Consider the following 56,960-nt stretch of genomic DNA (forward strand, 5'->3'; position numbering starts at 1 on the left):
TGGCGACCGCGGCGGGATAGTCGCCGGGGACGGTCTGGGTGACCTTGGCCCACTCGATCTCGCCCGTAACGTCCCGCAGTTCGTTGCGGTCGAGCCGGATGCGGCAGCGCGCGGCGGCCTCGGCGACCAGTTGCACCTTGCGCTCGACGAGTCGCGGCATGTCGCCGCCGACTGCTTTCGGCCAGAAGTACTGGAGCTGGCGCAGCGCGGCGGAGTGGAAGGTCCGTGCCTGGACACCGCCCGCGCCGAGCTGGCGCAGCCGCCCGCGCATCTCGCCCGCGGCGCGGTTGGTGAAGGTGACCGCCAGCACGCTGCCGGGCTGGATGATTCCGGCACGCACGCCATACGCGATGCGGTGCGTAATCGCGCGGGTCTTGCCCGTACCGGCTCCGGCCAGCACGCACACCGGGCCGTGCAGGGCCGTCGCGACCGCGCGCTGCTCGGGGTCGAGTCCTTCGAGCACCGCGTCCGCCGACTCGGGGGCCTGCGGGAAAAGGGAGGAGTGCGTTGCTGCTGTCACCCCGCCATGCTGCCAGGTCGCGAGAGGTGGACGCGGCCGTTGTCCACAGGGGGCGAGCAGTGGTCGTACTAATGCGGGAATGGTGACCGGGTCGCGTACGTTCGAGTCACTGGGATCACGGATCCCCCAGCGAACCAGAGGAGCGCGAAAGACATGCCGGGCACTGTGACGATGTACAGCACCACGTGGTGCGGCTACTGCCGTCGGCTGAAGAGCCAGATGGACCGCGAAGGCATCGCGTACAACGAGATCAACATCGAGCACGACCCGGAGTCCGCGGCCTTCGTCGAGAAGGCGAACGGCGGGAACCAGACCGTCCCGACGGTCCTCGTGGTCCCCACCTCCGGAGCGCAGTCGGTCATGAGCAACCCGAGCCTCGCGCAGGTCAAGCTGGCCCTGGGCGTCTGACGACACCCCAGCCTCACGTACGTGAAACGCCCCCCGCGGCACACATCGCGGGGGGCGTTTCGCATGCGTACGAGTCCTGCGAACGGCTACGGGGTGAGCGGCTTCGGCAGGGGCTTGCCGTACCAGATCTCCACCAGGCGGGCGGCGATCGAGATGCCGAGCAGCGGCAGCAGTTCCCCGGACTCGATCGCGGTCCGCAGGTCGTCCCGGGAGAACCAGCGCGCCTCCTGGATCTCCTCGCCATCCACGGTGATCTCCGAGGACGTCGCACGGGCCATGAAGCCGAGCATCAGGCTGGACGGGAACGGCCAGGGCTGGCTGGCGACGTACTCGACCCGGCCGACCGTGATGCCCGCCTCCTCGAAGACCTCACGGGCCACCGACTGCTCGATCGACTCGCCGGGCTCGACGAAGCCCGCGAGGGTCGAGAACCGGCCTTCCGGCCAGTGCACCTGGCGGCCGAGGAGCGCGCGGTCGTGCTCATCGGTGACCAGCATGATCACGGCGGGGTCGGTGCGCGGGTAGTGCTCGGCGCCGCAGGCCTGGCAGCGGCGGATGTGCCCCGCGGCCGCGATGACCGTGCGCTCACCGCAGCGTGAACAGAAGCGGTGCAGGCGCTGCCAGTTCTCCAGGGCTACGGCGTGGACCATCAGGGCCGAGTCGCGGGGGGAGAGCAGCAGCCCGGCCTCGCGCAGGCCCGCGGGGCGCGCCGACTGGTCCATGCGCCCCGGCAGGGTGTCCTTCTGGAGCGCGAAGTAGCTGACGCCCTCCTCGTCCGTACCCAGGAAATACCGGTGCGTCTCGGTGACCGGGGCCTCGAAGGCCTGGGTCATGACCAGCTCGGTGTGCCCGTCCGGTGTGTCGTCGATCAGGACCTGACCGCCGGAGACCACGAAGACTCGGGTCGTGGGGTGGCTCCAGGCCGCGGCCAGCCAGGCCTCGTCGAGGCGGTGGTGCGCGGCGCGGTCGAGACCGCTCGGGGCGGCAAGACCGATCGGCCGCTCTCCGGTCTGGCCCGTCTGGTCGGTCGAGGTGCTCACAGGTCTTTCCAACTCCCCCGGGTGGATCGGGTGGTTCAGGTGATTCGGCAGGCAGATTTATCGACTTTGTCGGCTGGCGGTTTTGTGGGCGCGGCCTCAGGAGGGGCGCCAGTTCGCCGCGAGGTCGCCCCACAGGTACGCGGTGGTCTCGACGCCCTTGAGGAGCAGATCGAGCTCAACCTTCTCGTTGGGCGCGTGCCAGCCGTCGGACGGTACGGAGATACCCAGGAAGAGGACGGGCGCACCGAGTACGTCCTGGAGGTCGGCGGCGGGGCCCGAGCCGCCCTCCCGGGTGAACAGGATCTCCTGGCAGGTCGGCGGCGGGGCCCGAGCCGCCCTCCCGGGTGAACAGGATCTCCTGGCCGAAGGCGCGGCCCATCGCCCGTACGACGGACTGGAGGGCGGGGTGGTCCAGCGGTGTCAGGCACGGCCGGGTCGCGGCGCCGAAGGTGATCTCGTGACGGATGCCGGCCGGGACGCGGGAGGCGATCCACTCCCGTACGGACTGCTCGATCTTGTCCGGGTCCTGGCCCGCGACCAGCCGGAAGGACAGCTTCAGCCGGGCGGACGACGGGATGATCGTCTTCCCGCCGGGGCCCTGGTAGCCGCCGCCGATGCCGTTGAGCTCGGCGGTCGGGCGGGCCCAGACGCGCTCCAGGGTGGTGTGGCCCGCCTCACCGAGGGAGGCACGGGACTTGGCCGTACGGAGCCAGCGCTCCTCGTCGAAGGGGAGCGCGGCGAACAGCTCGCGCTCCCGGTCGGTGAGCTCCCTCACGCCGTCGTAGAAGCCGGGGATGGTGATGCGCTCGTCGGCGTCGTGGAGAGCCGCGACGAGGCGCGCGGCGACGGTGGCCGGGTTGGGGACCGCGCCGCCGAAGGAACCGGAGTGGATGTCCTGCTCGGGGCCGTACAGCTCGATCTCGCAGTCGGCGACGCCGCGCATGCCGGTGCAGACGGTGGGGGTCTCCTCCGACCACATGCCGGTGTCGGAGACGATCACCGCGTCGGCGGCGAGGCGGTCGGCGCGCTGCTCGACCAGGGCGCGGAAGTGCGGGGAGCCGGACTCCTCCTCGCCCTCGATCAGGAGCTTGAGGTTCACGGCGGGGGCGGTGCGGCCGGTGGCGGCGAGGTGGGCCCGTACGCCCAGGGTGTGGAAGAACACCTGGCCCTTGTCGTCGGCGGCGCCGCGTCCGTACATCCGGCCTTCGATGATCTCCGGCTCGAAGGGGTCGGTGTGCCAGCCGTCCTCGCGGGCCGCGGGCTGCACGTCGTGGTGTCCGTAGACGAGCACGGTGGGGGCGGCCGGGTCGCCGCTCGGCCACTCGGCGAAGACTGCGGGGGCGCCGTCCGTGGGCCAGATCTCGGTGACCGGGAAGCCGGTCTCCTTGAGCTTCGCGGACAGCCAGTCGGCGCTGCGCCGCACGTCCGCGTCGTGGTCGGGCTGCGCCGAAACGGACGGGATGCGCAGCCAGTCGGCGAGGTCGCCGAGGAAGGCCGCGCGGTGCTGTTCGATGTACGTACGGACGACGCTGTCCGGGGTCTCGCTCATGGGCCCGAGCCTAACCGGCTGCCGGACCCGGCTCGTCCAGCAGGATCCGTTCGAGCTCGGCACGGCCCGGCAGGCGGGCGGGGCGGACGACTTCGCCGCTGCGTACGTAGAGGAAGGCCGCGCTCACGGCGTCGAGGGGGAGGTCGTACTGCTCGGCCCAGGCGAGGCGGTAGAGGGCGAGCTGGAGAGGATCGGCGGTGCGGGTGCGGCTGGTCTTCCAGTCGACGATCTCGTACGCGCCGGTGTCGTCGTCGCGGTACACGGCGTCTATGCGGCCCCTGATGACCCGGCCCGCGAGGGTGAGGTGGAAGGGGGCCTCGATGCGGTGCGGGGTGCGGTGGGCGTACGGCGTGTGCTCGAACGCCTCCTTGAGGGCGGCCAGGTCGCGCTCGTCCGCGATCTCGGCCTCGCTCCCGTCGCCGCCGGGGAGCTCGTCGGGGCCGAGCATGGGCAGCGGCAGCTCTTCGAAGCGGGCCTCCACCCAGGCGTGGAAGCGGGTGCCTCGGCGGGCCGCGGGCTGCGGGGGGCGCGGCATGGGACGGGCCAGTTCCTGGGCGAAGCCGTCGGGGTCGGCGGCGAGGCGGACCAGCTGGGAGGCGGACAGGGCAGGCGGCACGGGAACGTCGCGGGTGGTGGCGCGGGCGCGGCGCAGCTCGCCGGCGAGGGCGTCGAGGTCGCGGTCCCAGGAGGCGACGGCGCGGGTCTCTTCGGGGGTGAGCCGGACGGCTCCTTCGGCCCGGCGGGCCAACTGGGCGGGCAGGTGCCCGGCTTGGTCAGGGTCGGTGGGGTGGGGGCGGGCGGGGGTGGTGTCGTGGCCTGCGTGGTCGGGGGCGTGCGCGGGGCGGACCGGGTGGGGGATCCGCTCCGGGTGCGGCCGGCCCCTGAGCCCGGCGCCGGGGCGCTGTGTTGACCAGGCGTCCCCGTGCGAGGGGTCTCCATCGTAGTCGTACGGGGCCCAGTCGGAGGGGGAGCTGGCCGACGGGGCCGAGGCCGGTGGGGCCGCGTCCGATGGGGTCGAGGCTGGTGGGGTCGAGGCTGGTGGGGCGTCCTCACCGGTACGGGAGCCGGGCATACGGGAGCCGGGCACGGGCGTGTCCGTCGAGGCGTCGGCGGATCGGGCGTGCTCGTGATCCTGCTCGGGCTCGTGCCCAGAGCCCTGATCCGGTCCGTGCCCGGTGGGGGGCGTCGCGGCTGCCCCCGAGGTCGTCGGCGGACCCTGGGGGCGTTCGGGGAGGAGCGTGTCCCAGTCCGAGGGGATCTCGTGCTCGGGGGCGTCGCGGTGCGGGTAGCCCTCCTCGTAGGGGGCGCCGTCGTCGTACGGGGGGCTGTCCTCGTACGGAGGGCTGTCGTCGTACGGAGGGCTGTCCTCGTGAACGGAGCTGTCAGGGAACGGGAAGCCGGGGGCCCCGCCGTGGCGGTCGGCCGGGGGCGCGGATTGCGGGGTCGCTGTCAGGGCGTCCAGGTGGGCCAGTACCGTCTCCGCCGCCGCGCGGCGGCGCGTCAGGGAGGCTTCGTCCAGTGGCAGGGGCCAGGCTCGGTCGGCCGCAGCCTCGCGCAGGGCGGGATTTTCCTCGTCCGGTTCGGGCTGGTCCGCCCAGACCTCGATCTCGCCGAAACCGGTCGCACAGTGGTCGTACAGCGCCCGCAGAAAGTCCGAAGGGCCGCGTGGCTTCTTCTGAGTCGGTCCCCACCAGTGGCCCGAACCGAGCAGAAGCGATCGCGGGCGCGTGAAAGTGACGTAACCGAGGCGCAGTTCCTCCGTCCGCTGGTGTGCCCTCATGTCGTCCTTGAAGGCCTTGAGGCCCTTGCTGTCCCACTCCCCCACGTCCGGGAGGGTCTGCGCGTCGCCGCGCAGCGCGTGCGGGAGGACCTTCGCCTGCGACGCCCAGGACTCGCGGGCCTGGTCGTTGGGGAAGTGGCCGTGGACCAGGCCGGGGGCCGCCACGACGTCCCACTCCAGGCCCTTGGCCTTGTGGGCGGTGAGGACCTTGACGGTGTTCTCCCCGCCGGGCAGCGCGTTGTCCAGGCCCTTCTCGTACTGCGCGGCGGTGCGCAGGAAGCCCAGGAAGGCCAGCAGGGTGGCTTCCCCGTCGAGCGCCGCGAAGCCCGCCGCGGTGTCCAGGAAGTTGCTCAGGGTCTCGCGGCGGCGGGCGGCCAGGGCGTTCGGTGAGGCGGAGAGCTCCACTTCCAGGCCCGTGGTGGCCAGCACTCGGTGCAGTACGTCCATGAGCGGGTCGGCCAGCGAGCGGCGCAGGTCCCTCAGCTCGACCGCCAGCCGGGCGAAGCGCACCCTCGCCTGGGAGGAGAACGGCAGGCCGTCGTCCTTGCCGCCGGCGGACTCCAGGAAGGTGTCGAGCGCGTCGGCGAGCGAGATGACCTCGGACGGGTCGACGCCCTCGACGGCCTCGGCCAGCCTGCGGTCCGGGTCCGCGTCGTCGCCCGACGCGCGGTGGACCAGCAGCCGCGCCCTGCGCCCAAGGAGCGCCAGGTCGCGGGGGCCGATGCGCCAGCGGGGGCCGGTGAGGAGCCGTACGAGGGACGCGTTGGCGCCGGGGTCCTGGAGGACCTCGCAGACCGCGACGAGGTCGGCGACCTCCGGGAGGTGCAGCAGCCCGGACAGGCCGACGACCTCGACGGGGATGTCGCGGGCGACCAGCGCGCCCTGGATCTCGGCGAAGTCGCCCGCCGTCCGGCACAGCACGGCAATCTCGCCGGGCTCCTTGCCGGTGCGCACGAGGTGCGCGATCGAGTCGGCGAGCCAGTCGATCTCCTCGGCGTGGGTGGGCAGCAGCGCGCAGCGGACCATGCCGTCGCGCTCGGCGCCCGGCGCGGGGCGCAGGGCCTCCACGCCCGCGTGCATGGCGCGCAACGGGACGGCGAGGCCGTTGGCCAGGTCGAGGAGGCGGCCACCGCTGCGGCGGTTCTCGCTCAGCGAGTGTCGGGTGGCGGGGCGGCCGTCGGCGTACGGGAAGTGCTCGGGGAAGTCGTCGAGGTTGGCGACGGATGCGCCTCGCCAGCCGTAGATCGCCTGGCAGGGGTCGCCGACCGCCGTCACCGCGTGTCCCGTGCCGCCGCCGAACAGCCCGGACAGCAGGAGGCGCTGCGCGACGGACGTGTCCTGGTACTCGTCGAGGAGGACCACCCGGAACTCCTCGCGCAGGATCCGCCCGGCCTCCTGACTGGTCAGCGCGAGCTCGGCGGAGAGCGCGATCTGGTCGCCGAAGTCGAGGAGGTCGCGGCTGCGCTTGGCCGCGCGGTAACGGGTCGTGAGGTCGAGCAGTTCGAGGCGGGCGGCGGCGGCCTCGGGGGCCTTGCGCAGGTCGGCGTTGGTGAGCTTGACGCCTTCGAGGGTGCGCAGGAGCTCGGTGTCGTACGCCGCGAGCCGCTCGGGCCGTACGAGATGCTCGGCCAGCTCGGCGTCCAGCGACAGCAGGTCGCTGACCAGGGCCGGGAAGGACTTGGTGAGGGCCGGGTACGGACCCGGCGCTTCGCGCAGCACGCGGGCGGCGAGCTGGTAGCGGGTGGCGTCGGCGAGCAGGCGGGCGGTCGGCTCCAGCCCTATGCGCAGGCCGTGCTCGGCGAGGAGCTGGCCGGCGAATGCGTGGTACGTCGAGATCCGGGGCTCGCCGGGAGGGTTGTCGGGGTCGATGGCGTCGGGGTCGGTCACTCCGGCCCTGATCAGCGCCTTGCGGACGCGCTCGGCGAGCTCACCGGCGGCCTTGTTGGTGAAGGTCAGGCCGAGGACCTGCTCGGGGGCGACCTGGCCGGTGCCGGCCAGCCACACCACACGCGCGGCCATGACCGTGGTCTTCCCCGACCCGGCTCCGGCCACGATGACCTGCGGGGCAGGCGGTGCGGTGATGCACGCCATCTGCTCCGGGGTGAAGGGGATGCCGAGGAGCTCCTTGAGCTGTTCGGGATCGGTGATGCGAGCGGACACCTCAGAGAGGCTATCCGGACCCACTGACATCCACGGTCCACCGGACGACTGGGGCGGGTGGGGCGGGTGATCGTGCGGAGCGAGCCGAGTCGTGCGGGACCGGCCGACGCGTGCGGGGCTGCCCGCCCGGAGCCAGGCCGGGCGGGACGGGCCGGCTACTCGACTATGTGGCGGCCCTCCGGCTGCGCGCTGCACGCGGCGCGGAAGGCGCAGTGCGTGCAGTGCTGGCCGGTGGCCGGGGTGAAGCGCTCGTCGAGGACGCGGCCCGCCGCGGTCGCGAGCAGGTCGCCGACCCACTCCCCGGCGAGCGGCTCCTGCCCCTGAATCTTGGGGAGGGTCTCCCCGCCGTCCTTCTTGGCGGCCGGTTGCCGCAGCTGCACCAGTTCGGCGCCGCCCGGTTCGGGGCGTCGGCCGCCGAAGGCCTCGTCCACCGCGCCCTCGCGGACGGCCAGCTGGTAGACGGCGAGCTGGGGGTGGTGGGCGACCTCGTCCTTGGTGGGGGCCGCTTTGCCCGTCTTGAAGTCGACGACGTACGCCCGTCCCTCCGCGTCCTCCTCGACGCGGTCCATGGAGCCCCTGATGCGCACCTCGTACGAGCCACCGGCCTCCAGCGTCACGTCGAAGCCGTGCTCGGTGGCGACCGGGGTGCGGCCGGAGCGGTCCATGACGTGCCAGCTCAGGAAGCGTTCGAGCGCCACGCGCGCGTGCTCCTTCTCCTGCTGGGACTTCCAGGGGGCGTCGAAGGCCAGCGCGTCCCACACCGAGTCGAGGCGCTCCATGAGGACGGCGAGGTCGGCGGGGCTGCGGCCCGACGCGACCTCGTCGGCCAGCACGTGCACAACGTTGCCGAAGCCCTGGGCGGCCGTCGCGGGAGCATCGGCCTTGACCTCGCGGCCCAGGAACCACTGGAGGGAGCAGGTGTTGGCGAGCTGGTCGAGCGCACTGCCGGACAGCGCGACGGGCTGGTCGCGGTCGCGCAGCGGGACGGCGCTGCGGGTGGGCTCGTACAGGCCCCACCAGCGAGAGGGATGCGCGGAGGGGACGAGCAGCTGACCGTCCTCGTCGCTGAGCGCGGCGAGGCGGGCGAGCCGGCGGGCCGCGGCGTCGCGCAGCGCGGGGGTGGTGTTCGGGTCGACGGTGGTGGCGCGCAGCTCGGCGACGAGTGCGGCGACAGCGAGGGGACGGCGGGGGCGGCCCGTGACGTCCTTCGGTTCGACGCCGAGTTCGGCGATGAAACGGGAGGGCTGGTCGCCGTCGTCCGCGGGGGCCTTCACGGCGGTGACGACGAGGCGCTCGCGGGCGCGGGTGGCCGCGACGTAGAAGAGGCGGCGCTCCTCGGCGAGCAGTGCGCCGGGGGTGAGCGGTTCGGCGAGGCCGTCACGACCGATGCGGTCCGCCTCCAGGAGCGACCCGCGGCGGCGCAGGTCGGGCCAGAGCCCCTCCTGTACGCCCGCGACGACCACAAGGCGCCATTCGAGCCCCTTTGAGCGGTGCGCGGTCATCAGGCGTACGGCGTCGGGCCGTACGGACCGCTTGCTGAGGGTGTCGGCGGCGATGTCCTGGGCGTCGACCTCTTCGAGGAAGTTCAGGGCGCCGCGGCCGCCCGAGCGTTCCTCCGCACGGGCGGCGGTTTCGAACAGTGCGCATACGGCGTCGAGGTCACGGTCGGCATTGCGGCCCGCCGCGCCGCCGCGCAGGGCCGCGCGTTCCAGGCGTCCGGGCCAGGAGGTGCCGGACCACAGCTCCCAGAGCGCCTCTTCGGCGGTGCCACCGCCTTCGAGGAGCTCGCGGGCCTTGCGCAGGAGCGCGCCGAGCCGCTGCGCGCCCCGGGCGTACGCGGGGTCGTGGGCGACGAGCCGCTCGGGCTCGGCGAGCGCGCGGGCGAGGAGCTCGTCGGAGGGCGCGGGAACACGATTGCCCGCGGCCCGCTCCTCGTCGCGCAGGGCGCGGCCGAGGCGTCGGAGGTCGGCGGCGTCCATGCCGCCGAGGGGGGAGGCAAGCAGCTCGACGGCGGTCTCGGTGCTGAGCCAGGGGGCGGGGGGCGGCGTGGTACCCGCCTCGCCTGCGACGTCCGGGGGCCGGGGGGTGGCTTCCCCGGGGCCCTCCGGCTCCGCATCGGCAGCCGGGTCCGCGCCAGTGACAGGCTCTGCGTCGGTGACCGGGCCCGCGCCCGCCGTGGTGTCCGACCCGACTTCAGCGCCTGTGCCCGTCGCCTGTCCAGCCACAGTCACCGCCGTCACCGCCGCAGCCACCGCTGCCGTCGCCACTGCCCGCAGGGCCGTCAGGAGCGGGGTCACGGCCGGTTCGTGGCGCAGCGGGAGGTCGTCACCGTCGATCTCCAGGGGGACGCCCGCCGAGGTGAGCGCGCGGCGCACGGCGGGGATCGTGCGCCCCCCGGCGCGGACCAGCACCGCCATCTCGCTCCACGGCACGCCCTCCTCCAGGTGGGCTCGGCGCAGGATGTCCGCGATGTTGTCGAGCTCGGTGCCCGCTGTCGGGTACGTGAAGACCTCCGTGCGGCCCCCCTCCCGTACCGGAGCCAGGTCGCGGTGGGCCCTTACCTTCTCGGCCGGCAGGCGGGTCATCGGCATCCGCCGGGTGAGCAGGCGCGTGGCCGTGAGCAGGTCGGCGCCAGAACGGCGCGAGGTGGTGAGGACCTCCACCGGGGCGGGGGTGCCGTCCGCCCGGCCGAAGGTGTGCGGGAATTCGAGGATGCCGCCGACGTCGGCGCCGCGGAACGTGTAGATCGACTGGTCGGGGTCGCCGAACGCGACCAGCGTGCGCCCTGACCCGGCCAGGGCGTGCAGGAGACGGACCTGGGCGGGGTCCGTGTCCTGGTACTCGTCCACGAAGACCGCGTCGTACTGGGCGCTGAGCCGACCGGTCAGCTCGGCCTGCTCGGCGAGCAGCACCGCGCGGTGGACCAGTTCGGCATAGTCGAGGACCCCCTGCATGTCGAGTACGTCGAGATATTCGGCGAGGAACGCCGCCGCCGCCCGCCAGTCCGGCCGCCCGGTACGGGCCGCGAACTCGTCCAGCGCCCGTGGGCCGAGCCCCAGTTCCCGGCTGCGCGCCAGCACCGCGCGGACCTCGTCGGCGAAGCCGCGCGTGGTCAGACAGGCGCGCAGTTCGTCCGGCCAGCGGACACGGGTCAGCCCGGAGCGCTCCAGGTCCAACTGGCCGGTGAGCAGTTCTCGTACGGCCACGTCCTGTTCGGGGCCCGAGAGCAGTCGCAGCGGCTCGCTGAAGAGATCACTGTCCTGGTGGGCGCGGACCAGGGCGTAACAGAAGGAGTGGAAGGTGGTCGCCTGCGGCGCCCGGGTGCCGCCGAGCCGCAGTGCCATCCGGTCGCGCAGTTCCACCGCCGCCTTGCGGCTGAAGGTGAGCACCAGGATGCGCTCGGGGTCGGCGCCCTTGGCGACGCGCGCCGCGACCGCCTCCACCAAAGTGGTGGTCTTGCCCGTGCCCGGTCCGGCGAGTACCAGCAGTGGCCCGCCCGCGTGGTCAACCACAGCACGCTGCGGTGCGTCCAGAAGAGGAGGATCCACCGGGCCCGGCGGGGTACGCACCAGTCGGTACGCGCCCGGGGTCCGCTGCCGCACCTGCTGGTGCGGCGGATTCCGGGCGGAACCTGTGGAAGTGGAGGAGCTCACGTGGATCGCCGGTCCTGGTGGGGGTGCTGGTGGACTTGTCCACCGCGCGTGGGGAGCGGTGGGTGCGGGAAATGCGAGAGGCGCGGGACGAACGGTCCCCGCGCGGCGCGTGCCGACGACGCTACGCCAGTGGGCCACGGGGACGCAGGCAGTCCGTCACCCGGACGGCGGCCCGTCCCGCGGTCCACTGAGCCACCCACCGCGCCACGTACCCCGTACGGTCCTCGGACCGCCCACGACGGCGTGGCATGCCGGAAGCTGTCAGGTGTGAGCCGTGTGAGCTTCCGCATCCCTGTCCGTACCGCCGCCGTCCCATCGCGCCCGCTTCAGGTCGAGGCGGGGCAGATGGCCTTCGGCACGGCTGGACGCGGTGCGCAGCGGGGTGCCCTCCGCCCGGTAGTGCTCCATCGCCCGCAGTTCGTGGCCCGGCAGCAGGAGGCCGTCCGCGCGCACCACACGCCACCAGGGCGCGGCGCCGCCGTAGAGCGCCATGACCCGGCCCACCTGGCGCGGCCCGCCCTCCTCCAGCCACTCGGCGACGTCCCCGTACGTCATCACGCGGCCGGGCGGGATCGTTTCCGCGACCTCCAGCACCTTCTCCGCGTACTCGGGATACTCGGGGTAATCCGCGGACGCGGGTCCTGCCGGCAGCTGCGGCTCATCGCTCATCCGACCCATCCTGCACCACGACACCGACAATGGGGTGGGCCGTGCGGCCCACCTGGGCTCCCGCCCCGAGGGGCGTGCTCAAATCACCGCACGCCCCCACAATGCACCCTGATGCCCCCCTCTCCCATCAGGTCATGCCACCATCGTCCGGGCGGTGACTGGTGATACGAGATAAAGAAGAGACGACGAAGGAGCAGAGCTTGCAGCCTCCACCGGCAGCGAGCACTCCTGGCGCCGAGCCACACCCTGACGTGCCCGGCGAAGCGCCCGAAGGAGCCCTGGGCGAGGCCTTCGACAAGGCTCCCGACGCATCGGACGAGACGACCGGGCAGGCCGCAGCCGAGAAACCGGAGCTCTGTAAAGAGGGCGAGCACATCGACCGGGTGTCCGGCGACGAGCCGTTGCTCTCCGCGCGCGTGCACCGCCCCGCCGACCTGCTGCGCCTCCTCATCGGCATCTTCGGCATCGCCTGCGTACTCGCCATGGCCGCCTTCGCTCACGGCACGACCGCCGGTCTTGAAGAGGACATCAGTAAGGGCACCGGACAGACGCCCGATGTCTTCATCAAACTGGCGGGGCTGATCTCCAGCATCGCCGTTCTGATCCTGCCGGTCGCCTTCGCGATCGAGCGACTGGTCAAGCGCGACGGGCTGCGCATCGCGGACGGCGTGCTCGCGGCCGTCCTCGCCCACGGTGTGTCTCTCGCGACCGACCTGTGGGTCTCCGACGCGGCGCCCGAGACCATCAGGAACGCCCTCACACAGCCCACCGGGGGCGGCGATCTCACCGATCCCGTGCACGGTTACCTCGCGCCCGTCATCGCCTATATGACAGCAGTGGGAATGGCCCGCAGGCCGCGCTGGCGGGTGGCTCTGTGGGCGGTGCTGCTGCTCAATTCCTTCACCGTGCTGGTCGGCCGGCAGACCACCCCGTTCTCCATCCTTCTCACCGTGCTGATCGGCTGGACCGTCGCGTACGGCACGCTCTACGCCGTCGGCTCACCGAACGTCCGGCCCACCGGCCAGACCCTCCTCGCGGGCCTTCGGCACGTCGGATTCCGCCCCGTGACCGCGATGCGCGCCGAGGACGTCCCCGACTCCGCGGATCAGGGCGACCGGGGCCGCCGCTATTTCGTCACCCTGGAGGACGGCCCGCCGCTGGACATCACGGTCGTCGACCGCGAGCAGCAGGCGCAGGGCTTCTTCTACCGGGTGTGGCGCCGGATGACACTGCGCGGCATCACCCAGCGCCGCTCCATCCAGTCACTGCGCCAGGCCCTCGAACAAGAGGCGCTGCTGGCGTATGCCGCCATCGCCGCCGGCGCCAACGCACCGAAGCTGATCGCCACCTCCGAGCTCGGACCCGACGCCGTCATGCTGGTGTACGAGCACCTGGGCGGCCGTTCCCTGGACTCGCTCCACGACGAAGAGATCACCGATGAGCTGCTGCAGGGCGCCTGGCGTCAGGTGCGGGCACTCCAGTCTCGGCGCATCGCGCATCGCAGACTCGTCGGCGACGCGATCTTGGTGGATCGTTCCGGCACGGTGATCCTCACGGACCTGCGGGGTGGCGAGATCGCCGCGGGTGACGTCGTACTGCGGATGGACATCGCCCAGCTGCTCACCACGCTCGGCCTGCGCACGGGCGCGCAGCGCTCCGTGGCCGCCGCCGTCGCCGTGCTCGGCCCGGACGCCGTCGCCGACAGTCTGCCGCTGCTCCAGCCGATCGCGCTCAGCCGCTCCACCCGCGCGACGCTGCGCAAGCTGGCGAGGGAGCGCTCGCAGCGCGAGCGCGAGGCGGTGCTTGAGGCCTCGCAGGCGGCCAAGGCGGCCAAGGCGAACGAGGCCGCCGAGGCGGAGGCCGCCCCCGGCGGCCGCAAAGCCGTACGCGCCGGGAAGAAGGCAGAGAAGGAGGCCATCGACGAGGCGCTTGAGGGGGCACGCGAGGAGGACCTGCTGACACAGATCCGCCACGAGGTGCTGCTCATCCGCCCGCAGGCGCCGGTCGAGCCGGCCCGCCTGGAGCGCATCAAGCCACGCACACTGCTCAGCTTCATCGCGGGCGCGTTCGCGGCGTACTTCCTGATCTCGGCACTGACGGACAACGGCATCAGCCAGCTCGGTCAGGCGCAGTGGGGCTGGGTCGCGGCAGCCGTGGCGCTGTCCGCGCTCAGCTATCCGGCGGCGGCGATGAGCCTGCTGGGCTTCGTCCCCGAGAAGGTGCCGTGGCGGCGCACGATCATGGCGCAGGTCGCCGGTTCGTTCGTGAAGCTGGTCGCCCCCGCGGCCGTCGGCGGGGTCGCGCTCAACACCCGCTTCCTCCAGCGGGCGGGGGTGCGGCCCGGACTCGCGGTGGCGAGTGTCGGCGCGTCCCAACTGTTCGGTCTCGCGAGCCACATCGTGCTGCTGATGACGTTCGGCTACCTGACCGGGACCGAACGGACCCCCACCATGTCGCCGTCCAGGACGGTGATCGCCGGGCTGCTGACGGCGGCCGTGCTCGTGCTGGTCGTGACGGCCGTCCCCACGCTGCGCAAGTTCGTGGCCACCCGGGTGCGGTCGCTGTTCGCCGGCGTCGTACCGCGCATGCTCGACGTACTGCAGAGGCCGCAGAAGCTGATCACCGGCATCGGCGGGATGATCCTGCTGACGTTGACCTTTGTTATGTGCCTGGACGCCTCAATCCGCGCTTTCAGCGGCACGGACGGTGGCGAAAGGCTTAGCTACGCGACCATCGCATTGGTCTTCCTGACCGCAAACGCCATCGGTTCCGCAGTGCCGACACCCGGCGGCGTCGGCGCGGTCGAGGGCGCGCTCATCACAGCACTTACCATCGCAGGTCTGCCTGCGGTGATTGCTACCCCAGCGGTGTTGCTGTACCGGCTGGTGACGTTCTGGCTGCCGGTGCTGCCAGGATGGTTCGCCTTCAATTACCTCACTCGCAAGGGCGCGCTCTGAGCCTTCGTGCGCCCCAGGGCGTGCGCCCGGGGGTCACGAATGGCGCCCCCGGGGCGGCACGCTCCGGCGCCCCGTCGCACGATGGAGTCATGCCGACTTCCTCCGCCCGGCGCGGCGCACTCCTGCGCGCCTCGGCCGTTGCCGCCGCCACCGCCGTCCTCGTGTCCCTCGCCGGCTGTTCCGACAGCGGCGACCGGGGCAAGGACAAGTCCACGGACAACGACCGGGGCAAGTCCAAGGACCTCGCTTCCCAGAAGCTGGACTGGAAGGACTGCCCGGCCCCGTCCGCCGCGGAAGGCGGCGGCGAAGCGCCCTCGCCGCTGCCCGGCGGCGCCGAGTGGCAGTGCGCCTTCATGGACGCCCCGCGCGACTACGCGAAGCCGGACGGCGGCACGATCGAGCTGGCGCTGGTACGAGCGAAGGCCCGCGACACGGACCAGCGCATCGGCTCGCTCGTTTTCAACTTCGGCGGCCCCGGTGGCTCCGGAGTGACCGGCCTGCCCTCCCTGGCCGCGGACTACGAGCGGCTGCGCTCCCGCTACGACCTGGTGAGCTTCGACCCGCGCGGCGTCGGCCGCAGCGTCGGCGTCGAGTGCGAGGACGACAAGCAGCTGGACGCGTACTACGCCGAGGACAGCACCCCGGACGACGCCGCCGAGGAGAAGACCTTCACCGACGGCCTCGCGGCGTACTCGTCGGCCTGCGAGAAGAACTCGGGCGACGACCTTCCGTACGTCGGCACCACCAATGCCGCCCGCGACATGGACCTGATGCGTCAGGTGCTCGGCGACAAGAAGCTGAACTACTTCGGGATCTCGTACGGCACGGAACTGGGCGGCGTCTACGCCCACTTGTTCCCCAAGAACGTCGGCCGGGCCGTCTTCGACGCCGTCGTCGATCCCACCCAGCCCTCCGAACAGGGCTCGCTCGGCCAGGCCAAGGGCTTCCAGCTCGCTCTCGACAACTTCGCCAAGGACTGCGTCGACCGCGGCGACGAGTGCACCCTGCCCGGCAGCGATGTGAAGGAGATCGAGGCCTTCATCGTCGACCTCCTCAAGAGGCTCGACAAGAAGCCGATCCCTGGCATCGGCGACCGTGAGCTGACCCAGACCCAGGCCACCAACGGCATCGCTCAGACCCTCTACTCGCGGGAGTACTGGGAGTACCTGGAGAGGGGGCTCGACGAGGCGGACGGCGGGAACGGCCAGTCCCTCCTGTCCCTGTCCGACTCCATGAACGGCCGTAGCCCCGACGGTTCGTACAGCAACATCGGCGCGGCCAACACGGCCATCAACTGCGTGGACTACAAGGACCGTCACACCATCGAGCAGACCAAGGCGAAGCTCCCTGAGTTCCGGAAGGTCTCGCCCGTGTTCGGCGACTTCCTGGGCTGGGGCCTGATGGGCTGCACCAAGTGGCCGGTGCCCGGCGAGTGGACGACTCCGGACGTGAGCGCCCCCGGCTCGGCCCCGATCCTCGTCATCGGCAACACCGGCGACCCGGCGACCCCCTATGCGGGGGCCCGGAAGATGGCCGACGAGCTGGGCAAGGGTGTGGGCGTGGAGCTGACGTACAAGGGCGAGGGGCACGGCTCGTACAACAGCGGCGACAAGTGTGTGCAGGGCGCTGTGAACGCGTATCTGCTGGACGGCAAGGTCCCGGAGGACGGGAAGGTCTGCGGGTAGGCGCAGCGGACTCCTTGCCGTCGGGTCCGTCGCGTAGGCGCGGCGGACTCGTTGTCATAGGGCCCGCCTAGGATGGCGAACCTGTATTCGAGTGGTGAGCGCTCGCGGGGGGCCACGATGGCGGGACGTGTACGGGCGGCAGCCCTGGCGGCGGCTGCGCTGCTGACAGCGGCCGCGGCTGTGGGCTGCGACAGCGGCGCCACGGGCGCCGGGGATCCCGAGAACAAGCCCCCTGCGGCCTCCACACCGGCGGGCACTGCCAAGGGCAGGGAAACCGGGAGGGAAGCCGGGAGGGAAGCCGGGAGGGAAGCCGACGGCGAACGCCCCGCCCTGCCTGCCGCGCTGACGGACCAGCGGCTCGACTGGTCGCGCTGCGCGGCGCCCCGCAAGGCGCTCGGCAGCGCGGCCCGCGCGCCCGGCGGCGCGTGGCAGTGCGCGACACTCACCGCGCCGCTGGACTACCGCGAGCCGGCCGGGGAGACGATCGGCATAGCCCTGATCCGTTCGAAGGCCGAGGACGCCGACCGTCGGCTCGGCTCGCTCCTCTTCAACTTCGGCGGTCCCGGTGGCTCCGGAGTGACCGGACTCCCCGGCTTCGCCGAGGAGTTCGCCGCGCTGCACGCCCGCTACGACCTGGTGAGCTTCGATCCGCGCGGAGTCGCCGAGAGCTCCGCGGTCGTCTGCCGCGACGACCGGCAGACGGCGACCTCCTTGGAGCTGGACTCCACCCCCGACACCCCCGCCGAGGAGAAGGCCTACCTCGACGACTCCGTGGCCTTCGGCGCGGGCTGCGCCAAGCGCTCCGGCAAGGTGCTGCCGCATGTCGGCACGAGCAACGCCGCCCGCGACATGGACCTCGTGCGTGAGGTCCTCGGCGACAAGAAGCTGAACTACTTCGGCTTCTCGTACGGAACGGAACTGGGCGGCGTCTACGCCCACTTGTTCCCCCGGAAGGTCGGGCGCCTCGCACTGGACGCGGTCGTCGACCCGTCCGCGGACATCGTCCGCCACTCGCGCAATCAGGCTCTGGGCTTCCAGCGCGCCTTCGACAACTACTCCAGGAGCACCGGCAGCACCGCCGCCGCGGGCACCGCGCGCGTCGTGCGACTGCTGGAGCGGCTCGACCGCGAGCCGCTGACGACCGAGTCCGGGCGCCCGCTCACCCAGAGCCTCGCGGTCACCGGCATCCTCTCCCCGCTCTACGGCGAGGACAGCTGGCCCCTGCTGACGAAGGGCCTGCGCGAGGCGGAGGGCGGCGACGGTACGCCGCTGTTGCGGCTCGCCGATTCCTACAACGACCGTGACCAGGACGGCAGTTATGGCACTGCGCACCACGCCCAGCGCGCCATATCCTGCGCCGACGCCAAGGGCCGGGTGAGTGCCGGCCAGGTCAGGGCGACCCACCTGGCCGAATTCCGCAAGGTCTCCTCCGCCTTCGGCCCGTACCTGGCCTGGGACCTGGCGGGCTGGTGCGCCGCCTGGCCGGTCATCGGCGAGCACGAGACCCCCGAGGTCGGCGCGAAGGGTGCGCCGCCGATCCTGGTCATCGGCGGGAAGGGCGACCCGGCCACGCCCTACGAGGGGTCGTTGCGGATGGTCGAGGAGCTGGGTGCGGGCGTGGGCGTGCAGATCACGTACGAGGGTGAGGGGCACGGGGCGTATCTGACGGGAGACGCTTGCATAGGCCGGGCCGTGGATCAGCACTTCCTGGACGGCGTGGTTCCGGGGGCGGGGACGACCTGTTCTTGAGGCGTGTGGGGGCGAGGTGGCCGCTGCGCGGGGCCTTTCCCCTACCCGCCCCTTCCCGGCTGTGACATTTTGCGGCTGCGCCGCGTGGGGGCTCCGCCCCAGCCCCCCGTCCTCAAACTCCCCATTGCCTGAAGGGCATGGGAGGGGCCCCTCGACGCGCTGGAAGGTGCCGGACGGGCTGAGAAGCAGCGGACCGGCTGAACGCCGAAAAGGGGGCGGCCCGCACGACTTCGTGCGGGCCGCCCCCTCAGGAACAGCAAACAGGCCTACAGGCCTACAGGCCTAGTAGATCGGCTTCTCCGGCTCGATCTGGTGGACCCAGCCGATCACGCCGCCACCCACGTGCACCGCGTCCGCGAAGCCCGCGGACTTGAGCACCGCGAGGACCTCCGCGCTGCGGACACCCGTCTTGCAGTGCAGGACGATCTTCCTGTCCTGCGGCAGCGAAGCCAGGGCCGTGCCCATCAGGAACTCGCCCTTCGGGATCAGCTTGGCGCCGGGGATCGAGACGATCTCGTACTCGTTCGGCTCGCGGACGTCGATGATCTCGATCTTCTCGTCGGCGTCGATCCACTCCTTGAGCTGCTTGGGAGTGATCGTCGAACCGGCGGCCGCCTCCTGCGCCTCCTCGGACACGACGCCGCAGAAGGCCTCGTAGTCGATGAGCTCGGTGACGGTCGGGTTCTCGCCGCAGACCGCGCAGTCGGGGTCCTTGCGGACCTTGACCTGGCGGTACTGCATCTCCAGGGCGTCGTAGATCATCAGGCGGCCGACCAGGGCATCACCGATGCCGGTCAGGACCTTGATGGCCTCGGTGACCTGGATCGAGCCGATGGACGCGCAGAGCACGCCCAGCACGCCACCCTCGGAGCAGGACGGGACCATGCCGGGGGGCGGGGGCTCGGGGTAGAGGCAGCGGTAGCAGGGGCCGTGCTCGGACCAGAAGACGGACGCCTGGCCGTCGAAGCGGTAGATCGAGCCCCAGACGTACGGCTTGTTCAGCAGGACGCACGCGTCGTTGACCAGGTAGCGGGTCGCGAAGTTGTCCGTGCCGTCGACGATCAGGTCGTACTGGGAGAAGATCTCCATCACGTTCTCGGCTTCGAGCCGCTCTTCGTGAAGGACAACATTGACGTACGGGTTGATGCCGAGGACCGAGTCCTTCGCGGACTGGGCCTTCGAGCGGCCGATGTCGGCCTGGCTGTGGATGATCTGGCGCTGCAGGTTCGACTCGTCGACCTCGTCGAATTCCACGATGCCGAGTGTGCCGACACCGGCCGCGGCCAGGTACATCAGCGCCGGCGAGCCAAGGCCGCCCGCACCAACGGCGAGCACCTTGGCGTTCTTGAGCCGCTTCTGCCCGTCCATCCCGACATCCGGGATGATCAGGTGGCGGGAGTACCTGCGAACCTCGTCGACGGTGAGCTCCGCAGCGGGCTCGACCAGGGGTGGCAGCGACACGGGGACTCCGTAGGTCGGTCAATCAGTACGGTTGTTCTCCGCGTAACACTGCCACGCCCCTTCTCATTCCGAGACACCCGGTCCGATCCGCGAGACGATTTCGTCCCAGCAACCGGGCAGTGTCTCGAATGGGTCGTTTTGTCCATCGCGGTCGCTGTGGTCGGTCAGATAGACCGTGCCGGCGCCCTGCCAGCGGGCGATCCGCACCGCCTCCTCCAGGTGCATGCGCGGCACGCCGTACACGAGGTGACAGAAGCGCTCCGGCGGATAGTCCGCCGTCCACTCCGCGACCTGCGACCAGCGGTAGTCGGTCCAGGGGCCGGAGAAGGTCACCAGCTGGTCGGCGGTTTCGGCGTAGCCGGGGTACGGATGTGTGCCGTGGCCGAGGACCAGGTGCCCCTCGTCCTCGGTGAGCGCGGCCAGTGTGGAGGTCGTACGCCGCACTTCGGGCAGGGATGTCCGCCCGGTGGGGCAGCGGTCCAGATAGAACCCGTCGACCCGGTACCAGTCGAGGAAGCGCTGCGCGTCGGTGACGATCTCCCCGAAGGGCCGCGCCCCGTACGTCATGTCGATCCGCCCCAGCACCCGGACGCCCGCGTTGCTGAGGCGGCCCGCCGCCTCCAGGCAGTGCGGGTCGGGTCGGGCACCGGGCCCGTTCGCGACGTTGAGCACCGCCCAGTGCAGTGGGGTTCCCGGGCGGGTCAGTTCGGCCCACTCCATGGGGGCGACCAAGGGGTGCGCGTAGCCGGGGACGCCGACGCCCATCCGGTCGGCGGCGGGCGCCGCGAACCGGGTGCCTGCCGTGGTCAGATGCGACATGCCGCCTCCATCCAGATGTCGGCGAGGGACTCCTCCAGGTTGATACGGGGGCGCCAGCCGAGCCGGTCGCGTGCTGTGCGGACATCTGCCTGCTGCCAGCTGCCGCAGCCGTCGGGGTACGGGAACGGGCCGCCCCCCAGGTGCTCGGGGGGCGTCTCGCCCCGGGGGGCGCCCACCGTGGTGAGTACACCCCCCGCCCCGCCGTTGCGCGCCGTCGCCGCCGCGCTTCCGGCGGAGTAGGCGGAGGGGGCGTCGAGCTCGTGGAGCGTGCCGGCGTAGCCCGCGACTCTCGCCAGGACGGCGGCCGCGTCGCGCAGCCGCACCGCGCGGCCGGTGCCGATGTTGACGACGCCCTGGGCGGCGGAGAGCGAGGCGGCGTGCACGGCGCGCGCCACATCGCGTACGTCGACGAAGTCGCGCTGCACACCCAGGCCGCTGAGCTTGAGCTCGCCGTCCCCGGACTGCATGGCGCGGCGCATGGCCTCGGCGAGCCGGCCGAGGGGTGAGCCCGCCGGGGTGCCGGGGCCGACCGGCGAGAAGACGCGCAGCACCACGGCGTCCAGATCGGAGCCGAGCACCAGCTCGGTGGCGGCGAGCTTGCTCACGCCGTACGGGCCGCCGGGGCGCGGCACCGCGTCCTCGGCCGTGGACGAACCGGGCTGGGAGGGCCCGTACTCGGCAGCGCAGCCGAGCTGCACCAGCCGCGCCCCGCAGCCGCTGCGGCGCAGAGCCTCGCAGACCGTGGCGACGGCGATGGTGTTGTGGCGGGTCAGGTCGCGGGCACCGCCACGGGTGGCCCCCGCGCAATTGATGACGACTCCCGGGTGTACGGCGTCCAGGAAGCGGGTCAGTGCTCCCGGGCTGCCGGTGGCGAGGTCGAACCGTACGTCGGCGTCGTCGCCCCGGCCGAGAGCCGTGAGCTGCACCGCCGGGTCCGCGAGCAGCCGGTCGGCGACGAAGCGGCCGAGGTATCCGTTGGCACCGAGCAGTAGCACCCTCATCGTGCGCCCCCTCGGTGCCGACTGCCTGAAGCTGGGGGTTGGGTGGTCATGGTCACGTTCTCCTTCGAGGGTGATGCGGCGGGTGTTTCGGGGTCGCCCGCGGCGTCGGCTCCGCGGGAGGCTGGGGGGCTGGAGGGGCGGGTCAGCCGTGCCGGGCCGCGTGGGCGGAGGCACGGGAGAGAGCCGCGGTGGCGTGCACGAACAGGCCGAGCGCCGCGACGGCGCAGGCGACGGTGGGCACGGTGCCCGCACCGCCGGCCCGGATGACGGCTTCGACGGGCCGGGCGATGAACCCGCAGCCGGGCAGCCGGGCGGCGAGGACGGCGACAAGTGCCGTCATCTGCAGGCCGGTTGCCACGGCGAGGCCGGCCGAGGCGGGTTCGGGGAAGCCGTGGACGGTGAGCAGCCTCGCAAGGAAGAGGAGCGTGCCGAGGGTGACGGCGGGCAGGACCGCCGCCAGGCCCGCGTCACCCGGCGCGGCTCCGTCGAGTAGCTGGAGGCAGACGAGCTGGAGGCAGACGAGGGCGCACACGAACAGTGCGGTGACGCCCAGCAGCAGCGGCCGGGCGGCTGCGGCGAACTCCTCGGTGCCGCGGCTCGTGGTGAGTTTCCGGCGCGCCTGTGCGGCCAGAAGGTGCGCACACCAGGCTGCGGGGGCCACGGCCGCGGCGAGGCCCACGAGGGACGCCGTCGTCAAGGGCCAGGGTCCTTCAGGGCCACCGCTGACGAGTTGTTCGATGAGCCCGTCGCCGAGCAGTGCGTAGCCGAGCAGCCAGAGCACCCACAGGCGCGCGGCGGGCGGCGGGCGCCGCTCGGCGCGCAGCGGGCCGTGTCGCAGACAAAGAGAGAGAGCGAGGGCCACAACGAGTACGCCCGCCGCGCCCACCGCGAGCCGTACCTCGCCGGTGGTGAGCCCGAGCCCGGTGACGGTGAGGGCGCAAGCGGCGCCCGGGAGCAGCGTGTACGCGATCCAGCCGGCGCGCGGGGAAGTCCCCTGCGCCGGGGGCGCGGAGGCGGCTTTGACCGCCCCTTCCCCGTTGTGTACGCCGTCGTCCCCGTCTCCGGCGCGCGGCACGCGTGCGTAGAGCTCCTCGGCGAGGGAGAAGACGTCCCGGTGGCGGAAGCGCGCCGCGGTCCTGTCGGTCACGCCGTGCGCCTCCAGGCCGGCGGCGATCTCCAGCGGGTCGACGGCCCGCTCGCACAACTCGCGGTGCCGATGTATGAGCGCCCGTACGGGATCGGCGGGGCCACGCCGCGCGGGGCTCGCACCGAGCGTCGGTGCCGCTGCCGAGGGGCCGCGCAGCGCGGCAGCCACCTGCGGGACCGGGAGCGGGGCCGCTGCCGGAACCGCTCCGGTTCCCGGGGCCGGGAGCGGTAGCAGGGACTCCGAACTGCTGTCCCAGCCGCCCTGGTCGACGGGCGCGCAGGGCTCGTCGGACGCCACCGGGAACTCGGGGACGACCGGCATGCCGGACGGGCAGGATGTATCGGAAGAGCGAGATGTATCGGATAGGCCCGATGTGTCGGACGGGCGCGATGTGTCGGATAGGCCCGACGTGTCGGACGGGCGCGATGTGTCGGACGCACTCGGCGTTCTGATGCTGCTCATGCGCGTACCTCCTGGACGGAAGTGGTCACGGGGGGCGCGGCAGGGGCGCCTTGGGGCCCACCCGCCGGGCCCGGCACGGACCCTCCGCCACCCGGCCCGCCCCCCGGCACGTCGGTCGACCCGGCCCCAGACACGTCGGTCGGCCCAGCCCCCAACCCGGCGCCCGGCACCTCACCCGGCACGTCCTCAGCCGGACAGTCGGCCGCGCCACCCGCACCACCCGCACCGCCACCCGCCCAGCGGCCCCGCACATGCGCCTCCGCCGGGTTTCCGAAGGGCAGTGGGGCGCCGTCCTCGTCGAGGGCTTCGCGTCGCACCGGACAGTGCGACATGAGCTCCAGGTAAATGCCCCGAAATGCCGCGAGGTTCTGCTCGACGGTGAAGAGTTCGAGCGCCCGCGCACGCGCCGCCGCGCCCAGCCGCTCCGCGCGCTCCGGGTCGCGCAGCAGCGCCAAGCACGCGTCGGCCAGGGCGCGGGGGTTGCGCGGCGGGACCACCAGGCCCGTACCGCCGATGACTTCGACGACCGCGCCGACATCCGTCGACACGGTCGCGCGCCCGCAGAACATCGCCTCGACCAGGCTGATCGGGAAACCCTCGACCACGCTGGAGAGCACCACGACCCGGCCGGCCCCATAGGCCTCGGCCAGGTCGGGCACGTCCGGGCCGCCGATCTCCTCGAAGGAGACCGGGTTGTCGCCGACGGCGTGCGCGCCGGTCGCCTCGTCCGAGAAGAGCTGGGCGGCGAGCGCCTTGCAGTGGGCGAGGTACGCGACAGCCTCGGGGTTCTCGGCGGCCCCGGCGCCCTGCTGATTGAAGACGAGCCGGAGCCGGGCCTGCGGCTCCTCCCTGCGGACGTCGGCGAAGGCGTGCAGCAGTGAGATGAGGTCCTTGGCGGGCTCGATGCGGCCGACCCAGACGAGGGTGCGGGGGTCGCCGCCGCCGCCCTCCCCCACCGCGGCGAAGCGGTCGGACTCCATGCCGGGGTAGATGGTGCGCAGCTTCGCGCGGTCGGCGCCGCACCGCTCCTGCCACCGCCTGGCGTGGGTATTGCCGGGCGTGACGAGTGCCGCGTTCGCGTACACCTCGGCGGCCAGCTTGCCGTGGAAGGCCGCGATCAGTGCCCGCACCGGCGCGCTGCGGGGCGCGCCGCTCGTGTCGAGGTAGTGCGCGCGCAGTTGCACGCCGTACTCGGTGACCAGCAGCGGCACTCCGAAGAAGCGTTTGGCCAACAGGCCGGGAAGGGCCGCCGAACCGCCCGCCGCGGCGTGGCACAGATCGACCGCGCCGAGGCTCCTCTCGCCGTACCAGTCGAGCGAGAGCGGGCGCAGGGCGCGCTCCAGGAGGTCGACGAAGTCGAGGTAGTCGGGGACCCGGGCGGCGCGTACCGCACCGTTCGCGCGGGGGGCGCGGCAGGCCGACTCCAGGGCGCGTACGGCGATTTCGGAGCGCAGGGCGGCATGCAGGCCGCCCCGCTCGCGGGCCAGTTCCGCGAGCCCGTACAGACCGGCGGCGAAACGGCCGCCCGCGCCGTCCTCGTCGGGTGAGCAGATCGCGCCGGCCAGTTCCTTGAAGTGCCCGGCGAAGCGGCGGCGGTCACGCCGCCCGTATGTGCTGCCGTCGTCGTCCGGCGCCCACAGCGGCGCGGTGCGCACCCGCTGCACCTGGGGCGGCAGCTGGATCCACCCCTGCTCCTCCTGGTGCGCGCTGCGGCTCAGTGCGTAGATGTCGAATTCGTGCTGCGCGAGCCCGCGCACGAGCCGGTCGCACCAGAGCCTGGACTCACCGGTCGCATACGGATAGCCACCCTCCGTCAGCAGTCCGATCCGCACGAATGCACCCCCGATCTCCCTTGTGGGCGGCCGCCGTTGGTCGGCGACTCGCAGCGGGACGACCGTATGCGGACAGACCGGTGGCACGACGGACGGTTGTCCATCGCACCACCAGAAGGGGTGAACACGCGTAACTTTCGCCCCCCAGTAGCGTTCAGTCGCGCTACGGTGCGATTCAGTTACGGAAGGTCAGGCCGCGGCCCATGGCCTGCGCGTCTCGATCACCTCCTGGCCTGCACTCCTCAACTACCGGGGTGCGCCCAGGGGTTGGGCTTGCACTTGACCCCTTCGAGGTCGAGTGTCTTCGTCTGCTGCTGCATGATCGGCGCGAGCGCACCGGGCGTCCGGCAGCTCACATGGCCGTGCCCGAGGCGGTGCCCGACCTCATGGTTGATCAGCATCTGCCGGTACTCGAACATCCGGTCCTTGCCGAAGGTCTCGGCCCCCTGCGCCCAGCGGAAAGCATTGATCATGACGCGGTCGGTCGCGGCCGAATCACAGCTGACATTGTCGATCGTCGTGTCCAGACCGGACTTGGCGCACCACTCGCCCGTGGTCCCGGGGCTCGCGAGCGTAATGACGAAATCCGGCCGGCCGGTCGAAACGCGCTCGAAAGTCATCGCGCCGTTGTGCGCCCAGCTCCGGTCGTCGTTCAGGGTTTTCTGCACGGCCTCGGCGAACAGTGCGTTGTCGAACCCGAGTCCCTTTTCGACGTCCACCCGGTAGGAGAATTTCTGCCCCTTGCCGGGCGCCTGCTGAAATCCGCCGACCGCCTCGAAGTCGCCCTTCATCCGCAGCTTGGGGTCGAGCGGCAGGGGCACGGCCATCTTCTGCTCGTACGTCGCCGGGGCGGCCACCGCCTCCTTGGGCGGGGTCCGCTCGCTCTTGCCGGCGCGTGAGGCGTCGCTGTCCTCGGTACTGCGCTGCTCACCCGCGGCCGGGGCCGCGACCTGCGCCTTCTCGCCCTGCGCGACCTGCCCGGCCACGACCACGGCGAGCACGGTGGTCACCGCGGCGGCGGCGATCCCCGTGAAGGTCCGCCCCTTGCCGCCCTTGGCCGGAGCCTCGTCGGCGTACTCGCCGTCGACACCGTCACCGTCACCGTCACCGTCCGCATTCGCATCCGCCGCGAGTCCGTTCACCTGGACGTCCGGCGTCCCGCGACGGTCCCAGTCGGTGACGGCGTGAGCGGCCGGCCCACGGCGGTCCCAGTCGGTGACCGAGGCGAACGGATCTTGTGTCGCGGTCCCCGCAGCGGCGGCGGCCGTCGCCGTGCCGGTCGCCACCGGGCCCGTCATCGTGCGCGGGGCGTCGAAAGCCTCCATGAACTCCTGACGCGGTCCCGGTATCCGCGGCCCGCCCCCGAAAGGTGTGGCGCGCGGCACTCCGCTCCAGTCGCCGTGGCGCCCCGCGGACTCGCCCCAGCCGCCGCCCGGCTCACGCTGCTCGGGATGCCCGCCGCGGGCCTGCGGCGCGCCCTGCGCAGGAGTGCCGGGGCCGCTGTGCGAGCCGCGGCGCTGGTCGTACTGCTCGTACTGCTGCTGGGGTACGGCGCGGGCGTCCTGCCAGGTCCCCTGCCCGTCGGCCGTCGGCCGCGTGCGGCGTCCCTGGTCCGTCTCCGGCCGCGCTGCCGCGACTCTTTCCTGCGTAACTCTTTCCGGCGCGACTCTCTCCGGTGGTATGCCGGAGGCTTCCACGCCGCCCTTGGGCGCGGGGCCTCGGCGACTATGACGTCCCACGCGCCGGATCAGCTCCTACCGCAGTCATTGACCAGTTCCCGGAAGGCTCTTGCGATCGTCTCCGGGTATTCCATCATCGCCACGTGTCCGGCGTCCGGCAGTGTCAGCAGCCTGGAGTCACGGAAGGCGGCTGCCGCCCTGCGCGCCATACGGTACGACACGAGCTGGTCCCGTCCGCCGTAGACGAGCAGCGTCGGTACGAGCACCCGTTCCGCCTGGCGCCACAGGTTGTGCTGTCCGCCCAGTGTGTACGCATCGACGATGCCGCGCGCCGAGCGGGTCATGGCATCCCAGAAATAAGGCAGTTCGAGCCGCCGCTTCATCTCCTCCACGGCGTGCTCGAACCCCTCGGGAGTGATCATCGAGGGATCTCCGTAACAGAGCCCCATGACCCCCTGGGTGCGCTGCTCGGGGGTCCAGTCCTTGCTCAGCCTGGCGAACAGCGAGGCGACCCCGGGCAGCGCGAGCAGCGCCGTCGGCACCGCCGTGCGCTGCACCCTGATCTCGGGCAGTGCGGGCGAGACGAGAGTGAGCGTGCGCACCAGGTCGGGCCGGACGGCGGCGACGCGCGTGGCGACGGCTCCGCCCAGCGAGTTCCCGAAGAGATGGACGGGTCCGTGCCCGCCGGCGTCGAGCAGCCGGATGACCACGCGCGCGTGGCCGGTGATCGAGTAGTTGCCGTCGTCGGGCGGCGGGGAGTCCCCGAAGCCGGGCAGGTCGACCGCCTCACTGTCCAGGCAGTCGTCGAGCAGCGGCATCAGGGCCGACCAGTTCTGCGAGGACCCGCCGAGCCCGTGCACGTACAGGGCGGGCGGCAGTCCGGTGCGTACCGGGGAACGAGAGCGCACGTTCAGCGTCAGCCCCGGCAGGGTGACGCTTCGCAGCTTCTCCCCCTCGGCGGCCCGCACCGTACTGACCCGTGGAACCGGGGCGGCGGCGACGCTGAATCCGGGCAGCTCGGTCGAAGACATGCGGCAATGTTACGAGACGATCACGCGATGGATCGTGTGTTCGGCGTCACAGATCGCGTAGCGGCCCGCGCCGGGTGCTTCTACGCTCGGATGAAGGGCACTCGGCCCTGACCCCTGTTTTCGTCGGATTCACTGAGAAGGGGAGTCATCATGACCGTCGATCCCACCGATCCGGAAACTTTCGAGGAGTCCGACGATGAGCGTGCGGACATCGACGGAGAGGCTACCGAGGCCGATGCCGTCGAGCAGCACACCGACCTGCGACAGGACAGGGACACCCCGCTGACCGGCATCGATCGTGATGCCGCGAACGAGGCGGACGCCGTGGAACAGGCCCGCGTCGTAGCGCTCGACGAGGACGACTACCGCTGATCCGTCCTTGATCAGCCTTCCCCCGCCGCCCATACCGTGAAATTCTGCGTCCGCACCGCACACAGCCGGGTTACCCAAAAGTACGATGGCGGCCGTGGCGCACCACCGCACACGGAAATAGCCGTGCTGTTGAAAGGCCGCGACATTGAAAGACATGGGAGGCGGCGTGACAGCCACCGAGCAGACAGAAGCGGCCCGCCCGCGAGGCACCCGCCTGCCACGCCGAGCCCGACGCAATCAGCTCCTGGGCGCCGCGCAAGAGGTCTTTGTCGCGCAGGGGTACCACGCGGCGGCGATGGACGACATCGCCGAGCGCGCCGGAGTCAGCAAGCCGGTTCTCTATCAGCACTTCCCGGGGAAGCTGGAGCTCTACCTGGCCCTGCTCGACCAGCACTGCGAGTCGCTGCTCCATGCGGTACGCACCGCCCTCGCATCGACCACGGACAACAAGCAGCGTGTGGCCGCGACGATGGACGCGTACTTCGCGTACGTCCAGGACGAGGGCGGCGCGTTCCGCCTCGTCTTCGAGTCCGACCTGACCAACGAGCCCGCCGTGCGCGAGCGCGTCGACCGGGTGTCGCTGCAGTGCGCCGAGGCGATCAGTGAGGTCATCGCCGAGGACACCGGCCTGTCGAGGGACGAGTCGATGATGCTGGCCGTCGGTCTGGGCGGCGTCTCCCAGGTGGTCGCCCGCTTCTGGCTCTCCAGTGGCAGCACCATCCCGCGCGAGACCGCGGTGAATCTCCTGACCTCCCTCGCCTGGCGCGGCATCGCGGGCTTCCCGCTGCACGGCACGGATCAGAACTGAGGGCTACGGGACCGTGTTCCCGGAGCTTGTTCCCGGTGCGTGTTCGCTTCTGGCGTGCGGCGTCGCCGCATTCGGGGTCCCCTCACCGGGCTAATGTGTGCTGCGTACTGCGCGACTTGTCGCGCACCGCAGCACCGACCGTCGGAGGGACTTAGCCGTGGAGGTCAAGATCGGCGTGCAGCACACGCCCCGGGAGATCGTTCTGGAGAGCGGGCAGTCCGCCGAGGAGGTCGAGCGCGCGGTATCCGACGCGCTGGCCGGCAAGGCACAGCTGCTCAGCCTGAGGGACGCCAAGGGCCGTACGGTCCTCATCCCCGGTGACCGGATCGCGTACGTGGAAATCGGCGAGTCCGCAGCGCGCAAGGTGGGCTTCGGCGCCGTGTAGGCGTCGGTGGCACCGCAGCACCAGACAGACGGAAGCGGCCCGGTGGGATTCCCCACCGGGCCGCTTCCGTCTGTCTGTTCCGCTGTCTGTTCCGCCCGGATTCCCGCCCCCGAAACGGCCGCCCGGAGGGTTGCACTCCACGAGCGGCGGGTAGTACGGGCAATGACCCATTTGCCCCTTGGTTCCGCGGGAGGAAACTACGTGATCTGGGAAGCTTTCGGCTCCGCCGCCCTGGGATTCGCTCTTGCGTGGGTGGCTGTCCACCGACTGCCCGACCGGCTGCCGTCCCGGCGCCTGGTGCTGAGCGCGGGCCCGCTCGGCGCGCTTTTCGGTGCGTACGTCACCCACTCCGCCCTGGGCCCCGGCCATGTCCTCGCAACACTGATCGGCGCGGTGGCGATGGGGGCGGTCCTGCTCTCGCTGCTGGTCCGCCCCACGGGCCGTATCCGCCGTTCGGCGGCGGCGTAGCGCCTCCGGCCGTTACGCCGCCAGGCCCAGCGCCGCCATGCGCTTGGTGTGGGCCTCGGTGATCCGGGAGAACATCCGCCCCACCTCCGCGAGGTCGAAGCCGTCAGCGACGCCCCCAACGAGCATGGTGGACAGCGCGTCCCGGTCCGCGACGACCCGCTGGGCCTGCGAAAGCGCCTCGCCCATCAGCCTGCGGGCCCACAGCGCGAGACGCCCACCGCAGCGCGGGTCGGCCTCGATCGCCGCACGCACCTTTTCCACCGCAAAGTTTCCGTGACCGGTGTCGTCGAGCACGGCGAGCACCAGCTCACGGGTGTCCGAGTCCAGCCGCGCCGCGACCTCGCGGTAGAAGTCACTGGCGATCGAGTCGCCGACGTACGCCTTGACCAGGCCTTCGAGCCAGTCGGACGGCGCGGTCTGGCGGTGGAAGTCGTCCAGGGCCTTGGCGAACGGCTCCATGGCCCCCGTCGGCTCCTCGCCGATGGCGGAGAGCCGGCTGTTCAGCTGCTCGAAGTGGTGGAACTCGGCGGACGCCATCTTCGCCAGCTCCGCCTTGTCGGACAGCGTGGGCGCGAGCTTGGCGTCCTCCGCGAGCCGCTCGAAAGCGGCCAGCTCGCCGTACGCGAGCGCGCCCAGCAGATCCACGACCGCGGCGCGGTAGGCGGGCTCGGCGGATGCCGTGTCCCAGTCCTGTGCTGCGATACCGGTGTGCCCGGTCTTTTCTTCGGGTGCAGTGGCGTTGTCAGGCGTCTCCATGGAGCGCACAATAGCCCGCTCTTCGCAGTACGTAAGGGCCCGGTCAGTCACCGGCGTCACACTGTTCCGGTAAATCTTCCCAACACACATGCGCGATTTGGGGGTACAGTGGTAATGCGCCTGCTGATGTACCCAGCGTACTTCGCGGCGCATTTGAATGAGGATGCCCGGTCGGTGGCCCGATCGGCTCCGACCCGACAGCCCTCCCCGTGAGTCGTGCGAAAGCGTACGACCGCACATGAGGGTCCCCCTCAGCGGCACGAGCGCTTGAGCGATGGCACGTGGTCCCGCGCCACCCGGCCCTTCTGGTCCGGATGAAATCGGCGCGGTACGACCCCCTTCGTTCGCCTCTAGTCGCGTCTCACAGAAGAGGCAGCACCCTGACTACGTTCCGAGACCTCGGGATCCTTACCGAGACGGCCGAAGCCCTTGAGGCAGTCGGCATCGTGTCCCCGTTCCCCATCCAGGAGATGACGCTCCCCGTAGCGCTCTCCGGCAGCGACATCATTGGCCAGGCCAAGACCGGCACCGGCAAGACGCTCGGCTTCGGCCTTCCGCTGCTTGAGCGCGTCACCGTCCCCGCGGACGTCGAGGCAGGCCGGGCCAAGCCCGAGAAGCTGACCGAGGCTCCCCAGGCACTGGTCGTCGTCCCCACCCGTGAGCTGTGCCAGCAGGTCACCAACGACCTACTGACCGCCGGCAAGGTCCGTAACGTGCGCGTGCTCGCCATTTACGGCGGCCGCGCGTACGAGCCGCAGGTCGAGGCGCTCAAGAAGGGCGTCGACATCGTCGTCGGCACCCCCGGGCGTCTGCTCGACCTCGCGGGCCAGAAGAAGCTCGACCTGTCGCACGTCCGCTCGCTGGTCCTCGACGAGGCCGACGAGATGCTCGACCTGGGCTTCCTGCCCGACGTCGAGCGCATCATGAACATGCTGCCGGCGAAGCGCCAGATGATGCTGTTCTCGGCGACCATGCCGGGCGCCGTCATCAGCCTCGCCCGCCGCTACATGACGCAGCCGACGCACATCAGCGCCACCTCGCCCGACGACGAGGGCGCGACTGTCGCCAACATCACGCAGCACATCTTCCGCGCCCACAACATGGACAAGCCGGAGCTCGTCTCCCGCATCCTCCAGGCCGACGGCCGCGGGCTCGCGATGATCTTCTGCCGTACGAAGCGCACCGCGGCCGACATCGCCGAGCAGCTCGAAAAGCGCGGCTTCGCCTCCGGCGCGGTCCACGGCGACCTCGGGCAGGGGGCGCGCGAGCAGGCCCTGCGCGCCTTCCGCAACGGCAAGGTCGACGTGCTCGTCTGCACCGACGTCGCCGCCCGCGGCATCGACGTCGAGGGCGTCACGCACGTCATCAACTACCAGTCGCCTGAGGACGAGAAGACGTACCTCCACCGCGTCGGCCGCACCGGCCGCGCGGGTGCCAAGGGCATCGCGATCACGCTGGTCGACTGGGACGACATCCCGCGCTGGAAGCTCATCAACAAGGCGCTGGACCTCCCGTTCGACGAGCCGGAGGAGACGTACTCCACCTCGGCCCACCTGTTCGAGATCCTGGGCATCCCGGCCGGTACGAAGGGCACGCTGCCCCGGGGCGAGCGGACCCGTGCGGGTCTGCGCGCCGAGCAGGTCGAGGACCTGGGCGAGACGGGTGGCCGCGGCCGCAAGTCCCCACAGGCCGCCGCCGCGCCGGTCGTCACGGAGGAGCGCCCCGCGCGCACCCGTACGCCGCGTCAGCGGCGCCGTACCCGTAACGGCACGCCGCTCTCCGCCGAAGAGGCAGCAGCCAACGCGGCTCCGGTGACTCCGGTCACCGAGGCACCCGGTTCGTCCGAGGCCGCCGCCGAGGTGCGCACGCCGCGCCGTCGTCGCCGTGCCCGCGTCGCCGACGCGGTCGCGGTCGCCCCGGAGCCGGCCCAGGCCGCGGTCGCCGTGGCTGAGGCACCGGTCGCCGAGACCGAGGCACCGACGCAGCCGCGTCGCTGTACGCGTGGCAAGTCGGCCGACGCCGTCGAGGTCGTTGCCGAGGCCGAAGGCATCGTGGCGGAGGCGGAGGCCGCCGCCGAGGCGAAGCCGCGCCGCCGCACCCGTGCAGCCAAGGCCGAGGTCACGGAGGCACCCGCCGCCGAAGCCACAGAGACCGCCGAGCCGGCCACCAAGCCCCGCCGCCGCACCCGCGCGACAAAGGCCGAGGTCACGGACGCACCCGCCGCCGAAGCCACGGAAGCCGCCGAGCCGGCCACCAAGCCCCGCCGCCGCACCCGCGCGGCCAAGGCCGAGGTCACGGAGGCACCCGCGGTCGAAGCCACGGAGGCCGCCGAGCCGGAGACCAAGCCCCGTCGGCGCAGCCGCGCGGCCAAGGCCGAGGTCACGGAGGCACCCGCGGTCGAGGTGACGGAGCCGGCCACCAAGCCGCGCCGCCGCACCCGCGCCGCAGCCGCCCAGCCCGAAGGCTGATCGCAGCTCTCCGCCGATGGCCCGGTTCCCCGCAGGGGGAGCCGGGCCATCGGCATGTGGTCCGGCGCGGGATAGCGAGCCGGGTGGCGCGGAGGGCGACCGGAAGGCTCCGGGGCCGGGGCCCTGAGCACGAGGCGCGGTGGCCAGGGCCGAGTTCCGCGCCGCGCACCAAGCCGCCCGCACCCAGCACCGCGCCCCGCAGGGCGCCGCGCCGCCCGTACGCGTTAGCCTCGTCGCATGAGCAGGCCGCCCACTTTCACCCCGCCCCCCGGTACCCGAGCCCTCCCCCTGCGCACGACGCGCGGGGTGTTCGCCGCGCTCGAAGCCGAGCCGGCGGAGGCGGAGCCCAAGGGCACCGCGCTGTTGCTCCCCGGGTTCACCGGAAGCAAGGAAGACTTCATCGCGATGCTGCTGCCACTCGCGGCGGCTGGCTACCGGATCCTCGCGGTGGACGGGCGCGGGCAGTACGAGTCCGACGGCCCGGAGTCCCAGGAGGCGTACTCCCAGGGCGAGTTGGCCCGGGATGTGCTCGCGCAGGCCGAGGCAGTGGGCATCCCCGTACACCTGGTCGGGCACTCGCTCGGCGGTCAGATCGCGCGCGCGGCGGTGCTGCTCGACCCGACACCGTTCGTGTCGCTCACGCTCATGTCGTCCGGGCCCGCCGAAATCGCACCGTCGCAGCAGCAGAAGGTGCAGCTGCTGACGGAGGCACTGACCGTCATGTCCATGGCTCAGGTGTGGGAGGCGATGCAGGCGACCTCCACGCCCGAGGAGCCGGAAGACACCGACACCGACGGACCGGCCCTGCGGGCACGCTGGCTGCGGCACAGCCCCGCGCAGCTCGTCGCCACCGGCAGGCAGCTGAGGGGCGAGCCCGACCGGGTGGCCGAGCTCGCCGCCGCGGGGCTGCCGCTGCACGTGGTCTCAGGGGCGGCCGACGACACCTGGCCGGTGCCGGTGATCGACGACATGGCCGAGCGGCTGGCCGCGCGCCGGACGGTGATCGAGGGCGCGGAACACTCCCCGAACACGGACCGGCCCGAGCAGACCGCGAAAGCCCTGGCCGACTTCTGGGACGTACTGCGCTGACTTCTGGGACATCCTGCGCCGACAGAGCGCGGGAAGACGCTCAGTACTGCGCCTGAAGGTGCTGCCAGAACCCGTCCCGCAGCGCCCGCCGCAGATCCGCGTGCCCTCGCAGCGACCGCTGGAGCAGCCGCTCCGCCTCGACGAGCAGCTCCTGGTCGACGGATCCCGGCAGATACGGGTGTCCGGGCAGCAGGTCGGCCAGCGACTCCCTGCCCCGCTCCCCCAGCCATGTCGCGGCGATCTGCGCGCCGATGAAACGGACGCTCTCGCGGGAGGGCCGCGGGGTGCCCTCGTTCTCGTACGTCGTGACCGGGCGCCGGGTGACGTACGGCTGGCAGAAGTCGAGCTCGAACGTGCGTTGGCTGTCGACCTCCCAGAGCAGCGGTTCGGCCTGGTTGCGGCCCTCCCCGGCCTCGATGCCCCACAGGTGGACGCGTGCGCCGTACCCCTGTGCCGCCTCGACCGCGGAGACCAGGTCCTCGTCGCCGCCGACGAGCGCGGCGTCGCTGATGGCCCGGTGTCTGGCGAGCGATTCCAGGTCCGTACGGATCAGGGAGTCGACGCCCTTCTGCTGATTGTTGGCGTTGAGGTTGCCGAGACGGACCTTGACGTCCGGCAGCTCGGCGATGGATTGCTGCTCGGTGGTGTGAGTACGGCGCCTGGCTCCGTCGTACCAATAGACACGCAGCAGTCGGCTGTCCGCGAAGATCGTGCGCGCCTTGTCGATGAAGGCCTCGATGATCCCTTCCGCGTCGAGATCGAAGGACCTGCGGTCCTCGGTCCCGGTCACCAGCAGCCCGGCCGCCGCGTAGACGTATCCGGCGTCGACAAAGATCGCGTGGGTGGAGGGGGTCTTCGAAACCTCGGCGATCATGCGGTGGAGCAGCTCATTGGTGCGGTCCAGGCGGGCACTGATCCTGGCGAGTTCGGTGGGGCCCGAAGGCTGTGCGTCGTCCATACGGATCCCATTGTCCGTGGCGCGGCCGAGACGGCACAACCGATCCGCCCACCAGCAGGTATTTAGATAGACGAAAGTTTTCTTTAGCTTAGGGAATGATTGCACGGTGCACCCCGTTGTACCCACAGGAACGCGGGGCACTCCAGCCATGCGATCCACTCACCACAGTTCTCCGTCACCGGAGGATCAGACGAAGGGAGAAGCCATGCGCTTCGAGATCATGCGACTGGACGACGTCGACGGTTCCGCCGTTGACAGCACAGTCGTGGACGCCGCTTCCGTCAACCGGATGGTGCAGCAGGCCGCAGCTGTCGGCCAGCGCATCTACATCCGTCCGGCCGAAAACTCGGCCTCGTAATACCCGACGCATTCGCTGTTCGAGTTGACGAGTTGATGACGACGAGTCGTGAAGACGATTTGATGTGAAGAAGTAAGTGAAGCGCCCCCGTACTCATGTGTACGGGGGCGCTCGTGCGTCGCGACCGGACCCGGTGGCGACGAGATCCGGTGGCGACCGGACCCGGTGGCCACCAGACCTCTCGGTCAGCCGTTCCGGATGACCTGGGTCACGCCGTTGATGATCTGCTGCACGGCGATCGCGGAGAGCATCATGCCGGCGAGCCTGGTCACCAGGACCACACCGCCGTCCTTGATCACGCGGATGATCACCAGCGAGTAGCGCATGGTCACCCACAGGACGACGTGCATCGCCACGATCGCGGCCCATACCGAGATCTGCGACTTGACGCTGTCGGCGTGCTGCACCGCCAGGATCACCGAGACGATCGCACCGGGACCCGCGAGCAGCGGCATGCCCAGCGGTACGAGCGCGACATTGACGTCTTTGGTCTGCGTCGGCTCGTCGTTCTTGCCGGTGAGCAGGTCGAGCGCGATGAGCAGCAGGAGCAGACCGCCCGCGATCATCAGCGCCGGGACGGAGACATGCAGGTAGTCGAGGATCTGCTGGCCGAGGACGCCGAAGACGGCGATGACGCCAAAGGCGACGGCGACCGCCTGCCAGGCCATCCGGCGCTGCACCTTGGCGGGACGGCCCGAGGTCAGACCGAGGAAGATTGGCGTGATTCCAGGGGGGTCCATGATCACGAAAAGTGTGAGAAAGAGGGATCCGAAGACGGCAAAGTCGAGCACAGTGTGGCCTTGCGAGAAGAGGGTCGTACGGAGGAGGGGTGGCGCGGCGGTGGAGGGGTCCCTCTGGAGCGCGGGGATCCGCTACCGGCGGGGGCTTCCGCCCGCGCCGGGCACCGGGAACGCGCCGGTGGAGCGCCGGGTGATCTCGCCGTAGATCTCGGGGTCGGTGGTCGACTCCCCGAGCCGTACGGTCTTGCGACTGCCGTGGTAGTCGCTGGACCCGGTGACGAGCAGACCGAGATCGGCCGCGAGCGCACGCAGCCGGGCGCGGGTGGGCGCGTCGTGGTCCATGTGGTCGACCTCGATCCCGTCGAGGCCGACGGCGGCCAGTTCGGCTATCGCGCTCTCGGGGACCGTGTGGCCGCGCCTGGCGGCGCCGGGGTGTGCGAAGACGGTGACGCCGCCTGCCGCCTTGACCAGGCGGATCGCGTCGAAGGGGTCGAGCTCGTGCTTGTCGACGTAACAACGTCCGTCATTGGCGAGCCAGTTGGACGTGAAGGCGTCGGAGACGGTCTCGACGACACCGAGCTCGACGAGCGCGGAAGCGATGTGCGGGCGGCCGATCGAGCCGTCTCCCGCGATACGGGCCACCTGGTCCCACTCGATGGGCACGCCCAGCTCCTGGAGCTTGCCGACCATCCCCCGGGCGCGGGGCACCCGGTCGTCGCGTACCAGCTCCATCTCGCTCGCCAGGTCCGGCTCGGCGGGGTCGAAGAGGTACGCCAGCATGTGCAGCCCGATGCCGTCGACGCGGCAGGAGAGCTCCGCGCCGGTGACGAGGGTCACGGAGGCGGGGAGCGCGGCGATCGCCTCGGCGTGTCCGCGCGTCGAGTCGTGGTCGGTGAGCGCCACGACGTCAAGACCGGCGGCGGCGGCGTTGCGCACCAGCTCGGCGGGGGTGTCCGTGCCGTCCGACGCCGTGGAGTGGGTGTGCAGGTCGATGCGCACGACGCGTGACTCCGGGGCTCGGCTGGACAGGGGGACGGTCGAAGTCTAACGGCGGTCCGGCGGACCCCTGCCCGGCCGACCGGCAGTTGCCCGGTGACGTACAGCCGGCGCCGCGGAGCCCGGACGGTCCGGCAGCGTCCGGCGGCATCCGGCAGGTCAGGACAGGATGCGCTGCGACAGCGCCCCGCACGGCACCAGTTCCACCTCGGCGCCCGCGTCGCGCAGGTCGGTCAGCACCAGCTCGTCGTACATCATCAGCCCCGACTGTTCGGGCCAGACGATCGCCCACAGCCACAGCCCACGGGCCTCCCCGGCGAACACCGCGCGGTCGTCGGGCACCCCGGAGACATGCCACAGGGGGGTGGGCCGGCCGGCCGCGAGGACCTTGGCCTGCGGCGGGTGGTCCAGCCTCATGTACGCACCGGGGTCCGGGCCCTCAATGCCCGCATAACGCGCCCCGAGGCCGACTCCGAGCTCCTCGGCGACCAGCAGCAGCTCGCCCGTGCCCCCGAGCGGTCCGGGTCCCGAGGAGGCGACCGCGGTGGCCCGCGCGCCGCTGCGGTCGTCGCCCGCGCAGGTCACGCCGGTGAACAGCCAGCCCACCGGCAGTGGCCAGGGCATCCACACGGGGACCTGGGCGCGCTGCACCGCGACGTTGAGTGCCTCGACGCTTGGTGGGATCACAGGCTGCAGCGGGTGCACGACGCCGTGCACAGCACACTGCCAGGAGTCGGCAAAGAGACCGGGCGCCCTGACCCGGCCACCACACTTCGGGCAACTGGGTTCGCCCCTCATAGGCCCCAACGGTCCTCTTCGGTCGTCCCCGCGTCAAGGAAGATCACCCCTCCGGAACGCGCCTCACCGGCCAAAACTAGATGCGACTTACATTCATTAGAGTCCCTAACTCATTCTGTGTATATCGCATCGATCTAGCGGGAGAGCGGGGAAGTGGGAGAGCGGGGAAGTGGAAGTGCTCTTCACGTCGCACTTCCTGATCACCCCGGTCGCGATGCTGGTCACCGACTTCATCTCCAGCCCGCCGAGGGGGGCTCAGTCCAGCGGTACGGACGTGCGCAGCGGGTCGCGCAGGTCCGTACCGTGCGACAGCCAGCGCTCCTGGAGCTCCTGCGCACCCTTGACCCGCTTCCACGCCGCCTCGTTCGGCGTCATCGGCAGCACCGGCAGGAACCGCACGGGGTCCATCGGTCCGTCCAGCTCCAGGTCCTCGATCAGGCCGCCGGACTCCGCGACGAGCACCGAGCTGAACGGCGCCCCCGGCCACAGCGGTTCACCCACGTCGAGCGAGGCGCCCGAGGCCACCACCACGCCCTCGACCTGCGGCGAGGCGGCCAGGACCGCGAGCGGGCGCAGCACCTTGTCGGTGTCGGCCGCCCCGGCCCGTACCGACAGGACCAGCTCGGCGCGCGGCCCGGTCAGCGGATCGGCGAGCGCCGCGGTCGGGTCGGCCATCGGCGCGGCGGACATGCCGAGGGTGGCGTAGCGCACGATGTCGCCGTCCACGAAGCGCAGCACCTCGACGCGGTCCGTACCGAGGAACGTGACCGCGGCGCGCGCGTCCGGTTCGCCCAGAGCCGTACGCAACCGAGCTTCCACCAGCGCAAGAACATCTCCCATGCCGCGAGCATAGGACGCGCGCCCAGGGGCCGGGCAGTCGCACCGGGCCGCGACCCGAGTGACCTGCGCAGGGGCGTGGAGGCGGGCGCGGGGGCGCGTACGGAACGTGCAAAGGGAGGACTTGACACATCAGTGGGCTGATAGTCTGGGCCGCTGGTCAGGGCAGCACGCAGAAGCGTGGCTTTCGAGCCCGGACGTCACGTCGTCCCTCAAGGGGGACCGGCTGGAGGAGGTGGGGCTGCGGTGCATCGAAGTCGACCCGGTAGTACCAATCGCTCTTCCGTACAGCCCGCATTCCCCGTGGCCTGAAGCCCCTCGTACCCGGCCGACAACCGGTGAAACCTCTGGGGCGCACGGTATTTCGCGCGACGGAAGAGCACTTCTTTTTTGCCTGATCCGTGTCTGAGCGAACGCCGTCATCGCGTCCCTGCGGTGCCGCCCGCTTTGCCGACGTACGGAGCCCCGACGCCGTGGCCCGAACGTCTCCATTCCGGGCCGCGCCACGCCTCGCAGACGGCTTCTCCGTGAAGGAGCCCGCCATGTCGATGATCCGTGACCTGCGCGCAGCAGTCCGCCCCTCGCTGCGCAAGAGCAGCGTTGTCTACAGCAACTACGACGCCACCCGTGACCCGTCCGCCAGCAGCGCGGTCGTCGACTGCGCGGTCTACCGCGACGGACGGCGGGTCAGGGGCGCCGAGCACCTCACCCCGCACGAGGCGATGACCCGCGTCCGGGAGGGCGGCGGCTTCGCCTGGATCGGTCTGCACGAGCCGACCGAGGCTGAATTCGCCGGTATCGCGGCCGAGTTCGGGCTGCACCCGCTGGCTGTGGAGGACGCCGTACACGCGCACCAGCGGCCCAAACTGGAGCGGTACGACGACACCCTCTTCACCGTCTTCAAGACGATCCACTACGTCGATCACGCCGAACTGACCGCCACCAGCGAGGTCGTGGAGACCGGCGAGGTGATGTGCTTCACCGGCCAGGACTTCGTGATCACCGTGCGGCACGGCGGCAAGGGTTCACTGCGCGCGCTGCGCCACCGCCTCCAGGACGACCCCGAGCTGCTCGCCAAAGGGCCGTCGTCGGTACTGCACTCGATCGCCGACCATGTCGTCGACGGGTACATCGCGGTCGCCGCCGCCATGCAGGACGACATCGACGAGGTCGAGATCGATGTCTTCTCGGCGCACGACAAGCGGGGCCCGCGCGGCTCGGACGCGGGGCGGATCTACCAGCTCAAGCGCGAGGTGCTGGAGTTCAAGCGGGCCGTCTCGCCGCTGCTGCGGCCGATGCAGCAGCTCAGCGAGCGGCCGATGCGGCTGATCGACCCGGACATCCAGAAGTACTTCCGCGACGTCGCCGACCACCTCGCGCGCGTGCACGAAGAGGTCATCGGCTTCGACGAGTTGCTGAACTCGATCCTCCAGGCCAACCTCGCGCAGGCGACGGTCGCGCAGAACGCGGACATGCGGAAGATCACGTCCTGGGCGGCGATCATCGCCGTACCGACGATGATCTGCGGGGTCTACGGGATGAACTTCGAGCACATGCCGGAGCTGAAGTGGCAGTACGGATATCAGCTCGTCCTCGTCAGCATCGCGGTCGTCTGCTTCGGCATCCACCGCACCCTCAAGCGGAACGGCTGGCTCTGACGACCAGCGCCAGGCCGGCCATGATCACCAACAGGGCGGGGTAGGCGGCCACCGGTGGCTGCTGCCCCAGCCAGAGGGCGGCGATCAGGGCCGCGCCCGGCGTCTCCAGGAGGATCGCCGTCGAGGTGACGGACGGGCCGAGGGTGGCGACGACGCGGTTGAAGAGCGAGTGGCCGAGCAGCTGCGCGACGGCGGTCAGCGCGGCCAGCTGGACCCAGGTCGTCGCGTCGTAACCGCCGAGCTCGACGCCCGAGGCGAGACAGACACCGAGCAGGATCAGGGCGGTCGTCGAGTAGCAGATGAAGGTGTACGCCGTCGTGCTCGCGGTGCGCCGCACCTCGGCCCCGAGCAGCACGTACCCGGCGGCCGCGATGCCACCGCCGAGCGCGAGCGCGTCGCCCGCCAGGGCGCGCGGCGACAGCGTCAGGTCGACCCCGGTGAGGATGACCACGCCGGCCACGGCGAGCAGGGTCCCGGCCCACACCATGCGGGGCGGCCGGTGGCCCCGCATGCGCAGCAGCAGCGTCGTCCAGATCGGGGTGGTCGTGCAGAGCGCGGTCGACGAGGCGACCGACGTCATCCGCAGGCTGGGCAGCCAGAGCCCGAAGTGCAGCGCGAGGAGCGCCCCGGCGGAGAGGGCGAGGAGCAGCGGCCTGCGCCCGAAGTGGCGCAGGCCGGCGCGGTGCTTGAGCAGCGCCACGGGGGTCAGTACGCCGACCGCCATGGCGTTGCGCCAGAAGGCGATGGCCAGCGCGGGGGCGGCGGTCGCGGCGATGAGCGGCGCCGAGAACGAGACGCTCGCGACGGCGACGCCGAGCAGCACGACATCGATACGGGGCGCGGTGTGCGGCCCGGGTATCGGGGCGGACGTGGGGCCGGGCTCGGTGCCGGGCGTGGTGGATCGGGCGCCGGTGCGGCGGGTGGTTGCGGACACAGGCACACGGTAAGGTGCGTTCCGCATAAACGGAACTGTCCCCTCGCGTCCCTCCCGTCCTCCCCTAGGGCGTCGAAGCCCAAGTTAGGCTTCGGCCCATGACGCAGACCTTGCTCGACCAGGCCCTCGTCGAGGAGGCCACCAAGAAGTCCGGGCTCATCTGGGTGCAGGGCACCGGACCGGCCCGCGCGCTCTGGCACGTATGGCACGAGGGCGGTGTGTACGTCGTCGGTGACGGCCCCGGTGAGCAGCCCTTTCCCGGGCTCGTCGACGGGCAGAGCGCCGAGGTGACCGTACGCAGCAAGGACAAGGGCGGCCGGCTCGTCGCCTGGACGGCCGCCGTGACCGAGCAGGTGCCGGACTCGGAGTCGTGGAAGGCGGCGGTCGCGGAGCTCAAGGGCAAGCGGCTGAACGCGCCCGACGTGGAGGTGATGACGCAGCGCTGGGCCCGCGAGTGCCGGGTGCTGCGCCTGGAGCCGCGGAGCATGACGACGGACCTGCCGGACGGCTCACTGGCGGCGGCCCCGCTCCCCACGGACGCAACAACCCGCCAGCCGGCCCCGGAGGCACTGCCGAGGCTGCTGCTACGGCGCAAGAAGCGCTGACGGGCAGCGACCCCCGATCACCGGATCAGGCCCGCCGAAGGTCTGGCACCTGACGCCCGGGGGCGCGGACCCGCGCTGCGAACCGACCCGGCACACTCAGCCCGTCGAGGGGGCCCCTTCCCTGCCCTTAAGGCAATGGGGGAGTCCGAGGACCGGGACCAGCGCGTGGGGCCGCCCCCCGCGTTCTCCCACCCCGGCAAATCCAGCCCGTCCGGCGTTTGAGGACACGCCCGCAGGGCGTCCCGGGGTCTGGGGCAGAGCCCCAGTTGTGGGAAGGGGCGGGTAGGGGACAGGCTCCGCGCAGCGGCCCACCCGCACCCGCCACGCCCACCCGCACCGCACCGCACCGAGCAACGGCCCGCCCGCTCAGCCACTCCCCCGAGGAAGCTGCTGCCCGTAGTCCACCGTCTCGTCCTTGTCCGGCGCGGCCAGCGCGAAGTCCCGGTCCCAGTCCGCGAGCCTGACGACACCCGCGCCGCCCGCCCGCTCCAGTTGGAGCGGATAGGGCCTGCCCTGGAGGGCAACGGCGAGCTTGCCGCCCGCTCCCTTGCCACCGTTGACCTGGATCGTGCGGATGCCACCGACCTCGTCGCGCGCGCCCTTGCTCAGCTCGCCGTGCAGCCCGAGCAGCCCGTCCAGCAGGATGTCCTTGTCCGTGAAGCCGCGCAGCTGGTCGTACGCGGGGTCGCCGTCCGGCACCTTCACGTACTTGTCCTCCAGCTTGCCCGCGGCCGCATCGTCGGACTTGGAGGGCGCGCTCCCGTGGTCCCAGAAGGCCGCACCGGCCTTCATGAAGAGCTCGTCATCGATGCGCAGCAGCTCGAACGTGCTGCCCTTGGAGGTGACGGAGCCCGTGCCGCCGCCCTTCTTGAGGCGCATGTCGAGCTTGTACGAGCGCCCCTTGCTGACGACGGTGCCGGACAGCCGGACCGCCTCCGCGTCGCGTGCCGCTTCCCGCGCCCGGCCCTCGATGGCCGAGGCGGAGAGCTTGCCCACCCCGTTGGTCCCCTCGTCCGGGTCCTCTCCGCACGCGGTGAGCCCCGCGGCCAGCCCGGCGCACACGACGCCGAGCAGTGCGGCCCTACGGGCTCGGGCGGCCGGGGGAAATGCAGTCACAGGCGCACTGCCTCTCATGCGGGTGTCCGGGTGGCAGCAGGCAGCGTACCTGTGCCGACTACGTCGCTCCGCGCAGAGCCGTCCGGACGCTCCGCCGAAGCGGCCCGGACAGGCACGGGCTAGCCTGAACCCGGAATCCGACCACTCGCACGAAGATTCCCATGAACAGAGGGAGGCGCACCACATGGCGTCCGGCGCCCCCCGCGTATTCGTCTCGCATCTCGCCGGAACGGCCGTTTTCGACCCCACCGGCGACCAGGTGGGCCGGGTCCGTGACCTGGTGGCGATGTTGCGGGTCGGCCGCAAGCCGCCGCGGCTGCTCGGACTGGTCGTCGAGGTCGTCAGCCGGCGGCGGATCTTCCTGCCCATGGCCCGGGTGACCGGCATCGAGTCGGGCCAGGTCATCACGACCGGCGTGGTCAACATGCGCCGCTTCGAACAGCGCCCGACCGAGCGCCTAATCCTCGGCGAACTCCTCGACCGCCGGGTGAACCTGGTGGACGGCGACGAGGAAGTGACGGTCCTGGACGTGGCGATCGTGCAGCTGCCCGCCCGCCGCGACTGGGAGATCGACAAGGTCTTCGTACGCAAGGGCAAGAGCGGGGCGCTGCGGCGCCGTGGAGAGACGCTGACGGTCGAGTGGTCCGCAGTGACCGGCTTCTCGCTGGAAGAGCACGGACAGGGCGCGGAGAGCCTCCTGGCCACCTTCGAGCAGTTGCGCCCCGCCGACCTCGCCAACGCCCTGCATCACCTGACGCCCAAGCGCCGCGTCGAGGTGGCCGCCGCGCTCGACGACGACCGGCTGGCCGACGTACTCGAAGAGCTGCCCGACGACGACCAGGTGGAGATCCTGGGCAAGCTCAAGGAGGAGCGCGCGGCGGACGTCCTGGAGGCGATGGACCCGGACGACGCCGCCGACCTGCTCTCCGGGCTGCCGGAGGGGGACAAGGAGCGCCTCCTCGAACTGATGCGGCCCGACGACGCGGCAGACGTACGGCGGCTGCTGTCGTACGAGGGGCGGACGGCCGGCGGTCTGATGACGACCGAGCCGATCGTGCTGCGGCCCGACGCGACGGTGGCCGACGCCCTCGCGCGCGTGCGCCAGCAGGACCTCTCCCCCGCGCTGGCCGCGCAGGTCTACGTCTGCCGGCCGCCCGACGAGACGCCCACCGGAAAGTACCTGGGCATGGTCCACTTCCAACGGCTGCTGCGGGACCCGCCGTTCACGCTGGTCAGCTCGCTCATCGACACCGATCTGCCGCCGCTGGCGCCCAACACGCCGCTGCCCGCGCTGACCAGTTACCTCGCGGCGTACAACATGGTCGCCGCCCCGGTCGTGGACAAGAGCGGGTCACTGCTCGGCGCGGTGACCGTCGACGACGTGCTCGACCATCTGCTGCCCGAGGACTGGCGCGAGACGGAATTCCACGAAGGGGAGGCCGACCGTGGGGAGTGACCGTGGCAGCAACGCCAAGGAGCGCAGCCGGACGTCCACGACGACCGGCGCGACCGCGCTGCCGCGCGCCTCCCGCGTACGCTTGGACCAGCCGCGGCCGGCGCGCAAGCGGCTGCTGCCGGAGTACGACCCGGAGGCTTTCGGCCGGTTCTCCGAGAGGATCGCGCGTTTCCTGGGCACCGGGCGCTTCATCGTCTGGATGACCCTGATCATCATCCTGTGGGTGATCTGGAACATCTACGCGCCCGACGCCCTGCGCTTCGACCAGTACCCGTTCATCTTCCTGACCCTGATGCTGTCCCTCCAGGCGTCGTACGCCGCCCCGCTGATCCTCCTCGCGCAGAACCGCCAGGACGACCGGGACCGGATCACCCATGAGCAGGACCGCAAGGAGAGCGAGCGCTCCATCGCCGACACGGAGTTCCTCACCCGGGAGATCGCCTCGCTGCGGATGGGCCTCGGCGAAGTCGCCACTCGCGACTGGATCCGCTCGGAACTCCAGGACCTCGTCAAGGAGATGGAGGAGCGGCGCACCCTATTCCCGCCGATGACCTCTTCCGGGCGTGATGAAGGCGACCGCTGACGGGGCTTTCCCGGAGCGGGAGTGCGCGCCGTACCATCGGCAGTATGGCTATGGAAGACGCGGTGCGTGAAGCACTGGCGACAGTGAACGACCCCGAGATCCACAAACCGATCACTGAACTCGGCATGGTCAAATCGGTGGAGGTCGGGGCGGACGGCGCGGTTGCCGTCGCCGTCTATCTCACCGTCTCCGGCTGCCCGATGCGCGAGACCATCACCAATAACGTGCGCGAGGCGGTCGAACGCGTCGAGGGTGTGACAAGCGTCTCCGTCGAACTCGACGTGATGAGCGACGAGCAGCGCAAGGAGCTCGCGGGCGCGCTGCGCGGCGGCACCCCCGAGCGGGAGGTCCCCTTCGCGCAGCCGGGATCGCTGACCCGGGTGTACGCGGTCGCCTCCGGCAAGGGCGGCGTCGGCAAGTCGTCGGTGACGGTGAACCTGGCCGCCGCGATGGCTGCGGACGGGCTGAAGGTCGGCGTCGTGGACGCCGACATCTACGGGCACAGCGTGCCGCGCATGCTGGGCACCGACGCCAGGCCCACCCAGGTCGAGAACATGATCATGCCGCCGTCCGCGCACGGCGTGAAGGTCATCTCGATCGGGATGTTCACGCCGGGCAACGCGCCGGTGGTGTGGCGCGGACCGATGCTGCACCGCGCACTGCAGCAGTTCCTCGCGGACGTGTACTGGGGCGACCTGGACGTCCTCCTGATGGACCTGCCGCCGGGCACCGGCGACATCGCGATCTCGGTGGCACAGCTCGTGCCGAACGCCGAGATCCTCGTGGTCACCACGCCGCAGCAGGCCGCGGCCGAGGTCGCCGAGCGGGCCGGTTCCATCGCCGTACAGACCCACCAGAAGATCGTCGGCGTCGTCGAGAACATGTCGGGCATGCCCTGCCCGCACTGCGACGAGATGGTCGACATCTTCGGGACGGGCGGTGGCCAGTCGGTCGCCGAGGGGCTGACGAAGACGACCGGCGCCCACGTGCCGGTGCTGGGCTCCATCCCCATCGACGTACGCCTGCGCGAGGGCGGCGACGAGGGTAAGCCGATCGTGCTGAGCGACCCCGAATCCCCCGCCGGCGCGGCGCTGCGTTCCATCGCGGGCAAGCTGGGCGGCCGCGCGCGCGGCCTGTCGGGCATGTCGCTGGGTATCACCCCGCGGAACAAGTTCTAGAGGACCGACCGGTACAACAGATGGGTAAGGGGCGGCTGCCATGGCAGCCGCCCCTTACCCGTGCGGTCACTTCTGCGATCTCACTGTCACTCGTACGACGTGATGTCCTTGACCACCGAGAAGCCCAGACCGTACGCGCTCATTCCGCGTCCGTACGCCCCGAGGTGCACGCCTGCCTCCGCCGAGCCCGCCAGGACCCAGCCGAACTCGGACTCGCGGTAGTGGAAGGACGTCGGCACGCCGTCCACCGGCAGCGACAGCGTCGACCAGTCGGGCCCCGACAGATCGTCGGCCAGCTCGAAGGCGGCCTCGGTCTGCTGGTCCAGCCAGTCGTCGCGCAGCGTGTGGTCGAGCTGCGCGGGCCAGGTCGAGGACAGCAGGCCCGAGCCGGCCAGCCAGGCGGCCGAGGAGACCGAAGTGGCCTCAAGCACGCCCGTACCGTCGCCGCTGCGCCGCAGAGGGCTGCTGGCTACGGTCACGACGACCGCGAAGCGTTCCTTCTCCTGGCCGTCGTCCGCTCGTATCGACGGCTCTTCGCCGTGCCCCGTGGAACCGTGCTGCACGGTCCCGTCCGCCGCGGTGCCGACCTGCATCAGCCAGCGCGGTCCGGTGAACGCCTCGTCCAGTCCGTACCAGGGGAAAGGTGCCCGCAGATAGCCGTCGACCGTTCGCCGGGCTGCTGGCACCCCCTCCGCCGTGGACGTGCTGGGCGCACTGGAAATTCCCTGTGCTCCTACCCGACTCGTGGTCTCCATCTACCCGGCCGCCTCCTCGATCTTCGACGTCCGGCACGGCCCGCCCCCCTCGGGCGTCCTCACCACCGGACAGATGGAGGATAGCCACCTCACCGCGACTCGTCCGGAAGGGCAGGCTTCAGGTGGCGTCTGCGTCGAAGGGCGGGCGCTCGCCCTGATCGAGCTTTTCGCGCTTCTTGAGCAGGTCGGGAGTGCCCGACGAGCCATTCGACGAAGAGGTCGGGCCGGCCGAATCGGACGGGGATTTGGCCGACGAAGCACTGTCGCGTCCATGCACCGCGTCCGCGACCTCGGCCATCTCGCCCTTGAGGTCGAAACTGCTGCGGATCTCTTCAAGACCCAGGTCGTCATTGCCCATCAGCTGCTTACGGACAAAGGTCTTGGGATTGAGGTCCTCGAAATCGAAGTCCTTGAATTCCGGGCCCAGTTCGGAACGGATGTCGTTCTTCGCGCTGTCGGAGAACTCACGGATCTTACGGATCATGGCCGAGGCGTCCTGAATGAGCTTCGGCAGTTTCTCCGGGCCGAAGATGAGGACAGCCAGGACCACGAGCGTCACCAGCTCAAGTGCGCCTATGTCACTGAACACCTTGCTGCTCCTTGACTCTCCGCGCCCGCAGGTCGAGCGGGCCTGCGCGCCGCAGGCAGGGGACCGGTCCGGGCCCGGTCTACGGTACCTGGCCAATCTGTCCGGGCGGTACCTTCACGTAACACTCAGATGGCGGCCGCCGCATCCGCTCAGGTGCCGTCCGCCGAACCGAGCGTGACCGTGATGGCCTGTTCCCTGCCGCCTCGGGTCACGGTCAGTTCGAGCCGGTCCCCCGGCCGGTGGGCGCGGATCTTGACGATCAGCTCCTGGCCGTTGTGCACCCGCTGCCCGTCCACCTCGGTGATGACGTCGCGCGGCCGGATCCCGGCCTTCGCACCGGGACCGTCGGGTGTCACGGCCGGTCCGTCGCTGCCCTTGGTGCCGACACGGGCGCCGTCGCCCGTGTACTGCATGTCCAGCGTGACGCCGATGACCGGGTGAGTCGCACTGCCCTTGTTGATCAGCTCTTCGGCGACGCGCTTGGCCTGGTTGATGGGGATCGCGAAGCCGAGGCCGATGCTGCCGCCCTGGCCGCCTTCGAGGCCCGAGCCGGTGTCCGCGGCGCGTATCGCGCTGTTCACGCCGATGACGTGGGCCTCGGAGTCCACCAGCGGGCCGCCGGAATTGCCGGGGTTTATCGGGGCATCGGTCTGCAGCGCGTTCACATAGCTGACGTCGCTGCCGTCGCCCTTCTCACCGCCCGCGGTAATGGGGCGCTCCTTGGCGCTGATGATGCCGGAGGTCACGGTGTTCTGGAGGTCGAAGGGGGCGCCGATGGCCACGACCGGGTCGCCGACCTGCACGTTGTCGGAGTTGCCCAGGGGCAGTGGCTTGAGGCCCGCGACCCCGGTGACCTTAACGACCGCCAGGTCGTACCCGCTGTCCTTGCCGACGACCTTCCCCTTGGCCGTCTCGCCGCCGCTGAAGGTGATGGTGATGGTGCCGCCGGTCCCGGCGGGCTCCACCACGTGGTTGTTGGTGAGGATGTGCCCCTGCCCGTCGAGAACGAAGCCGGTGCCCGTGCCCTGCTCCCCGGCGCCGCTGACATGCAGGGTGACGACGCTGGGCAGCGCGCTGGCGGCGATGCCCGCGACGCTGTCGGGGGCGCGGCCCTTGCCTCCGGCGTCTCCCGCCCTGTCGGTCTGGGGCAGCTCGACGGTGGTGAGCCCGCCGTTGCGCTCGATGTACGCGCCGATGCCACCGCCGACGCCGCCGGCGGTCAGCGCGATGAGCAGCGCCCCGACCAGCAGCGTGCCGCGTCGGCCCCCCTTGCCCCGACCGGAGCCGCCGTGGGCACCCGGGGTGCCGGGGCCGCCGGGATGCGTCAGCGGCTGCTGAGGGGCGCCCCAGGGGTCGTACTGGAGCCACTGGGGCGAGGGGTGAGGGTGGGGGTGGAGGTGGGGCTCGTGGAGTGGTGGGGGCTGGGGAGTCGACTCGGGCTGGGGCTGCGGGAAGACGTGCGGCTGCGGGGGATGCTGTTGCTGGGGCTGTGGGAGCTGCTCCGCGTACGGCGGGGGCGGCGGCTGCGTGGGAGCGCCCGCGCCGTTCGCCGCAGGCGCGCCCTGCGGTACGACCGTGCCGTGCGGCATCGTCGGAACCGGGCGCTGCACGGGCGGCGCGAGCGCCCAGGGTCCTGGGCCGCCGTACGGCGGTGTGCCGTAGGGGTCGGGCGCGTGCCGCGGCTGGTCCACGGGCTCCGGTATCCGTTGCGGGTGCTCGGCGGGCCCGGATATCTGCGGGCCAGGCACGGCGGCCACCTCGGGGTCGGCGGGCACTGCAGGCTGAGCGGGATCAGCGGGATCAACCTCTTGCGGTGCGCCCGCGTCGGGCAGCACCGGGGCCGCGACGCCCGCATCCGGCGCATTCGGCGGCTCGTGGAGCGCGGGGCTCTGTGCCGGTTGGGTCGCCCTGTTCCCGACGGGCACACCCTGATCCGCCGACTCCCCCACAGACACTGCCACGACGGACGCGTCCTCGACCGGTGCAGGGTTGATCCGCGTGTACTCGACCGGCGCGGCATCGGCCGCCACGTGGTCGACCGGCACGGCGTCGGCCCGCGCAGAGTCGACCGGTGTGTCAGAAGCCGCAGCCGTCGTCCCCGCGCTGCGTGCTCTCGCGGGACGGCTCCACCACTTCGCCTTCGGCCCCGCGGGCTTGCCCTCGTCCATGCTCTCCCCGCAACCCCACGAGCACGCCGCCTGGGCCGTGCCACCTTGTTCGCCGCGCCCCGTGAAGGGACCCCTTCCAGGGATTCAACCAGGTTTGCGAATGACCGCGCAGGGGCCGGTCGGCGTCAGCGGGAAACGGGCAGGCCCGACTTGGCCGGGGCCGCCGAATGAGTGGGCGGCAGTGAGAGCGCCACCGCCGGTCCCTGGACGGAGGCATTGATGAACGACGGGGCCGAGCCCGACGGACGTATCAACGGCAGCGGAGCGACCGCGGAGAGCACCGGTGCCGGCGCCGCGAAGGGGTGCGTCATGGGGTGCGTCATGGAGTGACCCTGCCCCGGGCTCGGACCCGCTCCGAGGAACACGGACGGCGGCGCGGTGGCCGAGGTCGACGCGGTGGCCGAGGCAAGGGCCGAGGCCGAGCCGCTGCCTGAGCCGGAGAGCGCGAGCAGGCCGCTGCCGCCGCCCTGGCGGCGGCTGTTCTCGGGAGTGACGCCCGCCGGTCCTGTGGTGCGCAGCGGGGTGACACTGCCGGAGCCTTCGCCCCTGGCATTGGTCTCGGGTGCGGACCCCAGCGGCATCGCGCCGCCGAGCGCGATCGCCGCGAGCGAGACCGCGCTCGCCGCCGCGAAGGCGAATCGCCAGCCCCGCCCGCCGGAGCGCTCCGCGTCGGAGCGGCCCACGTCGTGGATGCGGAAACCCCGCTGACGCGCGGTTCCCGGGAGGGGACCGGAATGCGCGCCGGCCGGTTCATAACCGAAGAGCCCGCCAAAACCCATTCTTCGCTCGTCGACTCCGAAGACGCCGTTTCCGAAGCCTCCGCCGCCGAACGGCCTTTCCTCGTCACGGTCGTCACCTCCGGGCCCACCGGGGCCGCCGGGCAGCCCCTGGAGCCGCGCGAGCAGCCCCTCGGAGGGGGGAGGTGGCGCGGCCTGCGAGAAGACGCTCTTCAGCCGACGCTGGGAGTCGGCCTCGGTCTTGCATTTCGTACAGGTCGCCAGATGCGACAGAACACGCTCACGGACGTCATGGCTCAGCTCACCGTCGACCAGAGCCGCGAGCCGGTCGCCGAGGTGCTGTTCCGCAGGGGTCGGTCGGGTGCCACTCACTCGGCTCTGCCCTCTCCGCCCACCACAGGGATGCCATGGCCCACCGTCGCGAAGGAGCGCTGCTCGGCGCGCGCCTGGGGAGACCGGTGCTGGAGCGCCTTACGCAGGTGGGAGCGGCCGCGGTGGATACGGCTGCGCACGGTGCCGAGCTTGACGCCCAGTGTCGCGGCGATCTCCTCGTACGAAAGGCCCTCGATGTCGCAAAGGACGACGGCGGCACGAAACTCGGGCGCGAGAGTGTCCAGCGCCTGCTGCACGTCCGCGTCGAAGTGGGAGTCGTTGAAAACCTGCTGCGGGGACGGCTCACGGCTCGGCAGCCGCTCCGCGGCGTCGTCTCCGAGCGCGTCGAACCGGATGCGCTGCTTGCGCCGGACCATGTCCAGGAACAGATTGGTGGTGATGCGGTGGAGCCAGCCTTCGAAAGTGCCGGGCGTATAGGTCGACAGCGAGCGGAAGACACGGACGAACACCTCTTGCGTGAGGTCTTCGGCATCGTGCTGATTGCCGGTCAGACGGTAAGCGAGGCGGTAGACGCGACCGCTGTGCGTGCTGACGATCTCCTCCCATGAGGGAGGTGTCCACGCCTGAGATTCCGCATCTGAGGCGAACGTCGCGGTCTGTACGGAGGCAGCGGAGCGGGAGCTGTCAGCATTGTCGGTCACGGATTTCGGCTCGCCCGTCGACCTGAGAAAGCGCTTCAGCACTCCCCTGCGGTCACCGGTCGCAGCCGCACCTCCCCTGTCGGCTCTGGTGGTGTCCAGTGGAGCCCCTACCATAGCCACCTCGCCCGTTAGCTCCGGATAAGCATCTTTACGTGAATTTGGAACTCGCATACGGTCCTGATCCACGCTTCCCTCTCTCTTCATAACGCCCGGTCCCATCTGCGGGTTCCCGACACCAACGGATACAGTCACCGTTGCGCCAACTACGGGGACAGGAGAGGGCCATTACCGCCAACCGGCAGACGAACTGGGCGTTCGCCGACGCCTATGTCGCCGAGGACGAGGCCCTGCGCTGGGCTCGTGATCGGGCCCGGGAGGCAGGGATCCGCTCGGTGACCCCCGGCACCGGCGCCGCGCTGCGGCTGCTCGCGGCCACCTCGGACGCCAAGTCGGTGGCCGAGATCGGGACGGGCACCGGCATTTCCGGCAGCTATCTGCTGCACGGGATGCGGCCCGACGGCGTACTGACCACCGTGGATCCGGAGCCGGAGTGGCAGCAGTTCGCCCGCGAGGCCTTCCGCGCGGCGGGTTTCGCGAGCAATCGGGCGCGCTTCATTCCGGGCCGCGCCCTCGATGTGCTGCCGCGGCTCGCCGACGGCGGTTACGACCTCGTCTTCTGCGACGGCGACCGGCTTGAGTACATGGACTATCTCGCTGAATCGTTGCGCCTGCTGCGACCCGGCGGAATCGTCGTCTTCGAAGGTGTCTTCGCGGACGGCCGTACGGTCGACTCCTCGGCCCAGGCGCCGGAGGTGCAGCGGCTGCGTGAACTGCTGCGCGCCGTCCGGGAGAGCCGCGGGCTGATGCCGACACTGCTGCCGGTCGGCGACGGGCTGCTCTGCGCCGTACGCCGCTGAGCGCAATGGACCCCCCCGCCGGCGCGTCGTACGCCGCTGAGGGCCGTACGCCACCGGTCACGGCCCTGGCGTCCCCCAAGGCGTCGGCCTCTGGACACACCACTGCCCCGGGACGCTGTGTGCGTGCCGGGGCAGTGACAGTGTTGATCGGGGTCTAGCCCCGTAGCCCGAAGTGTCTGGGCGCGTTCCGCGTCAGCCGACGACCTTCTTCAGAGCGTCGCCGAGGGCATCGGCCTCGTCCGGAGTCAGCTCGACGACAAGTCGCCCGCCGCCTTCGAGCGGAACGCGCATGACGATGCCCCGTCCCTCCTTGGTCACCTCGAGCGGGCCGTCGCCCGTCCGCGGCTTCATGGCCGCCATGCTCGTTCCCCTTCCTGAAACCAGCTCATCGCAGCCGACAACCCAGGTGTCACCGGCATCGAACACATTGCTTCCAGGCCATTATCCCGCATCGCAGGACCCAATGACCAACATCAGTCGGCATCGCTTGTGCAACGCGCTCTCCCAAAACGCCGCAATTCGGCGGTACGCCTGCGATACTTCGCCGCTGTCGGCCGCTCCTGGGCCCCGGTTTGTTAGACACACGTCACATGCCCACGTCCTCGGATCTCCGCCATGCTGGGCTCGACATGCCTGCCCGAGCCGCAAAAGGGGACCTACTGATGGCCGACACCGTGCTCTACGAGGTGACCGACGGACTCGCGACGATCACGATCAATCGTCCCGATGCCATGAACGCCATGAACACCGAGGCGAAGGTCGCCCTGCGTGACGCGGTGCAGGCCGCGGGGGCGGACACGGCGGTGCGCGCGGTGCTGCTCACCGCCACCGGGCGGGCCTTCTGCGTGGGCCAGGACCTCAAGGAGCACATCTCCTCGCTCACCGCGGACCGCGATGCGGGCACCGGCAACACCATGAGCACCGTGCACGAGCACTACAACCCCGTCGTGCGCGCCCTGACCGAGATGCCAAAGCCGGTCGTCGCCGGGGTCAACGGCGTGGCGGCGGGCGCGGGCTTCGGTTTCGCCCTCGCCGCGGACTACCGGGTCGTCGCCGACACGGCCGCGTTCAACACGTCCTTCGCCGGGGTCGCACTGACCGCCGACTCGGGCGTTTCGTGGACCCTGCCCCGCCTGATCGGCCAGAGCCGCGCCGCCGACCTGCTGCTCTTCCCGCGCTCGATCAAGGCTCAGGAGGCCTACGACCTGGGCATCGCCAACAAGCTGGTGCCCGCCGCCGACCTGGCCACCGAGGCCGCGGCCGTCGCCCGCGCGCTGGCGGAAGGGCCGACCCTCGCCTACGCCGCGCTCAAGGAGTCCCTGGCGTACGGGGCGGGCCACACGCTGCGCGAGACCCTGGAGAAAGAGGACGAACTCCAGTCGAGGGCGGGCGCGTCGGAGGACCACACCATCGCCGTCCAGGCCTTCGTCGGGAAGACCAAGCCGACGTACCTGGGCCGCTAGGCACTCCTCACCCCCGGCCTCCTGAGCCCGTCAGGGCCCCCAGGAGGTCAGGGACGCGCCTCGCGGGCCACGCAGCGCACCAGATGGTCGTTGACCAGGCCACAGGCCTGCATCAGGGCGTACGCCGTGGTCGGGCCGACGAAGCGGATACCGCGCTTCTTGAGGCCCTTGGAGAGCGCGGTGGACTCCGCGGTGATCGCCGGGACGTCCGAGATCGTGCGCGGCGTCGGGCGCGTCGCGGGATCCGGGGCGTACGACCAGATCAGCGTTTCGAGCTCGCCGGGCGACCAGTCGACCAGTGTCCTGGCGTTGGCGAGGGTGGCTTCGATCTTGGCGCGGTTGCGGATGATGCCGGGGTCGGCGAGCAGCCGGGCGGCATCGGCGTCCGTGAAGGCGGCCACCGAAGCGATCTTGAAATCGGCGAAGGCGGTACGGAAGCCCTCGCGCCGGCGCAGGATCGTCAGCCAGGACAGGCCGGACTGGAAGGCCTCCAGGCAGAGCCGCTCGTACAGCGCGTCGTCGCCGTGGACCGGGCGGCCCCACTCCTCGTCGTGATACGCGACGTAGTCCTCGGTGGAGAGGCCCCAGGAGCAGCGCAGGCCGCCGTCCGGGCCCGGCGCGACGCCGCCGCCATCATCGCCGTCGTCCGTCATGAGCTCGGCTCCTCGCCGGTGCGCTTGTAGAGATCGAGGCCGCCTATGGCGTCGGCCTGCACACCGGCCAGCGCCACCTCAAGCTCGGCGATTCGAGCGTCCCGCTCGGCCAGCTCGGCGCCCACTCTGCCGAGCACGTCGTCGACGTCCGACATCCGATAGCCGCGCAGGGCCAGCGGCAGGCGCAGGGCCTCAATATCCGCGCGGCCCACCGGGCGCGTCGCGGGCAGCGGGTCCACCAGGTGATCGGGCGCCGCGTCGGGCAGCACGCCGCCGCTGTCGCTGCCGCCACCGCCGACCACGGCGAGGGTGACCGCGGAGACCACCACGACCATCGCCACCACCAAGAACAAGAACACGAGCGTCTCCCCGGGCCATGCGCAGAGCGGAAACTGTCCAGTCCCGATCGTGCCATGCGGCACTGACAGTTAAGGTCGCAGGCGACCGATGCGAGGAGGAAACACGGTGCTCAGGCTGGGACAGCGCGAGTTCGACGCGCACGAGCCGGTGATCATGGCGATCGTGAACCGGACCCCGGACTCCTTCTACGACCAGGGTGCGACCTTCCGCGACGAGCCCGCGCTAGCCCGGGTCGAGCAGGCGGTGTCCGAGGGCGCCGCGATCGTCGACATCGGCGGGGTGAAGGCCGGGCCCGGCGAGGACGTGAGCGCCGAGGAGGAAGCGCGGCGCACGGTCGGCTTCGTGGCCGAGGTGCGCAGGCGCCACCCGGACGTGGTGATCAGCGTCGACACCTGGCGGCACGACGTCGGCGAGGCGGTCTGCGAGGCGGGCGCGGATCTGCTCAACGACGCGTGGGGCGGGGTCGATCCCAAGCTGGCCGAGGTCGCGGCCCGTTTCGACGTGGGCCTGGTCTGTACGCACGCGGGCGGCGCGGAGCCGCGTACGCGGCCGCACCGCATCGCGTACCCGGACGTGATGGCCGACATCCTCGACGTCACGCTCGGTCTGGCCGAGCGCGCGGCGGAACTCGGTGTGCGGCGCGACGCGATCATGATCGATCCGGGGCACGACTTCGGCAAGAACACCCGGCACAGCCTGGAGGCGACGCGCCGGCTGGAGGAGATGGTCACGACGGGCTGGCCCGTCCTGGTCTCCCTCTCCAACAAGGACTTCGTCGGCGAGACGCTCGACAAGCCGGTGAAGGAACGGGTCATCGGAACGCTGGCCACGACGGCGGTCTCGGCCTGGCTGGGGGCGCGGGTGTACCGGGTGCACGAGGTCGCGGAGACGAAGCAGGTGCTGGACATGGTGGCGTCCATCGCGGGCCATCGGCCGCCGGCGGTCGCCCGACGCGGGTTGGCGTAGCCGGGGCGAGGGCTCGGGCCGGGTGCGTGAGCCGGGGCCGGGGTACGGGGCGGGTGGGCAGGCGCGGGTGCGCGAGCCGGAGCACGGGGGCCGGGGCGGGATGCGTGGGGCGGGGCGGGTGGGCTGCTGCGCGGAGCTGTCCCCTACCCGCCCCTTCCCGAAACCGGGGCGGGCCCCGGACCCCCGGGACGCCCTGCGGGCGTGTCCTCAAACGCCGGACGGGCTGATTTTTCCGGCTACTTCCCCGTCTCCTCCGTCACCAGCGCCACCGCTTCCTTCACGTCGTCCGTCACGTGGAACAGCAGCAGGTCCTTCTCCGACACCTTGCCCTGTGCCACCGCCGTGTTCCGCAGCCAGTCGACCAGGCCGCCCCAGTACGCCGTGCCGAAGAGCACGATCGGGAACTTTGTCACCTTCTTGGTCTGGACCAGGGTCAGGGCCTCGAAGAGTTCATCGAGGGTGCCCAGGCCGCCCGGCAGGACCACGAAGCCCTGGGCGTACTTCACGAACATCGTCTTGCGGACGAAGAAGTAGCGGAAGTTCACGCCGATGTCGACGTGCTCGTTGAGCCCCTGCTCGAAGGGCAGCTCGATGCCCAGGCCGACCGAGACCCCGTTCGCCTCCCGCGCCCCCTTGTTCGCCGCCTCCATCGCACCGGGCCCGCCGCCCGTGATCACCGCGAAGCCCGCTTCGACCAGCGCGCTGCCGAGCTCCACGCCCGTCTCGTACTCGGGGCTGCCCGGGGGTGTGCGTGCCGAGCCGAAGACGCTGATCGCACTGGGCAGTTCGGCGAGTGCGCCGAAGCCCTCGATGAACTCGGCCTGGATGCGCATGACCCGCCAGGGGTCGGTGTGCACCCACTCGGAGTCACCCTCGGTGTCCAGCAACCGCTGGTCCGTGGTGCCGGGCTGGACCTGGTCGCGGCGGCGCAGCACCGGACCGAGCCGCTGCTCGTCGGGTGCCCGCTCCTCCTCAGGAATCGTCATGCCGTACTCCCTCCGCTGCCGAACGTTGTCCGGTCAGGGTAGGTCCACAGACATGACGAAAAGTGAAATTCAGGCAGTCAGCCAGGTGCGGAGTCGCTCTTCGCAGTGCGTGATGCGTTCCACGGCGACGTGTTCGTCCCGCTTGTGCGCGAGGAGCGCGTCCCCCG

At 71.2% G+C, this 56,960-nt stretch carries 49 protein-coding genes and 1 pseudogene (2 of these 50 running past the window's edge); 19 read left to right on the forward strand and 31 right to left on the reverse strand.

From position 1 onward, the window contains the following. Window positions 1-520 carry the 5' portion of an ATP-dependent DNA helicase UvrD2 gene (locus tag ABCR94_RS10560; protein WP_347118944.1) on the reverse strand. Its footprint begins 1,682 nt before the window's first position, so the window shows 520 of its 2,202 coding nt (coding positions 1-520); it begins with the start codon at window positions 518-520; its stop codon lies off the left edge, out of view. Window positions 521-673: 153 nt separating this feature from the next. On the opposite strand from ABCR94_RS10560, the gene ABCR94_RS10565 reads away from it, so the two are divergent. Beyond that, window positions 674-928 carry a glutaredoxin domain-containing protein gene (locus ABCR94_RS10565; RefSeq protein ID WP_347118945.1) on the forward strand — a complete coding sequence of 85 codons (255 nt, stop codon included), beginning with the start codon at window positions 674-676 and terminating at the stop codon, window positions 926-928. An 86-nt stretch (window positions 929-1,014) separates the two neighbouring features. On the opposite strand, the gene nudC is transcribed toward ABCR94_RS10565, so the two are convergent. From nudC to ABCR94_RS10590, 5 genes and pseudogenes are all read right to left on the reverse strand, one after another. Then, window positions 1,015-1,968, reverse strand: a complete 954-nt coding sequence (gene nudC / locus ABCR94_RS10570) for an NAD(+) diphosphatase (protein ID WP_347118946.1) — start codon at window positions 1,966-1,968, stop codon at window positions 1,015-1,017. Between the two features lie 96 nt (window positions 1,969-2,064). Further along, window positions 2,065-3,517: pseudogene (locus tag ABCR94_RS10575) on the reverse strand (dipeptidase). Between the two features lie 10 nt (window positions 3,518-3,527). Then, a complete protein-coding gene (locus ABCR94_RS10580) occupies window positions 3,528-7,457 on the reverse strand; it encodes a UvrD-helicase domain-containing protein (RefSeq protein ID WP_347118947.1) in 3,930 nt (1,309 codons plus the stop codon). A gap of 155 nt (window positions 7,458-7,612) precedes the next feature. Beyond that, window positions 7,613-11,110, reverse strand: coding sequence for an ATP-dependent helicase (locus ABCR94_RS10585; protein ID WP_347118948.1), 3,498 nt, complete (start codon window positions 11,108-11,110; stop codon window positions 7,613-7,615). A gap of 261 nt (window positions 11,111-11,371) precedes the next feature. Then, entirely contained in the window at window positions 11,372-11,788 is a 417-nt protein-coding gene (locus ABCR94_RS10590; RefSeq protein WP_521976662.1) for an MGMT family protein, read from the reverse strand. 191 nt (window positions 11,789-11,979) lie between these two features. On the opposite strand from ABCR94_RS10590, the gene ABCR94_RS10595 reads away from it, so the two are divergent. The 3 genes from ABCR94_RS10595 (at window position 11,980) to ABCR94_RS10605 (ending at window position 18,170) form a co-directional block, all read left to right on the forward strand. Then, window positions 11,980-14,736 (forward strand): lysylphosphatidylglycerol synthase transmembrane domain-containing protein, encoded by a 2,757-nt coding sequence (locus ABCR94_RS10595; RefSeq protein ID WP_347118950.1) that lies wholly within the window; start codon window positions 11,980-11,982, stop codon window positions 14,734-14,736. A gap of 89 nt (window positions 14,737-14,825) precedes the next feature. Then, on the forward strand, window positions 14,826-16,421 hold the full coding sequence (locus ABCR94_RS10600) for an alpha/beta hydrolase (RefSeq protein ID WP_347118951.1): 1,596 nt from the start codon (window positions 14,826-14,828) through the stop codon (window positions 16,419-16,421). A gap of 117 nt (window positions 16,422-16,538) precedes the next feature. After that, window positions 16,539-18,170, forward strand: coding sequence for an alpha/beta hydrolase (locus ABCR94_RS10605; protein ID WP_347118952.1), 1,632 nt, complete (start codon window positions 16,539-16,541; stop codon window positions 18,168-18,170). A 282-nt stretch (window positions 18,171-18,452) separates the two neighbouring features. On the opposite strand, the gene moeZ is transcribed toward ABCR94_RS10605, so the two are convergent. From moeZ to ABCR94_RS10640, 7 genes are all read right to left on the reverse strand, one after another. Further along, window positions 18,453-19,631 (reverse strand): adenylyltransferase/sulfurtransferase MoeZ, encoded by a 1,179-nt coding sequence (gene moeZ / locus ABCR94_RS10610; protein ID WP_283522711.1) that lies wholly within the window; start codon window positions 19,629-19,631, stop codon window positions 18,453-18,455. Window positions 19,632-19,694: 63 nt separating this feature from the next. After that, on the reverse strand, window positions 19,695-20,450 hold the full coding sequence (locus ABCR94_RS10615) for a spherulation-specific family 4 protein (protein ID WP_347118953.1): 756 nt from the start codon (window positions 20,448-20,450) through the stop codon (window positions 19,695-19,697). Continuing rightward, complete coding sequence (locus tag ABCR94_RS10620; RefSeq protein WP_347118954.1) at window positions 20,438-21,451, reverse strand: SDR family oxidoreductase; 1,014 nt, start codon at window positions 21,449-21,451, stop codon at window positions 20,438-20,440. The genes ABCR94_RS10615 and ABCR94_RS10620 overlap by 13 nt, the downstream gene beginning before the upstream one ends. A 142-nt stretch (window positions 21,452-21,593) precedes the next feature. After that, window positions 21,594-22,919: a hypothetical protein gene (locus tag ABCR94_RS10625; protein ID WP_347118955.1), complete on the reverse strand. Its 1,326-nt coding sequence runs from the start codon at window positions 22,917-22,919 to the stop codon at window positions 21,594-21,596. Window positions 22,920-23,056: 137 nt separating this feature from the next. Next, window positions 23,057-24,892: a DUF3492 domain-containing protein gene (locus tag ABCR94_RS10630; RefSeq protein WP_347118956.1), complete on the reverse strand. Its 1,836-nt coding sequence runs from the start codon at window positions 24,890-24,892 to the stop codon at window positions 23,057-23,059. A 242-nt stretch (window positions 24,893-25,134) separates the two neighbouring features. Then, entirely contained in the window at window positions 25,135-26,631 is a 1,497-nt protein-coding gene (locus ABCR94_RS10635) for a DUF3152 domain-containing protein (RefSeq protein ID WP_347118957.1), read from the reverse strand. An 8-nt stretch (window positions 26,632-26,639) separates the two neighbouring features. Then, a complete protein-coding gene (locus ABCR94_RS10640) occupies window positions 26,640-27,602 on the reverse strand; it encodes an alpha/beta fold hydrolase (RefSeq protein WP_347118958.1) in 963 nt (320 codons plus the stop codon). Window positions 27,603-27,752: 150 nt separating this feature from the next. Between ABCR94_RS10640 and ABCR94_RS10645 the strand changes: the two genes are divergently transcribed. The 4 genes from ABCR94_RS10645 to ABCR94_RS10660 all read left to right on the forward strand — a co-directional run bounded on the left by ABCR94_RS10645 (window position 27,753) and on the right by ABCR94_RS10660 (window position 29,635). Further along, window positions 27,753-27,974 (forward strand): Rv3202a family protein, encoded by a 222-nt coding sequence (locus ABCR94_RS10645; protein WP_347118959.1) that lies wholly within the window; start codon window positions 27,753-27,755, stop codon window positions 27,972-27,974. A 166-nt stretch (window positions 27,975-28,140) separates the two neighbouring features. Further along, complete coding sequence (locus ABCR94_RS10650; protein WP_347118960.1) at window positions 28,141-28,782, forward strand: TetR/AcrR family transcriptional regulator; 642 nt, start codon at window positions 28,141-28,143, stop codon at window positions 28,780-28,782. A gap of 157 nt (window positions 28,783-28,939) precedes the next feature. Beyond that, window positions 28,940-29,167, forward strand: coding sequence for a DUF3107 domain-containing protein (locus ABCR94_RS10655; protein ID WP_347118961.1), 228 nt, complete (start codon window positions 28,940-28,942; stop codon window positions 29,165-29,167). A 201-nt stretch (window positions 29,168-29,368) separates the two neighbouring features. Next, a complete protein-coding gene (locus ABCR94_RS10660; RefSeq protein WP_347118962.1) occupies window positions 29,369-29,635 on the forward strand; it encodes a hypothetical protein in 267 nt (88 codons plus the stop codon). Between the two features lie 12 nt (window positions 29,636-29,647). Here ABCR94_RS10660 and ABCR94_RS10665 read toward each other — a convergent pair whose 3' ends face one another. Next, entirely contained in the window at window positions 29,648-30,391 is a 744-nt protein-coding gene (locus ABCR94_RS10665; protein ID WP_347118963.1) for a ferritin-like fold-containing protein, read from the reverse strand. A gap of 314 nt (window positions 30,392-30,705) precedes the next feature. On the opposite strand from ABCR94_RS10665, the gene ABCR94_RS10670 reads away from it, so the two are divergent. Further along, window positions 30,706-32,859: a DEAD/DEAH box helicase gene (locus ABCR94_RS10670; protein WP_347118964.1), complete on the forward strand. Its 2,154-nt coding sequence runs from the start codon at window positions 30,706-30,708 to the stop codon at window positions 32,857-32,859. A gap of 237 nt (window positions 32,860-33,096) precedes the next feature. Continuing rightward, entirely contained in the window at window positions 33,097-33,948 is an 852-nt protein-coding gene (locus tag ABCR94_RS10675) for an alpha/beta fold hydrolase (protein ID WP_347118965.1), read from the forward strand. A gap of 40 nt (window positions 33,949-33,988) precedes the next feature. Here the strand turns inward: ABCR94_RS10675 and ABCR94_RS10680 are convergent, their stop codons facing one another. After that, entirely contained in the window at window positions 33,989-34,906 is a 918-nt protein-coding gene (locus ABCR94_RS10680) for an NYN domain-containing protein (protein ID WP_347118966.1), read from the reverse strand. A gap of 205 nt (window positions 34,907-35,111) precedes the next feature. On the opposite strand from ABCR94_RS10680, the gene ABCR94_RS10685 reads away from it, so the two are divergent. Next, window positions 35,112-35,264: a DUF8834 family protein gene (locus tag ABCR94_RS10685; RefSeq protein WP_347118967.1), complete on the forward strand. Its 153-nt coding sequence runs from the start codon at window positions 35,112-35,114 to the stop codon at window positions 35,262-35,264. Window positions 35,265-35,449: 185 nt separating this feature from the next. Here ABCR94_RS10685 and ABCR94_RS10690 read toward each other — a convergent pair whose 3' ends face one another. The 4 genes from ABCR94_RS10690 to ABCR94_RS10705 form a co-directional block, all read right to left on the reverse strand. Next, entirely contained in the window at window positions 35,450-36,055 is a 606-nt protein-coding gene (locus ABCR94_RS10690; protein ID WP_347118968.1) for a MarC family protein, read from the reverse strand. An 81-nt stretch (window positions 36,056-36,136) separates the two neighbouring features. Next, on the reverse strand, window positions 36,137-37,003 hold the full coding sequence (locus ABCR94_RS10695; protein ID WP_347118969.1) for a PHP domain-containing protein: 867 nt from the start codon (window positions 37,001-37,003) through the stop codon (window positions 36,137-36,139). 156 nt (window positions 37,004-37,159) lie between these two features. Further along, window positions 37,160-37,798 (reverse strand): DUF6758 family protein, encoded by a 639-nt coding sequence (locus tag ABCR94_RS10700; RefSeq protein WP_347118970.1) that lies wholly within the window; start codon window positions 37,796-37,798, stop codon window positions 37,160-37,162. A gap of 255 nt (window positions 37,799-38,053) precedes the next feature. Continuing rightward, a complete protein-coding gene (locus ABCR94_RS10705) occupies window positions 38,054-38,638 on the reverse strand; it encodes a suppressor of fused domain protein (RefSeq protein WP_347118971.1) in 585 nt (194 codons plus the stop codon). A 539-nt stretch (window positions 38,639-39,177) separates the two neighbouring features. Between ABCR94_RS10705 and ABCR94_RS10710 the strand changes: the two genes are divergently transcribed. Continuing rightward, window positions 39,178-40,293 (forward strand): magnesium and cobalt transport protein CorA, encoded by a 1,116-nt coding sequence (locus ABCR94_RS10710; RefSeq protein WP_347118972.1) that lies wholly within the window; start codon window positions 39,178-39,180, stop codon window positions 40,291-40,293. Here the strand turns inward: ABCR94_RS10710 and ABCR94_RS10715 are convergent. Further along, complete coding sequence (locus ABCR94_RS10715) at window positions 40,271-41,254, reverse strand: DMT family transporter (protein WP_521976672.1); 984 nt, start codon at window positions 41,252-41,254, stop codon at window positions 40,271-40,273. The two genes, ABCR94_RS10710 and ABCR94_RS10715, sit on opposite strands and share 23 nt — an antisense overlap. Window positions 41,255-41,325: 71 nt before the next feature. Here ABCR94_RS10715 and ABCR94_RS10720 point away from each other — a divergent pair, with 71 nt between their 5' ends. Continuing rightward, complete coding sequence (locus ABCR94_RS10720; protein ID WP_347118974.1) at window positions 41,326-41,832, forward strand: hypothetical protein; 507 nt, start codon at window positions 41,326-41,328, stop codon at window positions 41,830-41,832. 366 nt (window positions 41,833-42,198) lie between these two features. On the opposite strand, the gene ABCR94_RS10725 is transcribed toward ABCR94_RS10720, so the two are convergent. Continuing rightward, complete coding sequence (locus ABCR94_RS10725) at window positions 42,199-42,948, reverse strand: hypothetical protein (RefSeq protein WP_347118975.1); 750 nt, start codon at window positions 42,946-42,948, stop codon at window positions 42,199-42,201. A gap of 184 nt (window positions 42,949-43,132) precedes the next feature. Between ABCR94_RS10725 and ABCR94_RS10730 the strand changes: the two genes are divergently transcribed. The 3 genes from ABCR94_RS10730 to ABCR94_RS10740 are packed head-to-tail and all read left to right on the forward strand — an operon-like array spanning window position 43,133 to window position 46,165. Beyond that, window positions 43,133-44,404, forward strand: a complete 1,272-nt coding sequence (locus ABCR94_RS10730) for a magnesium transporter MgtE N-terminal domain-containing protein (protein WP_347118976.1) — start codon at window positions 43,133-43,135, stop codon at window positions 44,402-44,404. Further along, window positions 44,394-44,987, forward strand: a complete 594-nt coding sequence (locus ABCR94_RS10735) for a DUF1003 domain-containing protein (RefSeq protein WP_347118977.1) — start codon at window positions 44,394-44,396, stop codon at window positions 44,985-44,987. Before ABCR94_RS10730 ends, ABCR94_RS10735 begins: the two co-directional genes overlap by 11 nt. A 44-nt stretch (window positions 44,988-45,031) precedes the next feature. Beyond that, window positions 45,032-46,165: an Mrp/NBP35 family ATP-binding protein gene (locus tag ABCR94_RS10740; protein WP_347118978.1), complete on the forward strand. Its 1,134-nt coding sequence runs from the start codon at window positions 45,032-45,034 to the stop codon at window positions 46,163-46,165. 86 nt (window positions 46,166-46,251) lie between these two features. On the opposite strand, the gene ABCR94_RS10745 is transcribed toward ABCR94_RS10740, so the two are convergent. From ABCR94_RS10745 to sigE, 5 genes are all read right to left on the reverse strand, one after another. Then, window positions 46,252-46,920, reverse strand: coding sequence for a hypothetical protein (locus ABCR94_RS10745; protein ID WP_347118979.1), 669 nt, complete (start codon window positions 46,918-46,920; stop codon window positions 46,252-46,254). Window positions 46,921-47,038: 118 nt separating this feature from the next. Next, a complete protein-coding gene (locus ABCR94_RS10750) occupies window positions 47,039-47,509 on the reverse strand; it encodes a sec-independent translocase (protein ID WP_347118980.1) in 471 nt (156 codons plus the stop codon). Window positions 47,510-47,658: 149 nt separating this feature from the next. Next, on the reverse strand, window positions 47,659-49,677 hold the full coding sequence (locus ABCR94_RS10755; RefSeq protein ID WP_347118981.1) for a S1C family serine protease: 2,019 nt from the start codon (window positions 49,675-49,677) through the stop codon (window positions 47,659-47,661). A 125-nt stretch (window positions 49,678-49,802) separates the two neighbouring features. Next, window positions 49,803-50,786, reverse strand: a complete 984-nt coding sequence (locus ABCR94_RS10760; RefSeq protein ID WP_347118982.1) for an anti-sigma factor family protein — start codon at window positions 50,784-50,786, stop codon at window positions 49,803-49,805. Continuing rightward, the gene (sigE, locus tag ABCR94_RS10765; protein WP_347118983.1) at window positions 50,783-51,562 is read right to left on the reverse strand and encodes an RNA polymerase sigma factor SigE; all 780 of its coding nucleotides are present in this window, start codon (window positions 51,560-51,562) and stop codon (window positions 50,783-50,785) included. Before sigE ends, ABCR94_RS10760 begins: the two co-directional genes overlap by 4 nt. A gap of 140 nt (window positions 51,563-51,702) precedes the next feature. Between sigE and ABCR94_RS10770 the strand changes: the two genes are divergently transcribed. Continuing rightward, window positions 51,703-52,365, forward strand: a complete 663-nt coding sequence (locus ABCR94_RS10770; protein WP_347118984.1) for an O-methyltransferase — start codon at window positions 51,703-51,705, stop codon at window positions 52,363-52,365. Between the two features lie 192 nt (window positions 52,366-52,557). Here ABCR94_RS10770 and ABCR94_RS10775 read toward each other — a convergent pair whose 3' ends face one another. Continuing rightward, window positions 52,558-52,725 carry a DUF3117 domain-containing protein gene (locus tag ABCR94_RS10775; RefSeq protein ID WP_003966491.1) on the reverse strand — a complete coding sequence of 56 codons (168 nt, stop codon included), beginning with the start codon at window positions 52,723-52,725 and terminating at the stop codon, window positions 52,558-52,560. Between the two features lie 302 nt (window positions 52,726-53,027). Here ABCR94_RS10775 and chcB point away from each other — a divergent pair, with 302 nt between their 5' ends. Next, window positions 53,028-53,828, forward strand: a complete 801-nt coding sequence (gene chcB / locus ABCR94_RS10780; protein WP_347118985.1) for a 2-cyclohexenylcarbonyl CoA isomerase — start codon at window positions 53,028-53,030, stop codon at window positions 53,826-53,828. Window positions 53,829-53,875: 47 nt separating this feature from the next. On the opposite strand, the gene ABCR94_RS10785 is transcribed toward chcB, so the two are convergent. Together ABCR94_RS10785 and ABCR94_RS10790 are read right to left on the reverse strand one after the other, a co-directional pair. Next, a complete protein-coding gene (locus ABCR94_RS10785) occupies window positions 53,876-54,481 on the reverse strand; it encodes a DNA-3-methyladenine glycosylase I (RefSeq protein ID WP_347118986.1) in 606 nt (201 codons plus the stop codon). After that, entirely contained in the window at window positions 54,478-54,840 is a 363-nt protein-coding gene (locus tag ABCR94_RS10790) for a DivIVA domain-containing protein (protein ID WP_347118987.1), read from the reverse strand. Before ABCR94_RS10790 ends, ABCR94_RS10785 begins: the two co-directional genes overlap by 4 nt. A gap of 106 nt (window positions 54,841-54,946) precedes the next feature. Between ABCR94_RS10790 and folP the strand changes: the two genes are divergently transcribed. Further along, window positions 54,947-55,807 (forward strand): dihydropteroate synthase, encoded by an 861-nt coding sequence (gene folP / locus ABCR94_RS10795; protein ID WP_347118988.1) that lies wholly within the window; start codon window positions 54,947-54,949, stop codon window positions 55,805-55,807. Window positions 55,808-56,043: 236 nt separating this feature from the next. On the opposite strand, the gene ABCR94_RS10800 is transcribed toward folP, so the two are convergent. Continuing rightward, a complete protein-coding gene (locus ABCR94_RS10800) occupies window positions 56,044-56,793 on the reverse strand; it encodes an LOG family protein (RefSeq protein WP_347118989.1) in 750 nt (249 codons plus the stop codon). Between the two features lie 69 nt (window positions 56,794-56,862). Next, on the reverse strand, window positions 56,863-56,960 hold the end of the coding sequence (gene dapE, locus ABCR94_RS10805; protein ID WP_347118990.1) for a succinyl-diaminopimelate desuccinylase. 982 nt of this gene lie beyond the right edge of the window; the window shows 98 of its 1,080 coding nt (coding positions 983-1,080); its start codon lies beyond the right edge, outside the window — the gene reads right to left on this strand; it ends in the stop codon at window positions 56,863-56,865.

It is taken from the genome of Streptomyces changchenzhani (assembly GCF_039766235.1).
GTDB lineage: Bacteria > Actinomycetota > Actinomycetes > Streptomycetales > Streptomycetaceae > Streptomyces.

What these genes read in the sequence shown, in the direction of transcription:
- ABCR94_RS10685 (WP_347118967.1), top strand. Translation starts at nt 35,112, where the DNA reads ATGCGCTTCGAGATCATGCGACTGGACGACGTCGACGGTTCCGCCGTT.
- ABCR94_RS10565 (WP_347118945.1), top strand. Translation starts at nt 674, where the DNA reads ATGCCGGGCACTGTGACGATGTACAGCACCACGTGGTGCGGCTACTGC.
- ABCR94_RS10715 (WP_521976672.1), bottom strand. Translation starts at nt 41,254, where the DNA reads ATGCGGAACGCACCTTACCGTGTGCCTGTGTCCGCAACCACCCGCCGC.
- ABCR94_RS10740 (WP_347118978.1), top strand. Translation starts at nt 45,032, where the DNA reads ATGGCTATGGAAGACGCGGTGCGTGAAGCACTGGCGACAGTGAACGAC.
- ABCR94_RS10705 (WP_347118971.1), bottom strand. Translation starts at nt 38,638, where the DNA reads ATGGGAGATGTTCTTGCGCTGGTGGAAGCTCGGTTGCGTACGGCTCTG.
- ABCR94_RS10625 (WP_347118955.1), bottom strand. Translation starts at nt 22,919, where the DNA reads ATGCCGGTCGTCCCCGAGTTCCCGGTGGCGTCCGACGAGCCCTGCGCG.
- ABCR94_RS10605 (WP_347118952.1), top strand. Translation starts at nt 16,539, where the DNA reads ATGGCGGGACGTGTACGGGCGGCAGCCCTGGCGGCGGCTGCGCTGCTG.
- ABCR94_RS10665 (WP_347118963.1), bottom strand. Translation starts at nt 30,391, where the DNA reads ATGGAGACGCCTGACAACGCCACTGCACCCGAAGAAAAGACCGGGCAC.
- ABCR94_RS10745 (WP_347118979.1), bottom strand. Translation starts at nt 46,920, where the DNA reads ATGGAGACCACGAGTCGGGTAGGAGCACAGGGAATTTCCAGTGCGCCC.
- chcB (WP_347118985.1), top strand. Translation starts at nt 53,028, where the DNA reads ATGGCCGACACCGTGCTCTACGAGGTGACCGACGGACTCGCGACGATC.
- ABCR94_RS10600 (WP_347118951.1), top strand. Translation starts at nt 14,826, where the DNA reads ATGCCGACTTCCTCCGCCCGGCGCGGCGCACTCCTGCGCGCCTCGGCC.
- ABCR94_RS10620 (WP_347118954.1), bottom strand. Translation starts at nt 21,451, where the DNA reads ATGAGGGTGCTACTGCTCGGTGCCAACGGATACCTCGGCCGCTTCGTC.
- ABCR94_RS10675 (WP_347118965.1), top strand. Translation starts at nt 33,097, where the DNA reads ATGAGCAGGCCGCCCACTTTCACCCCGCCCCCCGGTACCCGAGCCCTC.
- ABCR94_RS10755 (WP_347118981.1), bottom strand. Translation starts at nt 49,677, where the DNA reads ATGGACGAGGGCAAGCCCGCGGGGCCGAAGGCGAAGTGGTGGAGCCGT.
- ABCR94_RS10680 (WP_347118966.1), bottom strand. Translation starts at nt 34,906, where the DNA reads ATGGACGACGCACAGCCTTCGGGCCCCACCGAACTCGCCAGGATCAGT.
- sigE (WP_347118983.1), bottom strand. Translation starts at nt 51,562, where the DNA reads ATGGTAGGGGCTCCACTGGACACCACCAGAGCCGACAGGGGAGGTGCG.
- ABCR94_RS10645 (WP_347118959.1), top strand. Translation starts at nt 27,753, where the DNA reads ATGACCGTCGATCCCACCGATCCGGAAACTTTCGAGGAGTCCGACGAT.
- ABCR94_RS10785 (WP_347118986.1), bottom strand. Translation starts at nt 54,481, where the DNA reads ATGACGGACGACGGCGATGATGGCGGCGGCGTCGCGCCGGGCCCGGAC.
- ABCR94_RS10700 (WP_347118970.1), bottom strand. Translation starts at nt 37,798, where the DNA reads ATGAGGGGCGAACCCAGTTGCCCGAAGTGTGGTGGCCGGGTCAGGGCG.
- ABCR94_RS10800 (WP_347118989.1), bottom strand. Translation starts at nt 56,793, where the DNA reads ATGACGATTCCTGAGGAGGAGCGGGCACCCGACGAGCAGCGGCTCGGT.
- ABCR94_RS10720 (WP_347118974.1), top strand. Translation starts at nt 41,326, where the DNA reads ATGACGCAGACCTTGCTCGACCAGGCCCTCGTCGAGGAGGCCACCAAG.
- ABCR94_RS10730 (WP_347118976.1), top strand. Translation starts at nt 43,133, where the DNA reads ATGGCGTCCGGCGCCCCCCGCGTATTCGTCTCGCATCTCGCCGGAACG.
- ABCR94_RS10710 (WP_347118972.1), top strand. Translation starts at nt 39,178, where the DNA reads ATGTCGATGATCCGTGACCTGCGCGCAGCAGTCCGCCCCTCGCTGCGC.
- ABCR94_RS10615 (WP_347118953.1), bottom strand. Translation starts at nt 20,450, where the DNA reads ATGTCGCATCTGACCACGGCAGGCACCCGGTTCGCGGCGCCCGCCGCC.
- ABCR94_RS10590 (WP_521976662.1), bottom strand. Translation starts at nt 11,788, where the DNA reads ATGGGTCGGATGAGCGATGAGCCGCAGCTGCCGGCAGGACCCGCGTCC.
- ABCR94_RS10775 (WP_003966491.1), bottom strand. Translation starts at nt 52,725, where the DNA reads ATGGCGGCCATGAAGCCGCGGACGGGCGACGGCCCGCTCGAGGTGACC.
- ABCR94_RS10670 (WP_347118964.1), top strand. Translation starts at nt 30,706, where the DNA reads ATGAAATCGGCGCGGTACGACCCCCTTCGTTCGCCTCTAGTCGCGTCT.
- ABCR94_RS10640 (WP_347118958.1), bottom strand. Translation starts at nt 27,602, where the DNA reads ATGTCTTCGACCGAGCTGCCCGGATTCAGCGTCGCCGCCGCCCCGGTT.